This is a genomic window from Pseudomonas edaphica (genome assembly GCF_005863185.1).
In the GTDB taxonomy this organism is placed as follows: domain Bacteria; phylum Pseudomonadota; class Gammaproteobacteria; order Pseudomonadales; family Pseudomonadaceae; genus Aquipseudomonas; species Aquipseudomonas edaphica.
Genome location: NZ_VBVZ01000001.1, coordinates 1 through 43,009 on the forward strand (window position 1 = coordinate 1; position 43,009 = coordinate 43,009).

40 protein-coding genes and 1 pseudogene are annotated in these 43,009 nt (G+C 58.5%); 13 read left to right on the forward strand and 28 right to left on the reverse strand.

Annotated elements, in window-relative coordinates; genetic code table 11:
- The 17 genes from atpD to rpmH all read right to left on the reverse strand — a co-directional run.
- Positions 1–963, reverse strand: a 963-nt coding sequence (gene atpD, locus FEM54_RS00005; RefSeq protein ID WP_138448936.1) for a F0F1 ATP synthase subunit beta, incomplete at its 3' end; no start/stop codon positions are given.
- Between the two features lie 27 nt (positions 964–990).
- The gene (gene atpG, locus FEM54_RS00010) at positions 991–1,851 is read right to left on the reverse strand and encodes a F0F1 ATP synthase subunit gamma (protein ID WP_010207685.1); all 861 of its coding nucleotides are present in this window, start codon (positions 1,849–1,851) and stop codon (positions 991–993) included.
- A 50-nt stretch (positions 1,852–1,901) separates the two neighbouring features.
- Positions 1,902–3,446 (reverse strand): F0F1 ATP synthase subunit alpha, encoded by a 1,545-nt coding sequence (gene atpA / locus FEM54_RS00015; protein WP_017135120.1) that lies wholly within the window; start codon positions 3,444–3,446, stop codon positions 1,902–1,904.
- A gap of 21 nt (positions 3,447–3,467) precedes the next feature.
- Entirely contained in the window at positions 3,468–4,004 is a 537-nt protein-coding gene (locus FEM54_RS00020) for a F0F1 ATP synthase subunit delta (RefSeq protein ID WP_017135121.1), read from the reverse strand.
- Between the two features lie 12 nt (positions 4,005–4,016).
- A complete protein-coding gene (locus FEM54_RS00025) occupies positions 4,017–4,487 on the reverse strand; it encodes a F0F1 ATP synthase subunit B (RefSeq protein WP_017135122.1) in 471 nt (156 codons plus the stop codon).
- 56 nt (positions 4,488–4,543) lie between these two features.
- Positions 4,544–4,801, reverse strand: coding sequence for a F0F1 ATP synthase subunit C (atpE, locus tag FEM54_RS00030; RefSeq protein ID WP_002555987.1), 258 nt, complete (start codon positions 4,799–4,801; stop codon positions 4,544–4,546).
- Between the two features lie 133 nt (positions 4,802–4,934).
- The gene (gene atpB, locus FEM54_RS00035; protein ID WP_017135123.1) at positions 4,935–5,804 is read right to left on the reverse strand and encodes a F0F1 ATP synthase subunit A; all 870 of its coding nucleotides are present in this window, start codon (positions 5,802–5,804) and stop codon (positions 4,935–4,937) included.
- 16 nt (positions 5,805–5,820) lie between these two features.
- A complete protein-coding gene (locus FEM54_RS00040; RefSeq protein WP_010565865.1) occupies positions 5,821–6,228 on the reverse strand; it encodes a F0F1 ATP synthase subunit I in 408 nt (135 codons plus the stop codon).
- Between the two features lie 148 nt (positions 6,229–6,376).
- The gene (locus tag FEM54_RS00045; RefSeq protein WP_017135124.1) at positions 6,377–7,249 is read right to left on the reverse strand and encodes a ParB/RepB/Spo0J family partition protein; all 873 of its coding nucleotides are present in this window, start codon (positions 7,247–7,249) and stop codon (positions 6,377–6,379) included.
- 9 nt (positions 7,250–7,258) lie between these two features.
- Entirely contained in the window at positions 7,259–8,056 is a 798-nt protein-coding gene (locus tag FEM54_RS00050) for a ParA family protein (protein ID WP_016978715.1), read from the reverse strand.
- 18 nt (positions 8,057–8,074) lie between these two features.
- Complete coding sequence (rsmG, locus tag FEM54_RS00055) at positions 8,075–8,719, reverse strand: 16S rRNA (guanine(527)-N(7))-methyltransferase RsmG (protein WP_017135125.1); 645 nt, start codon at positions 8,717–8,719, stop codon at positions 8,075–8,077.
- Complete coding sequence (mnmG, locus tag FEM54_RS00060) at positions 8,716–10,608, reverse strand: tRNA uridine-5-carboxymethylaminomethyl(34) synthesis enzyme MnmG (protein WP_099550201.1); 1,893 nt, start codon at positions 10,606–10,608, stop codon at positions 8,716–8,718. Before mnmG ends, rsmG begins: the two co-directional genes overlap by 4 nt.
- 553 nt (positions 10,609–11,161) lie before the next feature.
- Complete coding sequence (gene mnmE / locus FEM54_RS00065) at positions 11,162–12,532, reverse strand: tRNA uridine-5-carboxymethylaminomethyl(34) synthesis GTPase MnmE (protein ID WP_099550200.1); 1,371 nt, start codon at positions 12,530–12,532, stop codon at positions 11,162–11,164.
- A 79-nt stretch (positions 12,533–12,611) separates the two neighbouring features.
- Positions 12,612–14,294 carry a membrane protein insertase YidC gene (gene yidC / locus FEM54_RS00070; RefSeq protein WP_017135128.1) on the reverse strand — a complete coding sequence of 561 codons (1,683 nt, stop codon included), beginning with the start codon at positions 14,292–14,294 and terminating at the stop codon, positions 12,612–12,614.
- Positions 14,295–14,296: 2 nt separating this feature from the next.
- Positions 14,297–14,542 carry a membrane protein insertion efficiency factor YidD gene (gene yidD / locus FEM54_RS00075; protein WP_073636650.1) on the reverse strand — a complete coding sequence of 82 codons (246 nt, stop codon included), beginning with the start codon at positions 14,540–14,542 and terminating at the stop codon, positions 14,297–14,299.
- Complete coding sequence (gene rnpA, locus FEM54_RS00080) at positions 14,535–14,939, reverse strand: ribonuclease P protein component (protein WP_026013533.1); 405 nt, start codon at positions 14,937–14,939, stop codon at positions 14,535–14,537. Before rnpA ends, yidD begins: the two co-directional genes overlap by 8 nt.
- A gap of 16 nt (positions 14,940–14,955) precedes the next feature.
- On the reverse strand, positions 14,956–15,090 hold the full coding sequence (rpmH, locus tag FEM54_RS00085) for a 50S ribosomal protein L34 (RefSeq protein ID WP_003213577.1): 135 nt from the start codon (positions 15,088–15,090) through the stop codon (positions 14,956–14,958).
- A gap of 586 nt (positions 15,091–15,676) precedes the next feature.
- Between rpmH and dnaA the strand changes: the two genes are divergently transcribed.
- From dnaA to gyrB, 4 genes are read left to right on the forward strand one after another with little or no spacing between them, the layout of a single operon-like run.
- On the forward strand, positions 15,677–17,197 hold the full coding sequence (dnaA, locus tag FEM54_RS00090; RefSeq protein ID WP_017135130.1) for a chromosomal replication initiator protein DnaA: 1,521 nt from the start codon (positions 15,677–15,679) through the stop codon (positions 17,195–17,197).
- Between the two features lie 38 nt (positions 17,198–17,235).
- Complete coding sequence (gene dnaN, locus FEM54_RS00095) at positions 17,236–18,339, forward strand: DNA polymerase III subunit beta (RefSeq protein ID WP_017135131.1); 1,104 nt, start codon at positions 17,236–17,238, stop codon at positions 18,337–18,339.
- A gap of 20 nt (positions 18,340–18,359) precedes the next feature.
- Positions 18,360–19,463 carry a DNA replication/repair protein RecF gene (gene recF / locus FEM54_RS00100; protein ID WP_017135132.1) on the forward strand — a complete coding sequence of 368 codons (1,104 nt, stop codon included), beginning with the start codon at positions 18,360–18,362 and terminating at the stop codon, positions 19,461–19,463.
- A 4-nt stretch (positions 19,464–19,467) separates the two neighbouring features.
- Positions 19,468–21,885: a DNA topoisomerase (ATP-hydrolyzing) subunit B gene (gene gyrB / locus FEM54_RS00105; RefSeq protein ID WP_017135133.1), complete on the forward strand. Its 2,418-nt coding sequence runs from the start codon at positions 19,468–19,470 to the stop codon at positions 21,883–21,885.
- Between the two features lie 104 nt (positions 21,886–21,989).
- Here gyrB and FEM54_RS00110 read toward each other — a convergent pair whose 3' ends face one another.
- A complete protein-coding gene (locus FEM54_RS00110; protein WP_138448938.1) occupies positions 21,990–22,712 on the reverse strand; it encodes a response regulator transcription factor in 723 nt (240 codons plus the stop codon).
- A gap of 293 nt (positions 22,713–23,005) precedes the next feature.
- On the opposite strand from FEM54_RS00110, the gene FEM54_RS00115 reads away from it, so the two are divergent.
- Both FEM54_RS00115 and FEM54_RS00120 read left to right on the forward strand, forming a co-directional pair.
- Positions 23,006–23,935 carry a FecR family protein gene (locus FEM54_RS00115; protein WP_138448940.1) on the forward strand — a complete coding sequence of 310 codons (930 nt, stop codon included), beginning with the start codon at positions 23,006–23,008 and terminating at the stop codon, positions 23,933–23,935.
- A 3-nt stretch (positions 23,936–23,938) separates the two neighbouring features.
- The gene (locus FEM54_RS00120) at positions 23,939–26,218 is read left to right on the forward strand and encodes a CHASE2 domain-containing protein (protein ID WP_138448942.1); all 2,280 of its coding nucleotides are present in this window, start codon (positions 23,939–23,941) and stop codon (positions 26,216–26,218) included.
- 181 nt (positions 26,219–26,399) lie between these two features.
- On the opposite strand, the gene FEM54_RS00125 is transcribed toward FEM54_RS00120, so the two are convergent.
- The 4 genes from FEM54_RS00125 to glyQ form a co-directional block, all read right to left on the reverse strand.
- Entirely contained in the window at positions 26,400–27,170 is a 771-nt protein-coding gene (locus tag FEM54_RS00125; protein ID WP_017135137.1) for a lysophospholipid acyltransferase family protein, read from the reverse strand.
- 82 nt (positions 27,171–27,252) lie between these two features.
- Entirely contained in the window at positions 27,253–27,789 is a 537-nt protein-coding gene (gmhB, locus tag FEM54_RS00130; protein ID WP_169987925.1) for a D-glycero-beta-D-manno-heptose 1,7-bisphosphate 7-phosphatase, read from the reverse strand.
- A 2-nt stretch (positions 27,790–27,791) separates the two neighbouring features.
- Entirely contained in the window at positions 27,792–29,846 is a 2,055-nt protein-coding gene (gene glyS, locus FEM54_RS00135; protein WP_138448944.1) for a glycine--tRNA ligase subunit beta, read from the reverse strand.
- Positions 29,843–30,796 (reverse strand): glycine--tRNA ligase subunit alpha, encoded by a 954-nt coding sequence (gene glyQ / locus FEM54_RS00140; protein ID WP_003187265.1) that lies wholly within the window; start codon positions 30,794–30,796, stop codon positions 29,843–29,845. Before glyQ ends, glyS begins: the two co-directional genes overlap by 4 nt.
- An 81-nt stretch (positions 30,797–30,877) precedes the next feature.
- Between glyQ and FEM54_RS00145 the strand changes: the two genes are divergently transcribed.
- The gene (locus FEM54_RS00145) at positions 30,878–31,435 is read left to right on the forward strand and encodes a DNA-3-methyladenine glycosylase I (RefSeq protein ID WP_017135140.1); all 558 of its coding nucleotides are present in this window, start codon (positions 30,878–30,880) and stop codon (positions 31,433–31,435) included.
- Positions 31,436–31,475: 40 nt separating this feature from the next.
- Positions 31,476–32,363 (forward strand): lysophospholipid acyltransferase, encoded by an 888-nt coding sequence (locus tag FEM54_RS00150; RefSeq protein ID WP_017135141.1) that lies wholly within the window; start codon positions 31,476–31,478, stop codon positions 32,361–32,363.
- 188 nt (positions 32,364–32,551) lie between these two features.
- Here the strand turns inward: FEM54_RS00150 and FEM54_RS00155 are convergent, their stop codons facing one another.
- The 5 genes from FEM54_RS00155 to def form a co-directional block, all read right to left on the reverse strand.
- Positions 32,552–32,863, reverse strand: a complete 312-nt coding sequence (locus FEM54_RS00155) for a tetratricopeptide repeat protein (protein ID WP_065932011.1) — start codon at positions 32,861–32,863, stop codon at positions 32,552–32,554.
- 141 nt (positions 32,864–33,004) lie between these two features.
- A complete protein-coding gene (gene trkA, locus FEM54_RS00165; RefSeq protein ID WP_017135143.1) occupies positions 33,005–34,378 on the reverse strand; it encodes a Trk system potassium transporter TrkA in 1,374 nt (457 codons plus the stop codon).
- 21 nt (positions 34,379–34,399) lie between these two features.
- Positions 34,400–35,710 carry a 16S rRNA (cytosine(967)-C(5))-methyltransferase RsmB gene (rsmB, locus tag FEM54_RS00170; RefSeq protein ID WP_017135144.1) on the reverse strand — a complete coding sequence of 437 codons (1,311 nt, stop codon included), beginning with the start codon at positions 35,708–35,710 and terminating at the stop codon, positions 34,400–34,402.
- Complete coding sequence (gene fmt / locus FEM54_RS00175) at positions 35,707–36,660, reverse strand: methionyl-tRNA formyltransferase (protein WP_017135145.1); 954 nt, start codon at positions 36,658–36,660, stop codon at positions 35,707–35,709. The genes rsmB and fmt overlap by 4 nt, the downstream gene beginning before the upstream one ends.
- Positions 36,661–36,729: 69 nt before the next feature.
- Entirely contained in the window at positions 36,730–37,236 is a 507-nt protein-coding gene (def, locus tag FEM54_RS00180; RefSeq protein WP_017135146.1) for a peptide deformylase, read from the reverse strand.
- 135 nt (positions 37,237–37,371) lie between these two features.
- On the opposite strand from def, the gene FEM54_RS00185 reads away from it, so the two are divergent.
- The 3 genes from FEM54_RS00185 (at position 37,372) to tsaC (ending at position 39,922) form a co-directional block, all read left to right on the forward strand.
- Positions 37,372–38,139, forward strand: a complete 768-nt coding sequence (locus FEM54_RS00185) for a peptidoglycan-binding protein (RefSeq protein ID WP_138448948.1) — start codon at positions 37,372–37,374, stop codon at positions 38,137–38,139.
- 63 nt (positions 38,140–38,202) lie between these two features.
- Complete coding sequence (dprA, locus tag FEM54_RS00190) at positions 38,203–39,306, forward strand: DNA-processing protein DprA (RefSeq protein WP_138448951.1); 1,104 nt, start codon at positions 38,203–38,205, stop codon at positions 39,304–39,306.
- Between the two features lie 58 nt (positions 39,307–39,364).
- Positions 39,365–39,922, forward strand: coding sequence for an L-threonylcarbamoyladenylate synthase type 1 TsaC (gene tsaC / locus FEM54_RS00195; RefSeq protein WP_017135149.1), 558 nt, complete (start codon positions 39,365–39,367; stop codon positions 39,920–39,922).
- Positions 39,923–40,036: 114 nt separating this feature from the next.
- Here the strand turns inward: tsaC and FEM54_RS00200 are convergent, their stop codons facing one another.
- Positions 40,037–41,014: an NADPH:quinone reductase gene (locus tag FEM54_RS00200; protein WP_017135150.1), complete on the reverse strand. Its 978-nt coding sequence runs from the start codon at positions 41,012–41,014 to the stop codon at positions 40,037–40,039.
- A gap of 159 nt (positions 41,015–41,173) precedes the next feature.
- Between FEM54_RS00200 and hemF the strand changes: the two genes are divergently transcribed.
- Positions 41,174–42,106, forward strand: coding sequence for an oxygen-dependent coproporphyrinogen oxidase (gene hemF, locus FEM54_RS00205; RefSeq protein WP_017135151.1), 933 nt, complete (start codon positions 41,174–41,176; stop codon positions 42,104–42,106).
- A pseudogene (gene aroE, locus FEM54_RS00210) lies at positions 42,106–42,807 on the forward strand (shikimate dehydrogenase); the annotation flags it as partial. The gene hemF and the pseudogene aroE, both read left to right, overlap by 1 nt.
- Between the last annotated feature and the right edge of the window lie 202 nt (positions 42,808–43,009).

Genomic DNA, 43,009 nt, shown 5'->3' on the forward strand with positions numbered 1-43,009 from the left:
GGACAGAACGACGGTGGCGTCCAAGTGGGCGAAGGTGGTCGCAGGCGACGGGTCAGTCAAGTCATCCGCAGGTACGTATACCGCTTGGATCGAGGTGATCGAACCTTCTTTGGTCGAAGTGATACGTTCTTGCAGAACGCCCATCTCTTCAGCCAGGGTCGGCTGGTAACCTACTGCGGAAGGCATACGGCCCAGCAGTGCGGATACTTCAGTACCGGCCAAGGTGTAACGGTAGATGTTGTCGACGAACAGCAGAACGTCGTTACCTTCGTCACGGAACTTCTCGGCCATGGTCAGGCCGGTCAGTGCTACGCGCAGACGGTTACCCGGCGGCTCGTTCATCTGACCGTAAACCAGTGCCACTTTGTCCAGAACGTTGGAGTCCTTCATCTCGTGGTAGAAGTCGTTACCCTCACGAGTACGCTCACCCACACCGGCGAACACGGAATAACCGCTGTGCTCGATGGCGATGTTACGGATCAGTTCCATCATGTTTACGGTTTTGCCTACACCGGCACCACCGAACAGACCGACTTTACCGCCTTTGGCGAACGGGCAAACCAGGTCGATAACCTTGATACCGGTTTCGAGCAGATCGTTGCCGCCAGCTTGTTCGGCGAACGAAGGTGCTGGACGGTGAATGCCCCAGCGCTCTTCGGTGTCGATCGGGCCAGCTTCGTCAATCGGGTTGCCCAGTACGTCCATGATCCGGCCCAGGGTCGCTTTACCGACCGGTACGGAGATGGCAGCGCCAGTGTCGACAACGTCCAGACCGCGCTTCAAGCCTTCGGTGGAACCCATCGCAATGGTACGAACCACGCCGTCGCCCAGCTGCTGCTGAACTTCCAGAGTGGTTTCCGCGCCTTGTACTTTCAGCGCGTTGTAGATGCTCGGTACGCTGTCGCGTGGGAATTCCACGTCGATAACGGCGCCGATGATTTGAACGATACGTCCGCTACTCATAGCTGGATCCTCTGAATATTTGAACCGTTAAACCGCGGCAGCGCCGCCGACGATTTCCGAGATCTCTTGGGTGATCGCAGCCTGACGCGCCTTGTTGTAGATCAGCTGCAAATCGCTGATCAGATCACCGGCGTTATCGGTAGCGTTTTTCATCGCGATCATCCGCGCCGCTTGTTCAGCTGCGTTGTTCTCGACCACCGCCTGGTACACCTGCGACTCCACGTAGCGCACCATCAAGCCGTCAAGCAGCTCTTTGGCGTCTGGTTCGTAGAGGTAGTCCCAGTGGTGCTTGAGTTCCTGATCCGGAGTCGCCACCAGTGGAATCAATTGCTCCACGGTTGGCTGCTGGGTCATGGTGTTGATGAACTTGTTGGATACCACGGACAGGCGGTCAATCCGGCCTTCCAGGTACGCATCCAGCATCACCTTCACACTGCCGATCAAATCATTGATCGACGGCTCTTCACCCAGGTGGCTGATAGCTGCAACGACGTTACCGCCGAAGTTGCGGAAAAAGGCCGCACCCTTGCTACCAACTACACACAGATCGATCTCGACGCCCTTTTCGCGGTTTACCGCCATGTCCTTGACCAGGGCCTTGAACAGGTTGGTATTCAGACCACCGCACAAACCACGGTCACTGCTCACTACTACATAACCCACACGCTTAACTTCGCGGTCGATCATGAACGGGTGGCGGTATTCCGGGTTGGCGTTAGCCAAATGCCCAATTACCTGGCGGATACGCTCCGCATAAGGACGGCTAGCAGCCATGCGCATTTGTGCCTTGCGCATTTTGCTGACCGCCACTTTTTCCATGGCGCTGGTAATCTTTTGCGTGCTTTTGATGCTCGCAATCTTACTGCGAATCTCTTTTGCGCCTGCCATGTAACACCTATCAGGTTAGCAAGCGGGAGCCTTGCGGCTCCCGCTGCGGCTTACCAGGTTTGGGTGGCCTTGAACTTCTCGATACCGGCTTTCATGCCAGCGTCGATTTCGTCATTGAAGTCACCCTTCACGTTGATCTTGGCCAACAAGTCGGCGTGATCGCGGTTGAAGTAAGCAATCAGCGCTTGTTCAAAGCTGCCGACCTTGGTGATTTCGACGTCAGTCAGGAACCCACGCTCAGCGGCATACAGCGACAACGCCATGTCAGCGATCGACATTGGGGCGTATTGCTTCTGCTTCATCAGCTCGGTAACGCGCTGACCATGCTCAAGTTGCTTACGGGTCGCTTCGTCCAGGTCAGAAGCGAACTGGGCGAATGCCGCCAGTTCACGGTACTGAGCCAGAGCGGTACGGATACCACCGGAGAGCTTCTTGATGATCTTGGTCTGAGCGGCACCACCCACACGGGATACCGAAACACCGGCGTTCACAGCAGGACGGATCCCGGAGTTGAACATGGCCGATTCCAGGAAGATCTGACCGTCGGTGATGGAAATCACGTTGGTCGGAACGAACGCGGAAACGTCGCCAGCCTGGGTTTCGATGATCGGCAGTGCGGTCAGGGAACCGGTTTTGCCGGTCACTGCGCCGTTGGTGAACTTCTCTACGTATTCTTCCGAAACGCGGGATGCGCGCTCCAGCAGACGGGAGTGGAGATAGAACACGTCGCCTGGGTAAGCTTCACGGCCTGGTGGACGGCGCAGCAGCAGGGAAATCTGGCGGTAAGCCACTGCTTGCTTGGACAGATCGTCATAAACGATCAGCGCGTCTTCACCGCGGTCGCGGAAGAATTCACCCATGGTGCAACCGGAGTACGGTGCCAGGAATTGCAGCGCAGGAGATTCCGAAGCACTGGCAGCCACGATGATCGTGTTGGCCAGGGCGCCGTTTTCTTCCAGCTTGCGAACCACGTTGGCGATGGTCGATTGCTTCTGACCAATGGCTACGTAGACGCAGAAAATGCCGCTGTCTTTCTGGTTGATGATCGCGTCGATCGCCAGAGCGGTTTTACCGATCTGACGGTCACCGATGATCAGCTCACGCTGGCCACGGCCGACTGGGATCATGGCATCGACAGCCTTGTAGCCAGTCTGTACAGGCTGGTCTACCGACTTACGCCAGATCACGCCTGGAGCAACTTTCTCGACCGCGTCGGTCTCGGTGTTGCCCAGTGGACCTTTACCGTCAACAGGGTTACCCAGTGCGTCGACTACGCGACCCAGCAGTTCCTTACCAACCGGAACTTCCAGGATGCGGCCTGTGCACTTGGCGCTCATGCCTTCAGCCAGACTGGTGTACGCGCCCAATACAACGGCACCTACGGAGTCTTGCTCCAGGTTGAGGGCCATACCGTAGACGCCGCCCGGAAACTCGATCATCTCGCCGTACATGACGTCGGCCAGACCGTGAATCCGCACGATGCCGTCAGATACGCTGACGACAGTGCCTTCGTTACGGGCTTGGGAGGTCACATCGAGCTTGTCGATGCGGCCCTTGATAATTTCACTTATTTCGGAAGGATTGAGTTGCTGCATTGCTCTGCTGCCCCTTCAAACTCAAGATTTCAATGCTTCGGCAAGTTTCGCGATTTTGCCGCGAATCGAGCCATCGATAACCAGGTCGCCGGCACGGATAACAACACCACCAATCAGGGATGCGTCCTCCGAAGCTTGCAGGCGCACTTCCCGATTGAGTCGTGCACTGAGAACCTTGGCGAGTTTGTCTTGCTGTTCTTGGTTCAATGCAAAAGCACTGGTCACTTCAACGTCTACCGATTTCTCTTCTTCGGCCTTGTACAGGTCGAACAGAGCGGCGATCTCCGGCAAAAGCGGGAGACGGTCGTTTTCGGCAACGACGTGGATGAAGTTCTGTACCTTCACATCAAACTTGTCGCCGCACACTTCAATAAAAGTGGCGGCCTTGTCTGCGCTCGTCAGTCGCGGGGCCTTGAGCACGCGCTGCATGGTGTCGTCTTGCGACACTGCTGCAGCCAGGCCGAGCATGGCTGACCAAGAGGCCAGCTGCTGGTGGGCCTGGGCGTGCTCGAAGGCTGCCTTAGCGTAAGGTCGGGCCAACGTGGTCAATTCTGCCATGATCGCCCTCGCTTAGATTTCAGCAGCCAGTTTGTTAACCAGCTCCGCGTGCGCGTTTTGATCGATTGTGGCACCCAGGATCTTCTCAGCACCGCCGACGGCCAGAGCACCCAGTTGGGCACGCAGCGCATCTTTGACACTGTTCAATTCCTGCTCGATCTCGGCCTGAGCCTGAACCTTCACACGGTCAGCGTCGATACGGGCTTTTTCAACAGCCTCTTCAACAATCTGATTACCGCGTTTCTTGGCTTGCTCAATGATTTCAGCTGCCTGTGCCTTAGCATCGCGCAGTTGATGGCCCGCTTTCTCTTGGGCCAACTCCAGGTCGCGAGCTGCACGGGTGGCAGCGTCCAGTCCATCCGCGATCTTCTTCTGACGTTCGTGCAAAGCTGCGATGACCGGAGGCCATACGAACTTCATGCAGAAAACGACAAAAATCAAGAACGCTAAGGACTGACCAATAATGGTTGCATTAATGTTCACGCCAATACCTCGCTCGTTCGTTGCACAACACACCAATCACTCGAAAAAACGAGTGATTAACCGGCGAGTTGACCAACGAAGGGGTTCGCGAAGGTGAAGAACAGAGCGATACCAACACCGATCATGGTCACGGCGTCGAGCAGACCGGCAACGATGAACATTTTAACCTGCAGCATTGGGACCATTTCTGGCTGACGCGCTGCGCCTTCCAGGAACTTGCCGCCCAGCAGGCCGAAACCAATGGCAGTACCCAGGGCGCCCAGGCCGATCAACAGTGCAACAGCGATAGCGGTTAGACCAACTACAGTTTCCATCTTTCCTCCCGACTTTTACGTCGTATGGTTTAGGTTTTTTAGATTTTAAAGCGGTAAAACAAATCGTTTCATAGCCCTGGTGGGCCACCTTCCCGTTTCACCGGGAAGGACATCAGACTAGTCGAGACCGGTCTTAATGGTTCTCTTCGTGCGCCATCGACAGGTAGACGATGGTCAGCATCATGAAGATGAAGGCCTGCAGGGTGATGATCAGGATGTGGAACACAGCCCACGCCCACTGCAGAACAATGCCCAGGCCGCTAAGCCAGAGCAGACCACTGCCGAACATCACAGCGATCAGAATGAACACCAGCTCGCCGGCATACATGTTGCCGAACAGTCGCAGAGCCAGGGAGATAGGCTTGGCGATCAGGGTGACGAATTCCAGCAGGAAGTTCACCGGGATCAGCAGGGCTTGAACGAAAATGTTCTTGCTGCCGAACGGGTGCAGGGTCAGTTCGCCGATGAAGCCGCCGATGCCCTTGATCTTGATGCTGTAGAAAATGATCAACGCGAATACCGACAAGGCCATGCCCAGGGTAGCGTTAGGGTCAGTGGTCGATACGGCACGGAATGGAATGTGCGGATCGCCGCTGATCGCCATGGCGAGCTGAGGAATCCAGTCAACCGGGATCAGGTCGACGGCGTTCATCAGGAACACCCAGACGAAGATGGTCAGTGCCAGCGGTGCAATCACCGGGCTACGGCCATGGAAGCTGTCTTTCACGCTGCCATCGACGAATTCGACCAATACTTCAACGAAGTTCTGCAAAGCACCTGGCTGACCGGAAGTCGCCTTTTTTGCCGCCATGCGGAAAATCAGGACGAAGATCAGACCCAATGCGACCGACCAGCCCAGAGTATCCAGGTGGAAAGCCCAGAAACCCATTTCTTTGGCTTCTGCTGCGGTGTGGGCGAAGCCCCAGCCGCCGTTGGGAAGCTGACCGAAGGTCAGGTTCTGCAAGTGGTGCTGGATATAGCCCGAAGCGGTTGTTTCTGCCATGGTTGCCTCAAACGCCCTAAGGTTTCGAAAGTCTTGTTTTCATTAGCAGGGGAGCGAACCAGCTGACCAGTTGGGTCAACACGAAGACGCCGAATACAGCCAGCGGCGCCAATGGCTTCACACCTGCAAAGGTCAGTGCAAACAGCACTGCCGTCAAAATCAGTTTCCCCGCCTCGCCGGCATAAAATGACCGGACGATAGCCTGGGCTGCTCGGGCGCCGGAAAACCGAAAGGCCCTGTGAGCAAAATACATATTGGGCAGCAAGGCTATCAGGCCTCCGCAGAGTCCTGAATATCCGGCTACGACTCCATGCCAGTACCAAAGCGCCAACGCGGCGATCAGTAGAATGACAAATTGAGCCAATAAAACCGGGAAAACGGCCAAGCGATGGAACGGCAACGTGTTTGGCGTGCGGGTTTCCATCACTTTTGCTCCTCAATGGTCGGCTGCCGAGAATCAATAACTTGGCATAATTTGTGCCGACAAAATGCGCGCAGAGTATAGGGGCGGTTCAGCCCCTATTCAACTGTCGGGTAGTGTTTTCCGATCGCGCGCTACATAAGCAAATGTTTCAGCGGATGTGGGCAAGGACGCCCTGAAGCTCGTCAAGCGAGTTATATCCGATAACCAATTGCCCTTTGCCCTTCTTGCCGTGGCGAATTTGTACCGCAGAGCCCAGCCGCTCGGCCAGGCGCTGCTCGAGGCGTGCGATATCCGGATCAGGTTTGGCGGTTTCGACCGGTGCAGGTTTGCCGCTCAGCCACTGGCGAACCAGCGCCTCAGTCTGACGCACCGTGAGCCCTCGTGCGACAACGTGTCGCGCCCCTTCAACCTGTTGATTTTCCGGCAAACCGAGCAAAGCACGGGCATGACCCATTTCCAGGTCGCCGTGGGACAACATGGTCTTGATGACTTCCGGCAACGCGATCAGACGCAGCAAGTTGGACACCGTGACGCGGGATTTACCCACCGCGTCGGCCACTTGTTGCTGGGTCAGCTGGAATTCCTGCTGCAAACGCTGCAACGCGATCGCTTCTTCAACCGGGTTGAGGTCTTCACGCTGGATGTTTTCGATCAACGCCATGGCGATGGCGGTTTCATCCGGTACATCGCGCACCATCGCCGGGATGGTTTCCTTGCCGGCCTGCTGGCTTGCGCGCCAGCGGCGTTCGCCGGCGATGATTTCAAACCGACCGCCGCCGATCGGGCGCACCACAATCGGCTGCATCACGCCCTGGGCCTTGATCGAGTTGGCCAGTTCTTCCAGCGCCTGGGGGTCCATATCGCGGCGTGGCTGGTATTTGCCGCGCTGGATCAAGTCCAGCGGCAAATGTTGCAGCTCGCGCTCGTCGGCCTGTACCGCTTGTTCTTCAAGCGAAGTGACAGTCGGACCACTCAACAGTGCATCCAGTCCACGTCCGAGACCTCGTTTCTTGACGGCCATGGGGATTCCTTAAGTTGGCTGGGCTGCAGCGGTGCGTGAGTTGCGGCGTTGACGGCGAACCATCTCGCCGGCCAGTGCCAGGTAGGCAATGGCGCCACGCGATGATTTGTCGTACGCCAGCGCGGGCATGCCGTAGCTTGGCGCTTCGGCCAGGCGGATGTTGCGTGGGATCACGGTGTCGTACAACTGATCACCAAAGTGTTCCTTGAGCTGTGCCGACACATCGTTCATCAGGCTCAGGCGCGGATCGAACATCGTACGCAGAAGACCCTCGATCTGCAGGTTCGGGTTCAGCAGCTCAGCGATTCGCTTGATGTTATCCACAAGGTCGCTCAAGCCTTCCAGTGCGTAATACTCGCACTGCATGGGGATAATCACCCCATCGGCGGCAACCAATGCGTTGAGCGTGAGCATCGACAGCGACGGTGGGCAGTCGATCAAAATGTAATCGTAATTCTCGCGGATCGGCGCCAAGGCGCTGCGCAGACGGCTTTCTTTCATCTGCATTTCGAGCAGCACCACTTCCGCCGCAGTCAAATCGCGGTTGGCCGGCAGCAGTTGATAACCACCGTGCTCGGAGTAGTGCATGGCCTGGGCCAAGTCACACTCGCCGATCAGCAAGTCGTAGACCGAATTTTCCAGGCCGTGTTTATCCACACCGCTACCCATGGTGGCGTTGCCCTGTGGATCGAGATCGATCAACAGCACCCGACGCTTGGTGGCGACCAGGGATGCTGCGAGGTTGATGCAGGTGGTGGTTTTGCCCACGCCACCTTTCTGGTTCGCTATCGCGAATACCTTAGCCATTCTTGCTTGTGTTCCCAATCATGCCGTGCGGCGCAGTATCAGCAGATGGCGTTGGCCTTGGCAACCGGGTACGGCCAAGGCGTGTTCGCTATCGAGGTGGAAGTCTGTCGGCAATGCTAACAGCTCGTCGCTTGGATGAACGCCCTTCATTGCCAGCCAGCGGGTGTCGCGGTCGCCCAGGTGGCGAGTCCAATTGCTGAAGTTCTCCATGCTGCTGAATGCCCGGGAAACAATTCCATTGAAAGGCAGTTCAGGTGTGAACTCTTCGACCCGACTGTGGATAACTTGCAGGTTTTCCAGCTTGAGCTCGAGTTTTACCTGGGTCAGGAAGCGGGTTTTCTTGCCGTTGCTGTCCAGGCACGTCACTTGCGACTCGGGAAACAGGATCGCCAGCGGAATGCCTGGCATCCCACCGCCACTGCCCACGTCAAGCCAACGGCCGTTTTCGATAAACGGCATCACGCTCAAACTGTCGAGCAAATGACGCGAAACCATTTCGTCAGGGTTACGCACCGCAGTCAGGTTGTAAGCCTTGTTCCATTTGATCAACAGGGCCAGGTAGCCGAGCAGTAATTCGTGCTGGGCTGCGGTCAGGTCCACGCCTAACTGGCGCGCACCTGTGGATAATTCTTCGGCGTGTTGCGAGGTGACCAACGAACTCAAGCGCTTTGCTCCAACTGACGGCCCGCGCCGCGTTTTTTCAAATGAATCATCAACAGCGAAATCGCTGCCGGAGTGACGCCGGGAATACGTGAAGCCTGACCAAGAGTCTCCGGCCGAGTTATCCCCAGCTTGCTTTGGATTTCTTTCGACAACCCCGAAATCCCGGTGTAATCGATATCCACAGGCAGCTTGGTGTCTTCACTGGCGCGCAGGCGAGCGATCTCATCCTGCTGGCGGTCAATGTAACCGGCGTATTTGGTCTTGATCTCGACCTGCTCGGCAACCTGTGGGTCTTCTGCGCCCTGGCCTGTCACTTCGACCAAGCCAGCGTAGTCGATTTCCGGACGGGACAGCAGGTTCAGCAGGTTGTATTCGTGGGTCAGCGGCGTACCGAATTTTTCCGCAATCGCATCGCCCTGCTCCGTGCCTGGGCGAACCCAGGTACTTTTCAGACGTTGCTCTTCGAGCGTGATGCTTTCGCGTTTTTTGCAGAAGGCTGCCCAACGCGCGTCATCGACCAGGCCCAGCTCGCGACCTTTTTCGGTCAGGCGCAGGTCGGCGTTGTCTTCGCGCAGGATCAAACGGTATTCCGCCCGGGACGTGAACATCCGATACGGTTCCTGGGTGCCCAGGGTAATCAGGTCATCGACCAATACGCCGATGTACGCTTCATCGCGACGCGGGCACCAGCTGTCTTTGCCCTGCGCGCGCAGTGCTGCGTTGGTCCCGGCCAGCAAACCTTGGGCGCCGGCTTCTTCGTAACCGGTGGTGCCATTGATTTGGCCAGCGAAAAACAGACCGGCAATGACTTTGGTTTCGAGGCTGTACTTCAGATCACGCGGGTCGAAGTAGTCGTACTCGATGGCGTAGCCCGGACGCACGATGTGGGCGTTTTCCATGCCGCGAATCGACTGCACGATCTGAATTTGCACGTCGAACGGCAAGGACGTGGAAATCCCGTTCGGGTACAGCTCATGGGTGGTCAAGCCTTCGGGCTCGATGAAGACCTGGTGGCTTTCCTTGTCGGCAAAGCGATGGATCTTGTCTTCGATCGAAGGGCAATAACGCGGGCCAATGCCTTCAATCACCCCGGAATACATCGGCGAACGGTCGAGGTTCGCGGCAATGATCTCGTGGGTGCGGGCGTTGGTGTGGGTAATCCAGCAGCTCACCTGTTTCGGGTGCTGCTCTTTGGAACCCATGAACGACATGACCGGGATTGGTGTATCACCGGCTTGTTCGGTCATCACCGAGAAATCCACAGAACGCCCGTCGATACGCGGCGGGGTACCTGTTTTCAAGCGACCGACTCGCAGTGGTAACTCGCGCAGGCGTTTTGCCAGGGCAATCGATGGCGGATCACCGGCGCGACCGCCGGAATAGTTCTGCATACCGATGTGGATAAGTCCGCCCAGGAATGTGCCGGTGGTCAACACCACGGATTCTGCGAAGAAACGCAGGCCCATCTGGGTGACAACGCCCTTCACCACGTCCTGTTCGACGATCAGGTCATCGGCAGCCTGTTGAAATATCCACAGGTTCGGCTGGTTTTCCAGGGTTTCACGTACCGCAGCCTTGTACAGGATGCGGTCGGCCTGTGCCCGAGTAGCGCGTACGGCCGGGCCTTTGCGGCTGTTGAGCACGCGAAATTGAATACCACCTTTGTCGGTAGCCATGGCCATGACACCGCCAAGGGCATCAATTTCTTTAACCAGATGGCTTTTGCCGATCCCACCGATGGCGGGGTTGCAACTCATGGCACCGAGGGTTTCCACGTTGTGCGTCAACAACAGGGTTTTAACGCCCATGCGTGCTGACGCCAGTGCTGCCTCGGTACCGGCATGACCGCCGCCGATGACGATCACTTCAAAACGGGAAGGGAAATCCACCACGCACCTCGTGCCTGCTTATGTAGGTAATCAGGAATTGTTTGTTGAAAGAGTTTTAGAGCTATGGCGGCAAGTATAGGGACTTAGCCCTTCCTAAAGAACCCTTTGCACAAAATTTAACCAGCTGTGGATGAATCACAGACAATATAAATTAAAAAAGAAGAAATTTATAAGATCTTTGTTTTTATGTTTATTTTTACTGAGCCTACTTTCTGTGGATAGATCTCTACAAGCCTCTATTTACGTCGTGTACAGAGATTCAAAAGTCTGTGGTCATGTGCCAATGAGGCCCTTGGATAAGTGCTTTAAGCCTGTGGATTAAAGGGGTAGTTATCCACAGATGGGGTTTTGCTCAAGTTTCAAGCCCTGTTATCAACTGGGCACAGGTGCGGTTATTCACAGGGCTTAATCCACAGAAAATGGCTTGCATGGCCAAATCTCGCCCACGCAAAAGCCACCTGCCTTTTAGGTAATGAGTCAAAAATGGGAATTGAATGCCCTGAGGCGGGCGAAACAGGCAGGCGCGAATGGCCTGCCTGTGGACAACGAAGGGTTACTTACCGATGCAGAAGCTGGAAAAGATCCTTCCGAGCAGATCATCGGAGCTGAAAGCGCCGGTAATCTCACCCAACAGCTGCTGCGCCTGGCGTAAATCCTCAGCCAGCAGCTCGCCAGCCCCCGCCAAGGTCAACTGAGCCCGACCGTGCTCCAACGCCGCGCTGGCATGGCGCAGCGCTTCCAGGTGCCTGCGGCGTGCGCTGAAGCTGCTTTCGGAGGTCTGCTCATAGCCCATGCAGGCTTTGAGGTGGTCGCGCAGCAATTCCAAACCATCGCCCGCTGACTTTGCGCTCAGGCTGATGGTCACGTGGCCATCGTCGCTGGTCTCCATGGCAATGGCTTCACCAGTCAAATCGGCCTTGTTGCGGATCAAGGTGACTTTGGCCGGGTCTGGCCGTTGCTCGAGAAATTCCGGCCACAGGGCAAATGGATCCGCAGCCTCTGGCGCAGTGGCATCCACCACCAGCAATACGCGGTCCGCTTCACTGATCGCCTTGAGCGCCCGTTCCACGCCGATCTTTTCTACCTGGTCTTCGGTATCGCGCAAGCCGGCGGTGTCGACCACGTGCAGCGGCATACCATCGATGTGGATATGTTCGCGCAAGATGTCCCGGGTGGTGCCGGCAATCTCGGTGACGATCGCGGCTTCTCGGCCAGCCAGCGCATTGAGCAGGCTGGACTTGCCGGCATTGGGTCGCCCGGCAATCACTACCGTCATACCGTCACGCAGCAAAGCACCCTGCCCGGCCTCGCGCAGTACGGTGGATAACTCGTCGCGAACTTTATCCAGCATCGCCAGGACGTGGCCATCAGCGAGGAAGTCGATTTCTTCCTCTGGGAAGTCAATCGCAGCCTCGACGTAGATGCGCAGACTGATCAACTGTTCGGTCAAGTTATGCACACGCAGGGAAAAAGCGCCCTGCAGTGAGCGCAACGCATTGCGCGCCGCCTGTGCAGAACTGGCCTCGATCAAATCGGCAATCGCCTCGGCCTGGGCCAGGTCCAGTTTGTCATTAAGGAATGCCCGCTCGCTGAATTCGCCTGGGCGCGCCAGACGGCAGCCCAATTGCAGGCAACGCTGCAGCAACATATCCAGCACTACCGGGCCACCATGGCCCTGCAGTTCCAGCACGTCTTCGCCGGTGAACGAGTTAGGGCCGGGGAAATACAGAGCCAGCCCCTCATCCAATACCGTTTCATCAGCATCCAGGAACGGCCCGTAATGGGCATATCGGGGTTTCAACTCACGGCCGCTGATGGCCTGGGCCGCCACGCTGGCCAGCGGCCCGGAAATTCTAACGATACCAACACCGCCGCGACCTTGAGCGGTAGCGACAGCAGCGATGGTTTCACGAGGAGCGCTCATCAGCAGGTTCCAGAACAAAAGTGACAGAAAGCAAAACGCCCCACTAGGGGGCGTCTTGAGTGGTTATCCACAGAGTAAATTACGCCGCAGCTTTTTTGGTAGCCGCTTCGATTTTACGTGTGATGTACCACTGTTGAGAGATCGACAACACGTTGTTGACCACCCAGTACAGAACCAGACCGGCTGGGAACCACAGGAAGAAGAAGGTGAAGATGATTGGCATCATCTTCATGACCTTGGCCTGCATCGGGTCCGGCGGAGTCGGGTTCAGACGCTGCTGGATAAACATGGTCGCGCCCATGATGATCGGCAGAATAAAGAACGGGTCTTTAATCGACAGGTCAGTTATCCACAGTATGAACGGTGCCTGGCGCATTTCGACGCTTTCCAGGAGAACCCAGTACAGCGACAGGAATACCGGCATCTGCACCAGAATCGGCAAGCAACCACCCAGCGGGTTGATCTTCTCTTTCTTGTACAGCTCCATCATGGCCTGCGACATTTTCTGCCGGTCGTCACCATGTTGCTCTTTCAGAGCGGCCAGTTTCGGCGCAACGGCACGCATGCGCGCCATCGACTTATAGCTGGCTGCCGACAGAGGGAAGAAAATCCCTTTGATCAGCATGGTCAGGAAGATGATCGAGAAGCCCCAGTTACCCACAATGCTGTGGATATGTTGCAGCAGCCAGAAAATAGGCTGGGCAATGAACCACAGAATGCCGTAATCCACAGTCAGTTCCAGACCTGGGGACAACTCTTTGAGCACAGCCTGGCTTTTCGGGCCGGCGTACAGGGTAGTGCTGGTTTCAGCCTTGGCACCTGGAGCGACGGTCAACGCCGGGCCAGTAAAACCAATGATGTAGTTGCCTTGGCTGTCTTTGCGGGTTTGAACCAGGTTGGCTTCACCCTTGTTCGGGATCCATGCGGTCACGAAGTAGTGTTGCAACCAGGCAACCCAGCCACCTTGGACGGTTTCTTTCAGCGCGCCCTTGTCGATATCTTTCATCGACACTTTTTTGTACGGCTCGCTACTTGTCCACAGGGCGGCGCCCAGGTAAGTCGCAGTGCCGGTGGCGGTGCTGGAAGAAGGATCGGCGCTGTTGTCACGCTTGAGCTGGGCAAACAGGTTGCCCGTCCATGGCTTGGCGCTTTCGTTGTCGATCAGGTAAGTGACCTTCAAGTCGTACAAACCACGGGTGAAGCTGAAACGCTTGATGTAGTTGACGCCGTCGAGGCTGAATTTCAGGTCGACATTCAACTGGTTCTGGCCATCAGCCAGTTGATAAGTCTTCTGTTCGGTCGAATAAACCGGACGACCGGTAGCACGAGCATCAGGACCGTCAGTGCCGGTCAGGCCGCTTTGCGCCAGATAAGTACGTTCACCACCGTTATCGAACAGTTGGAACGGAACATCTGGATGGTCTTGGCGACGTGGATACAGCGGCAGTTTCAACTGCGCGATATCACCACCTTGTGGGTCGATAGCCAGGTCGAGCACATCCGTTTTCACGTGGATGAGGTCTTTATTGGTGACCACTGGCGTTTCTAGAGGGGCGCTTGTCTCGCCATTCGCGCTGGGAACATCGGCACTCGCGGACGCATTGTTACCCAGCGGGGTGTCCGGAATAGCCGGCGCAGCCTGATTGGTAGCAACATTCTGAGTCGGCAGGGCAGCCTGGCCGTAGTCCTGGTTCCACTTAAGAACCATGACGTAGGACACGATTGCCAGGGCGACGATCAGGATCGTGCGTTTAATATCCATGATTACTCGGCCATCGAAGAAGAACGGGAGGTAGGGATAGGTGGAACCGGGTCGAAACCACCGGGATTCCACGGATGACAGCGGCCTAAACGACGAAAGGCCAGCCAGCCACCGCGCAGAAGACCATGATTTTCTATGGCCTCTAACGCGTAGCAGGAACAACTGGGGTAGAAACGACAGTGGTCGGCCATCAGAGGACTAATGGCATAACGGTAAAACTGGATCGGAACGAGTGCCAGTTTACGCATTGGTGCTGTCTACCCCTACAGTTTCGGTGCTGACTGCTGGTGCTGGCTTGTTGGTACGCGCCAAACGTTTCCAGAGCTTGCCGAAATGCTGAATCAATTCGGGGTTTTCTACATCCCCCAAGCCTTTGCGCGCGACGATAACAATATCCCAACCAACCAGAGTGTCCTGGTGGAGGCGAAACGATTCGCGCATCAGACGCTTGAGGCGATTGCGCTCAACGGAGAGCTTTACGCTCTTCTTGCCGATCACCAACCCGAGACGGGGGTGATCCAGATCGTTGTTACGCGCAAGGAGCAGGAGATTTTTCCCCGGAACCTTGCCGGTGGGGGAGTCAAAGACTGCCTTGAAATGCCGGGGGGTTAGCAGACGCTTTTCCCGACTGAAGTCCTGACTCACCACCAGTACCGGATTATCAAACTGCCAGACGCGCACGACCTTTGGCGCGGCGACGCGACAGGACAGCACGGCCGTTCTTGGTAGCCATGCGAGCACGGAAGCCGTGAGTACGGGCGCGTTTGATGGTGCTTGGTTGGAAAGTACGTTTCATGGCGTTGTTACCTGGTTCGTCCACAACGGGCCGGAATGGCCCCCGTTTTAAGAGACCGGCGATTCTAGAGAAAGCAAGCCTCTAGGTCAATTTCCAACCAGCTTTTCCTTCAATTAGATCTTCTACAGGTAATCGGTCCTTTTCTGTCGGCCGGGCTTTCACGAGCAATGCCATAGATATAAAAATAAAGAAGGAAGTTATTTAAAGCTTTTCTGTAAAGCTTATAAAAGCTAGGCAGGCGATCATCTGTGGATAACTGCCTTGAGGCCATATTCCACCTGCTGTACAGAGAATGACAAGTACGGGGGAAAACGGTGCTCTGCCTGTGCTGCGCTGTCGGATAAGCTGTGGGTGGAATGGGTTGTTATCCACAGGCCAGTTACCCACAGACTTTCGACCCCACTTGTGCAACGAGCTTAGGTGCGCTTATCCACAGAGCTTATGCACAGACCATTGGTCGGCTTTTTTGCACTTAACACGTTGATTTTGGCTGCTCTGTGAGCAACCTACATGTGGATAAGTGGGCGTCTGGCCGCTACAATGGCGGCTGTTTTTGCCTCACCGGCTTTCAACTTAGGGGATATCCGTGTCAGTGGAACTTTGGCAGCAGTGCGTGGAGCTTTTGCGCGAAGAGCTGCCTGCCCAGCAATTCAACACCTGGATCCGTCCGCTACAGGTCGAAGCCGAAGGCGACGAGTTGCGTGTCTACGCGCCGAATCGTTTTGTTCTCGACTGGGTCAACGAAAAATACCTGAGCCGCGTTCTCGAATTGCTCGATGAACACGGCAACGGCATCGCGCCCGTGCTTTCCTTATTAATAGGCAGCAAACGCAGCTCTGCACCTCGCGCTGCGCCGAATGCGCCGCTGGCTGCTGCTGCGTCGCAAGCCCAAGCAGCACCGGCACCTGTTAATAACTCGCCGGCGCCCGTGGCCCAGGCGCCGTCGAAATCCTCGTCGCAGAAAAACGCGCCTATAAATGAAGAACCGTCGCGTGACAGCTTTGACCCGATGGCCGGCGCCAGCTCCCAGCAAGCACCGGTTCGCGCTGAGCAGCGCACCGTGCAGGTGGAAGGTGCGCTCAAGCACACCAGTTACCTGAACCGCACCTTTACCTTTGAGAACTTCGTCGAAGGTAAATCCAACCAGTTGGCCCGCGCAGCCGCCTGGCAGGTTGCCGATAACCCCAAGCATGGTTACAACCCGCTCTTCCTTTATGGTGGCGTTGGCTTGGGTAAGACCCACTTGATGCATGCTGTGGGTAACCATCTATTAAAGAAGAACCCGAATGCCAAGGTTGTGTACCTGCACTCGGAGCGCTTCGTGGCTGACATGGTCAAGGCCTTGCAGCTCAACGCAATCAACGAATTCAAGCGTTTCTACCGTTCTGTGGACGCTTTGCTGATTGATGACATTCAATTTTTCGCTCGCAAGGAACGTTCCCAGGAAGAGTTTTTCCACACCTTCAACGCGCTGCTCGAAGGCGGCCAACAGGTCATCCTGACCAGTGACCGTTACCCGAAGGAAATCGAAGGCCTGGAAGAACGCTTGAAGTCACGCTTTGGCTGGGGCCTGACCGTTGCGGTAGAACCGCCGGAGCTGGAAACCCGTGTGGCGATCCTGATGAAAAAGGCCGACCAGGCAAAAGTCGACCTGCCCCACGATGCAGCCTTCTTTATCGCCCAACGCATTCGTTCCAACGTGCGTGAGCTGGAAGGCGCGCTCAAGCGGGTCATTGCACACTCGCACTTTATGGGTCGCGACATCACCATCGAGTTGATTCGCGAATCCCTGAAAGACCTGTTGGCTCTGCAAGACAAGCTGGTGAGTGTGGATAACATTCAGCGCACCGTGGCTGAGTACTACAAGATCAAGATTTCCGACCTGCTGTCCAAGCGCCGTTCGCGCTCGGTGGCACGTCCACGTCAGGTGGCGATGGCGCTCTCCAAAGAGCTGACCAACCACAGCCTGCCGGAAATCGGTGATGTGTTTGGCGGTCGCGACCACACCACGGTCTTGCACGCGTGCCGCAAGATCAATGAACTTAAGGAATCCGACGCGGATATTCGCGAGGACTACAAGAACCTGCTGCGTACACTGACTACCTGATGACACCAGCGCAGCTTATTAAGGCAAGGGACTAGACCATGCATTTCACCATTCAACGCGAAGCCCTGTTGAAACCCCTGCAACTGGTCGCAGGCGTCGTCGAGCGCCGACAGACCTTGCCGGTGCTTTCCAACGTATTGCTGGTGGTCGAAGGCCAGCAATTGTCCTTGACCGGTACCGACCTGGAAGTCGAACTGGTGGGTCGTGTGCAGCTGGAAGAACCGGCTGAGCCCGGCGAAATCACTGTGCCGGCACGTAAGCTGATGGACATCTGCAAGAGCCTGCCCAACGATGCGCTGATCGACATCAAGGTTGATGAGCAGAAGTTGGTGGTCAAGGCCGGTCGCAGCCGTTTTACGCTGTCGACCTTGCCAGCCAATGACTTCCCTACCGTCGAAGAAGGCCCAGGTTCGCTGACCTGCAGCCTGGACCAAAGCAAGCTGCGCCGTTTGATCGAACGCACCAGCTTCGCCATGGCCCAGCAGGACGTGCGTTACTACCTCAACGGCATGTTGCTGGAGGTCGCTGAAGGCGTTATCCGTGCAGTGGCTACCGACGGTCACCGCCTGGCCATGTGCTCGATGCGTGCTGACATCGGCCAGCCGGACCGTCACCAGGTCATCGTGCCGCGTAAAGGTATTCTGGAACTGGCGCGTCTGCTCACCGAGCCGGATGGCAATGTCAGCATCGTCCTGGGTCAGCACCACATCCGCGCCACCACCGGCGAATTCACCTTCACGTCCAAGCTGGTTGACGGCAAATTCCCGGATTACGAGCGTGTGCTGCCAAAAGGTGGCGACAAGCTGGTAATCGGCGATCGTCAGGCGCTGCGTGAAGCGTTCAGCCGTACCGCGATTCTGTCTAACGAAAAGTACCGTGGTATTCGTCTGCAACTGGCCAACGGTCAGTTGAAGATCCAGGCCAATAACCCGGAGCAGGAAGAAGCGGAAGAAGAAGTCGGCGTTGACTACAATGGCGGCTCGCTGGAGATCGGCTTTAACGTGAGCTACCTGCTGGACGTACTGGGCGTGATGACCACCGAGCAGGTTCGCCTGATTCTGTCGGACTCCAACAGCAGTGCCCTGGTGCAAGAATCCGACAACGACGACTCGGCTTACGTTGTTATGCCGATGCGCCTGTAATCATGCTCAGCAGAAGCTAGATGTCCCTCAGTCGCGTCTCGGTCACCGCGGTGCGCAATCTGCACCCGGTGACCTTCTCCCCCTCCCCCCGCATCAATATCCTTTACGGCGCCAACGGCAGCGGCAAAACCAGCGTGCTGGAAGCCGTCCATTTGCTTGGGCTTGCCCGTTCCTTCCGTAGTGCTCGCTTGTTGCCGGTGATTCAATACGAACAACTGGCTTGCACCGTGTTTGGCCAGGTTGAACTGGCAGAAGGTGGGCACAGCGCCCTGGGGATATCTCGAGATCGCGGCGGTGATTTCCAGATTCGCATTGACGGGCAAAATGCTCGCAGTGCTGCACAGTTGGCAGAAATCCTGCCGCTGCAACTGATCAACCCAGACAGCTTTCGCCTTTTGGAAGGTGCACCGAAAATCCGCAGGCAGTTCCTCGATTGGGGAGTGTTCCACGTGGAACCGCGCTTCATGGCCACTTGGCAGCGCCTGCAGAAGGCCCTGCGGCAGCGGAACTCATGGCTGCGGCATGGTACACTTGACGCCGCTTCGCAAGCGGCCTGGGACCGGGAACTGTGCCTGGCCAGTGACGAAATAGATGAATACCGCCGCGTCTATATCAAAGCCTTGAAACCAGTCTTTGAGCAGACCTTGAGTGAGTTGTTGGATCTCGAGGGCCTGACGCTGAGCTACTACCGTGGTTGGGATAAAGAACGTGAGCTGAGCGCAGTGCTCGCCACGTCCTTGCAGCGGGATCAGCAAATTGGCCATACCCAGGCAGGCCCACAACGTGCTGACTTGCGCCTTAGATTAGGCGCACACAATGCCGCGGATATTTTGTCCCGCGGTCAGCAAAAGTTGGTGGTGTGTGCACTGCGTATTGCCCAAGGGCATTTGGTTAGCCAAGCCCGGCGCGGTCAGTGTATTTATCTGGTGGATGACTTGCCGTCCGAACTCGACGAGCAGCACCGCCGCGCGTTATGCCGCTTGTTGGAAGACTTACGCTGCCAGGTGTTTATCACCTGTGTAGACCACGAATTATTGAGGGAAGGCTGGCAGACGGAAACGCCAGTCGCTTTGTTCCACGTGGAACAGGGCCGTATCACCCAGACCCACGACCATCGGGAGTGAAGGCATGAGCGAAGAAAACACGTACGACTCGACCAGCATTAAAGTGCTGAAAGGTTTGGATGCCGTACGCAAACGTCCCGGTATGTACATCGGCGACACCGATGATGGTAGCGGTCTGCACCACATGGTGTTCGAGGTGGTCGACAACTCCATCGACGAAGCTTTGGCCGGTCACTGCGACGACATCAGCATTATCATCCACCCGGATGAGTCCATCACCGTGCGCGACAACGGTCGCGGTATTCCGGTCGATGTGCACAAAGAAGAAGGCGTATCGGCGGCAGAGGTCATCATGACCGTGCTTCACGCCGGCGGTAAGTTCGACGACAACTCCTATAAAGTCTCCGGCGGTTTGCACGGTGTAGGTGTGTCGGTGGTGAACGCTCTGTCCGAAGAGCTTATCCTGACTGTTCGCCGTAGCGGCAAGATCTGGGAACAGACCTACGTCCACGGTGTTCCACAAGAGCCGATGAAAATCGTTGGCGACAGTGAATCCACCGGTACGCAGATCCACTTCAAGCCTTCGGCAGAAACCTTCAAGAATATCCACTTCAGTTGGGACATCCTGGCCAAGCGTATTCGTGAACTGTCGTTCCTTAACTCCGGTGTGGGTATCGTCCTCAAGGACGAGCGCAGCGGCAAGGAAGAGTTGTTCAAGTACGAAGGCGGCTTGCGTGCGTTCGTTGAGTACCTGAACACCAACAAGACTGCGGTCAACCAGGTGTTCCACTTCAACATCCAGCGTGAAGACGGTATCGGCGTTGAAATCGCCCTGCAGTGGAACGACAGCTTCAACGAGAACCTGTTGTGCTTCACCAACAACATTCCACAGCGCGACGGCGGTACTCACTTGGTGGGTTTCCGTTCCGCACTGACGCGTAACCTGAACACCTACATCGAAGCGGAAGGCTTGGCCAAGAAGCACAAAGTGGCCACTACCGGTGACGATGCGCGTGAAGGCCTGACGGCGATTATCTCGGTGAAAGTGCCGGATCCAAAGTTCAGCTCCCAGACCAAAGACAAGCTGGTGTCTTCCGAAGTGAAGACCGCAGTGGAACAGGAGATGGGCAAGTACTTCTCCGACTTCCTGCTGGAAAACCCGAACGAAGCCAAGCTGGTCGTCGGCAAGATGATCGACGCGGCGCGTGCCCGTGAAGCGGCGCGTAAAGCCCGTGAGATGACCCGCCGTAAAGGCGCGTTGGATATCGCCGGCCTGCCGGGCAAACTGGCTGACTGCCAGGAGAAGGACCCTGCCCTCTCCGAACTGTACCTGGTGGAAGGTGACTCTGCTGGCGGTTCCGCCAAGCAGGGTCGTAACCGTCGCACCCAGGCTATCCTGCCGTTGAAGGGTAAGATCCTCAACGTCGAGAAGGCCCGCTTCGACAAGATGATTTCCTCTCAGGAAGTCGGCACCTTGATCACGGCGTTGGGCTGCGGTATTGGCCGCGATGAGTACAACATCGACAAACTGCGTTACCACAACATCATCATCATGACCGATGCTGACGTCGACGGTTCGCACATCCGTACCCTGCTGCTGACCTTCTTCTTCCGTCAGTTGCCGGAGCTGATCGAGCGTGGCTACATCTACATCGCTCAGCCGCCGTTGTACAAAGTGAAAAAGGGCAAGCAAGAGCAGTACATCAAAGACGACGACGCCATGGAAGAGTACATGACGCAGTCGGCCCTGGAAGATGCCAGCCTGCACTTGAACGACGAAGCCCCGGGCATTTCCGGTGAGGCGCTGGAGCGTTTGGTTAACGACTTCCGCATGGTAATGAAGACCCTCAAGCGTCTGTCGCGCCTGTACCCTCAGGAGCTGACCGAGCACTTCATCTACCTGCCTTCCGTGAGCCTGGAGCAGTTGGGCGATCACGCCCACATGCAGAATTGGCTGGCTCAGTACGAAGTACGTCTGCGCACCGTCGAGAAGTCTGGCCTGGTTTACAAAGCCAGCTTGCGTGAAGACCGTGAACGTAACGTGTGGCTGCCTGAGGTTGAACTGATCTCCCACGGCCTGTCGAACTACGTCACCTTCAACCGCGACTTCTTCGGCAGCAACGACTATAAGACCGTGGTTACCCTCGGCGCGCAATTGAGCACCCTGTTGGACGACGGTGCTTATATCCAGCGTGGTGAGCGTAAGAAAGCGGTCAAGGAGTTCAAGGAAGCCCTGGACTGGTTGATGGCCGAAAGCACCAAGCGCCACACCATCCAGCGATACAAAGGTCTGGGCGAGATGAACCCGGATCAACTGTGGGAAACCACCATGGATCCTGCTCAGCGTCGCATGCTGCGCGTGACCATCGAAGACGCCATTGGCGCAGACCAGATCTTCAACACCCTGATGGGTGATGCGGTCGAGCCTCGCCGTGACTTCATCGAGAGCAACGCCTTGGCGGTGTCCAACCTGGACTTCTGATCAGGCTACCCGCTAAAACAAAAAGGCCAACGCTCAGCGTTGGCCTTTTTTATTGGGTGAAACTTAGGCGTTTTACAATTGCTCCACGTGGAACATCAGCGTTTTTAGCTTTGGGCGGCAGCCGCCACACTCTCCAACCGATAGCCATACCCGTAGATGGTCAGCAGCTGCCAGCCCCGGTCGGCGGTCAACCCCAGCTTGTTACGCAGCCGATAAATATGTGTATCCAGTGGCCGTGAGGAGACCATTTCTTCATGGCTCCAAAACCTCTCATACAGGTATTCCCGAGACAGTGGCCGAGCCAGGTTGGCGAACAAGCAACTGGCCAGGCGGTATTCACGCTCAGTGAGATTGATCGGCTTACCCGCGCGCGTCACCGTCAGTTCGGCATCATCAAAGGTCAGGTCGTTGAAACTCTGCACCTCATTAGTCGCTGGCTTTTGCAGCCCATGGCGGCGTAGCACGGCGTTGACCCGAGCCTTGAGTTCGTTTGGCCGAAACGGCTTGCTGACGTAATCATCCGCCCCGCTGTTGAGTGCGGTGACGATATCGCTCTCGGCATCGCGGCTGGTCAACATGATTACGGCGGGTGGTGAGTCCATGTGCTCGCGGGTCCAGCGCAACAATGCGATGCCTGTGATGTCCGGCAGTTGCCAGTCGAGGATCAACAGGTCAAAGGTTTCGCGGCGCAGTTGGCGCAGCAGGTCTTCACCGCGTTCGAAGAAATGCAGGGACCAGGGTTGCTCTGCGGTGCTGGGGATCTGTCGCAGCGTCTGTTCAACCCGACGCAATTCAGCGGGTTCGTCGTCCAGTATTGCGACACGCATGGGTGGGTCCTTTCTACAAAAAATACGACAGCCGACGGTCTGTTCAATCGCGTAGGTAATGCACAGATGCCTGTGGTTGAATCTGAATAATTATGGCCAGACTCAATGCTCACAGGATCTATCGGTACGCTGATATCAAAGGGCCGTAAACCCGTTTAAAGTCTTGCGTACCTACCAAGCGAAAGATACCGGCTCCTACCCTTGAGGAAAAGGATCAGCCGACACATGCGCTGCCGTAGACCTGTATGTGCTGAGGTCAGATGCCGTCTGAAACTACTCGGGTGATCAGCTCCATGACCTGTTCTGCCTATCGATTATGCTGTGCCCTACCCGCGTTACTGGCTCTGGTCATCAGTACAGCCCAGGCTGCAACGCCCTATCGCCCTGCTTATATTGACGAGCCGTTCCTGTGCCGTGCGCACCCGTTGCCAGCAGTTGTGCAGCATTTGACGGGGGAAGCCTGGAAGCTCGATGCCAAAGGCGGGGCGCAGCCTCTACTGGAAGGGATGAGCATTGATGAGCAAGAAGGCGTGAAGACTTCGACATCGGCTTTCGTCAGCCTGCGCCTGGGTGATGGTTCCAGTGTGGTGCTGCCCTCCAGTTCACAGGTGCGGCTGCACTGGGTGGAAAAACAGGCGATTCCCCAGGTCATTCTGGAACAGGGCCAGGTCGAGACCTATGTGATCAAACGGGCCAGTGACTACGACCGTTTTCAGATCGTGACGCCCGTCGGCGTTCTGGGCGTGCGTGGCACGCACTTTCGCGTGCGCAATGACGGCGAGCAATCCGTGCTGGAGGTGCTGAATGGCCAGGTAGCGGTTAACCGTGCAGCAGGCAACGCCGCAGCCGAAGTGAAGGTGGACGCACGCCAAGGTCTGCTGATCAGACAACAAGGTGAACTCAAGCCCGTGGCGCTTTTGCCCGCGCCTGTATTAATCGGCCAGGACGGCCAAAAAGGTCAGTCGCCAGTCTGGAGCCTGTACCTGCGGCCATTACCTGGTGCACAGCGCTACCGCGCCCAAGTCGCGACCGACTCAGCCTTTATGAACATCAAGCAGGAAAATTTTTCCAGTGAGCCGAAAATGCGCTTCACTGGGCTCAAAGCATCGTTTTACCACGTGCGTTTGTCCGCCTACGACGCGCAGGGCCTGGAGGGAGAAACCGGGGTCTATGACATCTTCTATTACCCACCCGCCACTCAGGTACAGGCCAGCGATGGTTAACCCATGATGCTTTGGCACAAGGCCGAGAAACGCCAGCCCACTCATGCCCAGCGCTTGTTCCACGGCCTGGTGCGCGAGTGGTTGTGGATAGGTTTGCTGTTATTGCCAATGACGGCCTACCTCTCGTTGAGCCCGGGCCTGGCGCTGAACAACCCGCTGTATGACAGCCTCAGGCGCCTGGCGCCGTTGCCGGTAGACCCGCGCATCGTGCTGGTGACCATTGACGATCCTAGCCTGAAAGAGTTGGGCCGCTGGCCCTGGCCGCGCAGTTTGCACGCCGACCTGATCGACCGCCTGAGCGCCGCGCAGCCAGCGGCCATCCTCTTCGATGTGATCTTCAGTGAGCCCGGTGTGCCTGCCAACGACCGACGCCTGGCAGCCGCCGTGTGCAACGCCGGCAACGTGGTACTGCCGTTGCTGCGTGAGGAAGCGGCGAACTACAGCACGCCGGACGCGCAAATGTTGCCGCTGCTCAAGTGTGCTAAAGGTCTCGGGCATATCAATGTTGAAGCCGACAGTGACGGCGTGGTGCGCAGTCTGTTTATGCGTGAAGGCCCACCCGGTGACACCACGCCGCAGTTGGCGTGGGTGGCCTATACATTGAGCGGCCAGGCCTCTGAGATGCCAGGAGAACCCCAGCAACCGATTAACCCGTCCTGGCACCGGGAGCACGCCATTCGGATCCCGTTCATCGCTGCCGACACCCGCTTTCCTACGGTCTCCTACGCCAGCGTTATACGCGGTGAGGTCGAACCTGAACGGCTGCGGGGTCGGCTTATTCTGGTAGGCGCCACTGCGTCCGGCATGGGCGATCGTTTCGTCACCCCACTCTCCTCGACTGTCGGCACCACGGCGGGTGTTGAGATCCAGGCCAACGTGCTCAACGGCCTGCTGCAAGGGCGCAGCATCGTTGATCTACCCGGCGCGGTGTCGGCCTTGATGGCGACTGCCTGGGTGGCATTGTTACTGGGCCTGTTGTTGTATCGCTCACGCTACGCGCTCTGGATGACCCTGGGCTGCATGGCCACCGCATTGCTCGGCGCGTGGGTGTTGCTGCGCCAGGGCCACTGGTGGTCACCGGCCGCGTGCCTGATTGGTTTGCTGCTCAGCTACCTGATATGGAATTGGCGGCGCCTCAGCGTGATCCTGGCCTACTTCGGCTGGGAGCTTGCGCGGCTGGATAACGAACCCAAAGTACTGCCCGAGCGTCGTCGAGCGCCCGCGAGCAAGGGCGATGTGCTGCAAGCGCGGATCTTTGCCCTGGAACAAGCGGTAAGCCGTACACGCGATACCCGGCGGTTTATGGCCGACGGTCTGGAGTGCCTGCCGGTGGCCACGCTGATTACCGACCCCAAAGGCAGCATCCTGCTGGCCAACCGGATTGCACGTGAGGTGTTCAGTAATGAGTTGGTCAACCAAAACCTCCTCGAACAACTCGGCGACCTGGGTTATCCGCCGCTGCACAATGGCGTGCGCCCTGCTCTCTCAGCGCTGGAACTCGTTGAGTTTCGCGACATCCATCAGCGCAGCCTGCGCATTGAGCTTGCCCCTTTGCTGCCGGCTGAAGGCGACGTCGCCCTCGGCTGGCTGATGAGCCTCACAGACTTGAGCAAAGAGCGCGAAGCGCAGCAGCACCGCGAAACCATGCTGCGCTTCCTGTCCCATGACCTGCGTGCGCCACACTCGGCGATCCTGGCGCTGCTGGATGTGCATGGCGGTGAGTCGCCGGTGTTTGCTCAGATCGAGCAACAGGTCAGGCGCGCGCTGAGCCTGACTGAATCCTTCGTACAACTGGCCAAAGCTGAGGCCGATGGCTACCAGTTTCAGCCCACGCTGTTTGCCATGCTGGTTATGGATGCCTTCGATCAAGTGGCGGTCATTGGCCAACTTAAAGGCATCCACCTGGTTCATGATCTGGACGAAGCCGATGAAGGCATGGTGTACGCCGATCAATCGCTGCTGACCCGAGCGTTGTTCAACGTGCTGGAGAATGCGATCAAGTATTCCCCTTCCGGTACTACCGTCACCTTGAGCCACGGCAGCGCGCAAGGATGGCTGGAATGCCGCATCAGCGATCAAGGACCCGGTATTGCGCCAGAGGATTTGCCCGAGCTATTCAGCCAATACCGACGCTTCGATTCGGCCCAAGGCAGTGAAGGTTTGGGGTTGGGGTTGACCATGGTCAAAGCTGTAGTGGAGCGCCATGGCGGTCGCATTCAATGTGAAAGCGAGGTGGGTAAGGGTTCGACTTTCAGCCTGCAACTGCCGTTACTCGAGGATTGAAAAACGTACTTTTTCACGGTGCATAAAAAACCGGTCACAAGGACCGGTTTTTTTATGCGGGAAAAACTTATGCACGTTTTTCGCGATTTTATGAGCTTTGGAAATATGTAAGTAAATCAGCTTGTTATGAGGCAAAAACACCATTTCGCCAACAAACCGTACACAGGTTATCCACAGATCACTAAATCGCAGGTGTCTCGACTACAACCGGCTCTGGAGGCAGCGAACCCATGGCCCGTTGCTGCGCTTCATTCCACGCCTGTGCGCGGTCATTGAGTGCGGCAATGGCGCGTGGCCCTTCACCTTCGGCGTACATGGGCTCGCCAATGACCACAGTGATAGTGCCTTCACGCTTGGCCCACCCGGTCTTCGGCCAGAACTTGCCGGCGTTGTGCGCAATCGGCAGCACGGGCAGATGGGCGTTGACCGCTAATGCAGTACCGCCGCGCGAGAACTTGCCCACGGTGCCAAACGGCACACGCGTACCTTCCGGGAAGATCAGCACCCAAACACCATCCTTGAGCAGCTCGTCACCCTTCTTGGCCACGTGTTTGAGCGCCGCCTTGGGGTTGTCACGGTCGATGGCGATCGGCCGCAGCATGGCCATCGCCCAGCCGAAGAACGGCACGTACAGCAGCTCACGCTTAAGCACTTGGCTCAGAGGCGAGAAGTACGCGGACAGGAAGAACGTTTCCCACGTGCTCTGGTGATTCGACAGAATCACGCAGGGCTGGTCCGGGACGTTTTCAGCGCCCTTGATCTCGAAACGGATGCCCAGGAATACCTTGGTCAGCCACAACGCACAGCGACACCAATAGACATTGATAAAGCGATAACGCGCCTTGAACGGCAGGAACGGCGCGATAAAAAAGCTCAGGGTGCACCACAGAAACGAACTGGTGCCCAGCAGCAGGTAAAAGAAGAAGGTTCTGATGGCCTGCAAAATCGACATGGCAGCATTTACCGTTGCGGGACATGGCCCGCCTGCTAAAAGCACACTCCCGAGCAATCCTTGTTCAGGAAGTCGAGGGCGGCTAGTTGTTAATAAGTTCTGCGGCAACCGCCGCCAGATCGTCAAAAATCAGAGTGCCTACCGGCAGGTTTTTCGCCTGGGTCTTTTCGCCTTTCCCGGTCTTAACCAAAACTGGCTGAGAGTCGACGGCTTTGGCCGCCTCCAGGTCACCGAGGCTGTCCCCGACGAACCATAGCCCAGCTAACGGCACCTTGTAATGTTCTGCAATGGTTTTCAACATGCCAGGCTTGGGTTTGCGGCACTCGCAGCCCTCATCCGGCCCGTGGGGGCAGTACACCACCAGCCCCACCTCACCGCCCTGCTCGGTCACTAACGCGCGCAAACGCGCGTGCATGGCGTCCAGGGTGGCGATGTCGTAATAACCGCGGGCGATGCCGGACTGGTTGGTGGCGATGGCCACCGTCCAGCCGGCTTTGCTCAACTGCGCGATGGCCTCGATCGAGCCGGGCAGTGGAATCCATTCCGCCACCGACTTGATGTAAGCGTCGGAGTCGTAATTGATCACTCCGTCCCGATCGAGAATCAGCAGTTTCAACATGGTCAGCCCAGTACAGAAATGTCAGCGATGTTGATGAACAAGCCGCGCAGGCGTGCCAGCATGGCGTAGCGGTTTTTCCGCACACCAGCATCTTCGGCATTGATCATCACCGCTTCAAAGAACGCATCCACCGGCTCACGCAAGGTGGCCAGGCGCGCCAGTGCTTCGGCGTAATTGCGTTCGGCGAGCAGCGGCTTCACCGCGTTTTCCGCTTTGGCGATGGCCGAGTTCAACGAAAACTCCTTGGCATCGGCAAACAGGCCAGGGTCGACTTCGGCACTGCCGAGGTTGTCGGCCTTGCTCAGCAGGTTCGACACACGCTTGTTCACGGCGGCCAGGGCATCGGCTTCCGGCAGCTTGCGGAAGGCTTGCACGGCCTGTACGCGCTGATCGAAGTCCAATGCCGAGCCCGGTTGCAGGGCACGTACCGACAGGTAGACGGAAACGTCCACGCCTTCGTCTTCATAACGCGCACGCAGGCGGTCGAACACAAACTCCAGCACTTGCTCGGCCAACCCGGCTTGCTTGACCTTGGCGCCAAACTGGCCGACTGCAAACACCACGGCCTGGGTCAGGTCGAGGTCGAGCTTTTTGTCGATCAGGATACGCAGCACGCCCAGGGCCGCACGGCGCAGGGCATACGGGTCTTTGCTGCCGGTAGGCAACATGCCGATACCGAAGATGCCGACGAGGGTGTCCAGCTTGTCGGCGATGGCCACGGCCGCACCGGTCAGGGTGCTCGGCAGCTCAGCGCCAGCGCCGCGCGGCATGTACTGCTCGTTCAGAGCCAGGGCCACATCGTCCGGTTCGCTGTCGTTGAGGGCGTAGTAGTAACCGGCGACGCCTTGCATCTCCGGGAACTCGCCGACCATTTCGGTGGCCAGGTCGCACTTGGACAGCAAGCCAGCGCGGGCTGCCCAGGCAGCGTCACCGCCAATGCGTGGGGCAATGTAGGCGGCCAGCTTGGAAACGCGCACGGCCTTGTCGTAGACGCTGCCGAGTTTTTCCTGGAACACCACGTTTTGCAGGCGCAGGTTGAAGTCTTCGAGCTTCTGCTTCTTGTCTTGCTTGAAGAAGAACTCGGCGTCAGTCAGGCGCGGGCGCACGACTTTCTCGTTACCGGCGATGATCTGCTGCGGGTCTTTGCTTTCGATGTTGGCCACGGTGATAAAACGCGGCAGCAGCTTACCGTCCACATCCAGCAGGCAGAAATACTTCTGGTTGTCCTGCATGGTGGTGATCAGCGCTTCTTGCGGCACGTCGAGGAAACGCTCCTCGAACGAGCACACCAGCGGCACCGGCCATTCAACCAGCGCGGTCACTTCGTCGAGCAGGCTTGGCGGCACGATGGCGGTGCCTTCCTGCAGGCGGGCCAGCTCTTCGGTGCGCTTGCTGATCAGCTCGCGACGCTCGTTGGCATCGGCCAACACGTAAGCGGCACGCAGGTCGGCGGCGTAGTTGGCCGGCGAGGTGATGCGCACGGCTTCTGGATGGTGGAAGCGGTGACCACGGGAATCACGGCCAGCCTTCTGGGCGAGGATCGTGCAGTCGATGACTTGGTCGCCGAGCAACATCACCAGCCACTGAGTTGGGCGCACGAACTCTTCCTTGCGAGCACCCCAGCGCATGCGCTTGGGAATAGGCAAGTCGTTCAGGGAGTCTTCAACGATGGTCGGCAACAGGCTTGCCGTTGGCTTGCCGGTGATGACCTGGCTGAAACGCAGTTTCGGGCCGCTCTGGTCGATCTCGCTCAGCTCGACGCCACACTTCTTGGCAAAACCAAGGGCGGCTTGAGTCGGATTGCCTTCAGCATCAAAAGCCGCCTGGCGCGGTGGGCCGTCGAGGTTGATGCTGCGGTCCGGCTGCTGGGTTTCCAGCGCGGTCAGCAACACCGCCAGGCGACGTGGCGCGGCGTAGACTTTTTTCGCGGCGAACTTCAGGCCAGCGCTGTGCAGGCCTTTTTCGATACCGGCCAGGAACGCATCGGCCAGGGTGTTCAGTGCCTTGGGTGGCAGCTCTTCGGTGCCCAGTTCAACCAGGAAATCTTGAGCACTCATTGTGCAGCCTCCAGCTTAGCCAACACTTCATCACGCAGGTCCGGGGTTGCCATCGGGAAGCCCAGCTTGGCGCGAGCCAGCAGGTAGGCTTGGGCGACGGAACGCGCCAGGGTGCGTACACGCAGGATGTATTGCTGGCGCGCGGTCACCGAGATGGCACGGCGGGCGTCCAGCAGGTTGAAGGTATGGGAAGCCTTCAACACCATTTCATAGCTCGGCAACGGCAGCGGCTGGTCGAGTTCGATCAGGCGCTTGGCTTCGCTTTCATAGAAGTCGAACAGTTCGAACAGCTTGTCGACGTTGGCGTGTTCGAAGTTGTAAGTGGATTGCTCCACTTCGTTCTGGTGGAACACGTCGCCGTAGGTGACTTTGCCGAACGGGCCGTCAGCCCACACCAGGTCGTAGACCGAATCCACGCCTTGCAGGTACATGGCCAGGCGCTCGAGACCGTAGGTGATCTCGCCGGTCACCGGGTAGCACTCGATGCCGCCGGCTTGCTGGAAGTACGTGAACTGCGTCACTTCCATGCCATTGAGCCAGACTTCCCAGCCCAGGCCCCAGGCGCCCAAAGTTGGCGATTCCCAGTTGTCTTCGACGAAACGGATGTCGTGCACCAGTGGGTCCAGGCCGACATGTTTCAGCGAGCCCAGGTACAGCTCCTGGAAGTTATCCGGGTTCGGCTTCAATACCACCTGGAACTGGTAGTAGTGCTGCAGACGGTTCGGGTTTTCGCCGTAGCGGCCGTCAGTCGGGCGACGACTGGGCTGCACATAAGCGGCGTTCCAGGTTTCCGGGCCGATGGCCCGCAGGAATGTAGCGGTGTGGAAAGTGCCGGCGCCTACTTCCATATCGTAGGGCTGAAGTACCACACAACCTTGCTCGGCCCAGTATTGCTGGAGGGCGAGGATCAAGTCTTGGAAGGTACGCACGGCTGGCGTAGGCTGGCTCACGAAATTCACCTGTTACTTGGGCTGCGATTTAAAGAGCGGGAGTATACCCGATTCGGCCCTGCCACCACTCCCTGGAGCCTTATGCCACGCTGCTTTTGGTGTTCTGAAGATCCGCTGTACATGGCTTATCACGATCAGGAGTGGGGAACGCCGCTGCGCGATGCGCAGGGTTTGTTCGAGTTGCTTTTGCTCGAAGGGTTCCAGGCGGGCCTGTCCTGGATCACCGTTTTACGCAAACGCGAGCATTATCGAAAGGTCTTGTTCGGCTTTGATGCGCAGCGTTTGGCCAGGCTGACCGATGCTGAAATCGAAGCACTGATGCTCGATCCAGGCATCGTGCGTAACCGCCTAAAGCTCAACGCCACCCGCCGCAACGCCGCCGCCTGGCTGGCGCTGGAAGATCCGGTGGGGTTGCTCTGGTCCTTTGTTGGCGGCGTGCCCAAGGTCAATCACTTTACCGATCGCAGCCAAGTCCCGGCGATTACCCCCGAGGCTGAAGCCATGAGTAAAGCGTTGAAAAAAGCCGGTTTCACCTTCGTCGGCCCGACCATCTGCTACGCGTTCATGCAGGCCTCGGGAATGGTCATGGACCACACTCAGGACTGCGACCGTTACGCGGACTTGGCCAACGCCGGTTAGAATGCCCGCTTTGCGCACCACACACGATCAGGAGTGACCTGTGGAAAAGTTTAAAGGCGCCTTGCTGGTAGGCGCTCTTCGGTTGTTTGCCCTGCTGCCCTGGCGCGCTGTACAGGCCGTCGGCACGGCGATTGGCTGGATCATGTGGAAAACCCCCAACCGCTCCCGCGACACGGTGCGGATCAACCTCTCCAAATGCTTCCCGGACATGGACCCGGCCGCCCGCGAGCGTCTGGTGGGCCAAAGCCTGATGGACATCGGCAAGTCGCTGACCGAAAGCGCCTGCGCCTGGATCTGGCCGGCACAGCGTTCCATCGACCTGGTGCGCGAAGTCGAAGGCCTGGAAGTGCTGCATGAGGCATTGGCCTCGGGCAAAGGCGTGGTTGGTATCACCAGCCACCTGGGCAACTGGGAAGTGTTGAACCACTTCTATTGCAACCAGTGCAAACCGATCATTTTCTACCGCCCGCCCAAGCTCAAGGCGGTGGATGAGTTGCTGCAAAAACAGCGGGTGCAGTTGGGTAACCGCGTGGCGGCGTCCACCAAGGAAGGCATCCTCAGTGTGATCAAGGAAGTGCGCAAAGGTGGTCAGGTGGGTATTCCGGCTGACCCGGAGCCGGCGGAATCTGCGGGCATCTTCGTGCCGTTTTTCGCCACCCAGGCGCTGACCAGCAAGTTTGTGCCGAACATGCTCGCAGGCCACAAGGCTGTTGGCGTGTTCCTGCATGCCCTGAGGCTGCCGGACGGTTCGGGTTACAAAGTGATTCTGGAAGCAGCGCCGGAAGATATGTACAGCACCGACACGGCTACCTCCTGCGCGGCGATGAGCAAGGTGGTGGAGCGTTATGTCGGCGCCTACCCGAGCCAGTACATGTGGAGCATGAAGCGCTTCAAGAAACGCCCGCCGGGTGAAGAGCGCTGGTACTGACCACGTGATCGTTCCCACGCTCCGCGTGGGAACGCCGCCTGTGACGCTCCGCGTCACGGTTTTAAGGGCAGGCGCAGAGCGCCCAGGGCTGCATTCCCACGCAGAGCGTGGGAACGATCATAAACTCGGTTTTTCAGCCATACCGAGGTGATGCTATCGCAGGCAAGCCAGCTCCCACAGGGATCAATTCAGGCCAGGCGATCGAGTTTCTTCAGGAACACCGTCATCTCTTTTTCAGCCTGTTTGTCGCCATGTGCCAGGGCTGCTTCTATGCCCTTTTCCCACGCTAACCGTGCTGCAGCGTTATCACCCTGCCCTTGCTGAGCCTTGCCCAACAGCTTCCACGCCGCCGAATACTTCGGGTCGAACTCGACGCATTTCTGCAAATGCTCGGCCGCCTTGGCGTTGTCCTTCAAGTCCAGATAACCCTTACCCAAGCCAAAGCGCAGCAATGAATTATCCACACCCTTGGCGAGCATTTTTTCCAGGGATTCGAGCATTTATTATCACCTTGAGCGAAAAAAGGCTGTTGTGGCGAGGGAGCTTGCTCCCGTTGGATTGCGCAGCAGTCCCCCAACATTTTGCGAGCGCTTCGCACTCGAGCGGGAGCAAGCTCCCTCGCCACAATGAAATATTCCTGCCTAGAAAAAACTCAGCCCCACGTGAAACAGCTTCTCCACATCGCGAATGTGCTTTTTATCCACAAGGAACAGAATCACATGGTCACCCGTGGCGATCATCGTGTCGTCATGGGCGATGATCACTTCTTCATCACGAATAATCGCACCAATGGTGGTGCCCGGCGGCAGGCCGATATCGCGGATCGCCTTGCCGATCACCTTGCTCGACTTTGAATCACCATGGGCAATCGCCTCAATGGCTTCCGCCGCGCCCCGGCGCAGGGAGTGCACGCTGACGATATCGCCACGGCGCACGTGGGCCAGCAAGGTGCCGATGGTGGCCAACTGCGGGCTGATGGCGATGTCGATGTCGCCGCCCTGGATCAGGTCGACGTAGGCCGGGTTGTTGATGATGGTCATCACCTTCTTCGCCCCCAGCCGCTTGGCCAGCAACGAGGACATGATGTTGGCCTCGTCGTCGTTGGTCAGGGCCAGGAAGATATCGGCGTCGGCGATGTTTTCTTCCATCAGCAGGTCACGGTCCGAGGCGCTGCCTTGCAGGACCACGGTGCTGTCGAGGGTGTCGGACAAATGCCGGCAGCGTGTCGGGTTCATCTCGATGATCTTCACTTGGTAGCGGCTTTCGATGGCCTCGGCCAGGCGCTCGCCGATCTGCCCGCCGCCGGCAATGACGATGCGTTTGTAGCTCTCATCGAGCCGACGCATTTCGCTCATCACCGCGCGAATATTCGCTTTGGCAGCGATGAAAAACACTTCGTCGTCCGCTTCGATCACCGTATCGCCCTGGGGCAGGATCGGCCGGTCGCGACGGAAAATCGCCGCCACGCGGGTTTCCACATTCGGCATGTGTTCGCGCAGTTGGCGCAGTTGCTGGCCCACCAGTGGCCCGCCGTAATAAGCCTTTACCGCCACCAGTTGCGCCTTGCCTTCGGCAAAGTCGATGACCTGCAAGGCACCGGGAATTTCGATCAGGCGCTTGATGTAGTGGGTCACCACTTGTTCAGGGCTGATCAGCACATCCACCGGAATCGCATCGTTGTCGAACAGACCGGCGCGGGTCAGGTAGGCGGCTTCGCGCACGCGAGCGATCTTGGTGGGCGTGTGAAACAGGGTATGGGCGACTTGGCAGGCGACCATGTTGGTCTCGTCACTGTTGGTCACCGCCACCAGCATATCGGCATCGTCGGCACCGGCCTGGCGCAGCACCGTCGGGAATGACGCACGGCCTTGTACGGTGCGGATGTCCAGGCGGTCGCCCAGGTTGCGCAGGCGCTCGCTGTCGGTGTCGACCACGGTGATGTCGTTGGCTTCGCTGGCCAAATGTTCGGCCAGTGTGCCGCCGACCTGCCCTGCACCAAGGATGATGATTTTCATCCGGTCACTCCCTTAAACCCATTAGCCGCGCGCGGCAGCAATCTTGATCAGTTTGGCGTAATAGAAGCCATCGTGTCCGCCTTCCTGCGCGAGCAGTTGGCGGCCGTGGGGCTGCTTGATACCGGCCGCCGTGGCGAGGTCCAGCTCCCGTGCGCCACTGGTGCGGGCGAGGAAGGCTTGGATCACCTCGGTATTTTCTGTCGGCAGCGTGGAGCACGTGGCGTAGAGCAGGATGCCGCCGACTTCCAGCGTTGGCCACATTGCATCGAGCAGTTCGCCTTGCAGCACGGCCAGGGCGGCGATGTCGTCGGGTTGGCGGGTGAGCTTGATATCCGGGTGACGGCGGATCACGCCAGTGGCGGAACATGGCGCGTCGAGCAGGATGCGCTGGAACGGCTTGCCGTCCCACCACGTGGCGGTGTCGCGGCCGTCGGCGGCGATCAGCTCGGCGCTCAGGCCCAGGCGTGCAAGGTTTTCACGCACGCGCACAAGGCGCTTGGCTTCCAGGTCGACGGCGACTACACCGGCCAGGTCTTTTTCGACTTCCAGAATGTGACACGTCTTACCGCCCGGCGCGCAGCAGGCGTCCAGTACGCGTTGGCCTGGGGCCAGGTCGAGCAGGTCGGCGGCCAATTGTGCGGCTTCGTCCTGCACGCTGATCCAGCCTTCGGCAAAGCCCGGCAGGCTGCGCACGTCGGTGGCCGCTTCCAGCACGATGCCGTCGACGCTGTACACGCACGGCGCGGCGTTGATGCCGGCACCGGTGAGCAATTGCAGGTAGGCGTCACGGCTGTGGTGGCGACGGTTGACCCGCAAAATCATCGGCGGGTGCGCATTATTGGCGGCGCAAATGGCTTCCCATTGCTCGGGCCAGAAGGCTTTCAGGGATTTTTGCAGCCAGCGCGGGTGCGCTGTGCGCACCACCGGGTCATGTTCCAGTTCGGCCAGCAGCGCTTCGCTTTCACGCTGGGCGCGACGCAGTACGGCATTGAGCAAGGCCTTGGCCCACGGCTTCTTCAGCTTGTCGGCGCAGCCGACGGTTTCACCGATGGCGGCATGCGCGGGCACGCGGGTGTAGAGCAGTTGATAAAGGCCGACCAGCAGCAGCGCCTCTACATCGGCGTCGGCGGCCTTGAACGGCTTTTGCAGCAGCTTGGCCGCCAGGGCCGACAAGCGCGGCTGCCAGCGGGCGGTGCCAAAGGCCAGGTCCTGGGTGAAACCGCGATCACGGTCTTCAACCTTGTCCATTTGTGTAGGCAACGAACTGTTCAGCGAAGCCTTGCCGTTGAGTACGGCAGCGAGCGCCTTGGCGGCGGCCAGACGCGGGTTCATTGAGCGACCGCCCCGAGAACCGTGCCCAAGGCAAATTTCTCACGACGGCTGTTGAACAAGTCGCTGAAATTAAGCGCCTTGCCGCCGGGCAATTGCAGGCGGGTCAGGCACAGCGCCTGCTCACCGCAGGCGACCAACAGGCCGTCCTTGCTGGCGCCGATGATTTCACCCGGAGCACCTTTGCCATCCACCAAGGTGGCGGCCAGCACTTTCAACGCTTCGCCATTGAGGGTGCTGTGGCAGATCGGCCACGGGTTGAAGGCACGCACCAGGCGTTCCAGCTCAACGGCCGGGAGGTTCCAGTCGATACGCGCTTCGTCTTTATTCAGTTTGTGTGCGTAGGTGGCGAGGCTGTCGTCCTGTACTTCGCCTTCCAGCGTGCCGGCCGCCAGGCCAGCAATGGCCTGGATCACGGCGGGCGGGCCAAGTTCGGCCAAGCGGTCGTGCAGGCTGCCGCCGGTGTCTTCAGCCGTGATTGGGGTGGCAACCTTGAGCAGCATCGGGCCGGTATCCAGACCCGCCTCCATGCGCATCACGGTCACACCGCTTTCAAGGTCACCGGCTTCGACGGCGCGCTGGATCGGCGCCGCACCGCGCCAACGCGGCAGCAACGAAGCGTGGCTGTTGATGCAGCCCAGGCGCGGGATATCCAGCACGGCTTGGGGCAGGATCAAACCGTAAGCCACTACCACCAGCAAGTCGGGCTTCAACGCCGCCAGTTCCGCCTGGGCATCGGCATTGCGCAGGGTTGGCGGTTGCAGCACAGGGATGTTGTGCTCAAGCGCCAACTGCTTGACCGGGCTTGGCATCAGTTTTTGCCCGCGACCGGCCGGGCGATCCGGCTGGGTGTACACCGCCACGATGTCATAAGGGCTGGCAAGCAGCGCCTTGAGGTGTTCGGCAGCGAATTCGGGAGTGCCGGCAAAAACAATGCGCAGTGGCTCGGTCATGGGAGTTCTCGGTTAAAAACAGTCACAAAAGAAAAAGGCTTGCCGCAGCAAGCCTTTGGAAGAAGGGCATCAAGCTTGCTGGCGATGCTTTTTTTCCAGCTTCTTCTTGATCCGGTCGCGTTTAAGCGTGGACAGGTAATCAACAAACAGCTTGCCGTTGAGGTGGTCGCATTCATGCTGAATGCACACTGCCAGCAAGCCTTCGGCGATCAGTTCGTAGGGCTTGCCGTCACGGTCCAGGGCCTTGATCTTCACGCGCAGCGGGCGTTCGACGTTCTCGTAGAACTCCGGCACTGACAGGCAGCCTTCCTGGTATTCGCCCATCTCTTCGGTCAGCGGTTCGAACTCGGGGTTGATAAACACCCGCGGCTCGCTGCGATCTTCCGACAGGTCCATGACCACGACGCGCTGATGCACGTTGACCTGGGTCGCGGCGAGGCCGATGCCCGGGGCTTCATACATTGTTTCAAACATGTCATCGACCAACTGACGAACCTTGTCGTCCACTACGGCCACCGGTTTGGCGATCGTGCGCAGGCGCGAGTCGGGAAATTCGAGGATGTTCAAAATAGCCATAAGCGTAATTGCTGCACATGTGAGGTAGAGGCAAATCGGCGTTGGGATGGACCCAGACCGCCGGTGTGAAAGGTTCGAAAGCCGCTAAGGCTCTGGCATTTCACGCGAACGCACATAATAAAGGAGATTGACCCCATGAGGAAATCGCTACTCGTCTTGCTGTTGTGGGCGCCGCTCGCCATGGCCCTGGTTTCCCAGCCCGGCCCGCGCCTGGAACAGGCGACGCAACAGGCCATCCGCCACTTCTTGCTGCACAACCGCATTTTCGATACACCCCAGGACCTGGACAACGCCCCTTACATTGTTGCCGCCGACGCGGGGCGAGTCCTGGGCGCCAACGGTGAGCGCGTGCATGCCCGCGGTGACCTGGACCCGGCCCAGCCGGACTATGGGATCTTTCGTCGCGGCAAAACCTACACCGACCCGCAAACCCAGGAGCTGCTGGGCATCAATGCCGACGACATCGGCAGCGCACGCTTTGTATTGGCGGGCGACCTCAGCACCCTGGCCGTGCAAAGGGTGACCCAGGAAGTGCGCCCAGGCGACCGCTTGCTGCGTGCCGAACCGCCCGTCGAATGGGCTAACCGGGAGCCTGCGCCTTTCATCGAAGGGCATATTATCGATATTCCCAAGGGTGTCACCCAGATCGGCGTAATGGATGCCGTGACCTTGAACAAGGGCCGCCGTGACGGTCTGGCCGAAGGCCACCTGCTCACGGTGATCAAGGCCGGCGTGAGCGTACGCGACAGCCTCTCTGGCGCCCCGGCCCAACTCCCCGATGAAGATGCTGGCACGCTGCTGGTGTTTCGCACCTACGAAAAACTCAGTTATGGCCTGGTGCTCAGAGCCTCGCGTTCACTCGCGGTCATGGATCGATTCGAGACTGCCCGACAAACGCAATAAATAGCCTGCTAAATAAGTTACCAACAGAGTTATCCACAGCTTGTTCAGATCAAGGACGATCAAATGTATCCGACAAACAGCCCTGAAATTTCCCCTGCAGAACTGGAAGCCCGACTACGCTTGCACAGGCTGCCGGAACTGGGCCCCAAGCGTTTTCGTGTATTGATTGACGCATTTGGTTCTGCCTCCAAGGCCATCAGCGCCCCGGCGAGTGCCTGGCGTTCTCTCGGGTTGCCACCCATTAGCGCCGATGCCAGGCGCAGCCCTGAAATTCGAGATGGCGCCAGTGATGCGCTCGCATGGTTGGAGCGCCCGGCCCAGCATTTACTGATGTGGGACCAGCCTGAGTACCCTGCGTTACTGACGCAGATCGACGATGCACCGCCGTTATTATTCGTTGCCGGCGAGCCAAGCATTCTCGAAAAGCCGCAGTTGGCCATGGTCGGCAGTCGCCGTGCATCACGCCCTGGGATGGACACTGCCGCCGCCTTTTCGCGCAGCCTGGCAAGCGCCGGTTTTGTCATCACCAGTGGCTTGGCCTTGGGCATCGACGGTGCTGCGCACCAAGCGGCATTAGATGTCGGGGGGCAGACAATCGGCGTGCTCGGCACCGGCCTCGAAAATTTTTATCCACAACGCCACCGCCAGCTCGCCGCCGCGATGATTGCCCAGGGCAGCGCGGTGGTTTCCGAGTTTCCGCTGGACGCCGCGCCCCAGGCCGCCAACTTTCCACGGCGCAACCGGATTATCAGCGGCCTGTCGCTGGGGGGGCTGGTGGTGGAAGCCAGCATGGCCAGTGGTTCGCTGATCACCGCCAAGCTTGCCGCCGAGCAAGGGCGTGAGGTGTATGCGATTCCGGGTTCCATTCATCATCCGGGCGCCAAGGGCTGCCATCAGTTGATTCGCGACGGTGCGACGCTGGTGGAGTCCATCGAGCACATCCTGGACGGCTTGCGCGGTTGGCAGGCGTTGTCCCGCCCGGCGCCGATGCCGGTCACCCATCCGCTGGTGGCGCTGTTGCACGCGGCGCCCCTCACCAGCGAGGCCTTGGCGATTGCCAGCGGGCGGCCGTTGTCCCACACACTGGCGGCGCTTACCGAGCTTGAGCTTGAGGGCCAGGTGATCTGCGAAAGCGGGCGCTGGCTTGCGCGCGGCCCGCTTATGTAATTAGTTTTTGCAAAGAACATCGGTAAACTGCCCACAGCTTTAGTCCGGAGAGTGAGCAATGGTCAACAGGTGGCGTGTGCTGGAAGCCGCACGAGAAATTCGCGCAGGCGCGGTGATTGCCTATCCGACCGAAGCGGTCTGGGGCCTGGGCTGCGACCCGTGGAATGAAGACGCGGTGGACCGGCTGCTGGCGATCAAGAATCGCTCGGTCGACAAGGGGCTGATCCTGGTGGCGGACAATATCCGTCAGTTCGATTTTCTGTTTGAAGACTTCCCGGACACCTGGATCGACCGCATGGCCAGCACCTGGCCGGGGCCGAATACCTGGCTGGTGCCGCATCAGGGCATGTTGCCGGAATGGGTGACCGGTGTGCATGACACCGTGGCGCTGCGGGTCAGTGATCATCCGTTGGTTAGGGATTTATGCGCGCAGGTGGGGCCGTTGATCTCTACCTCAGCCAACCCGCAAGGCCGCCCGGCGGCGCGTACGCGCATTCGCGTGGAGCAGTATTTCCGTGGCCAAGTGGATTTGGTGCTGGGTGGTGCCCTGGGTGGGCGCAAGAACCCCAGCCTGATTCGCGATTTGGCGACGGGTGAGGTAGTGCGGCCGTCTTGAGACCGAGGCGCGGCCATCGCGGGCAAGCCCGGCTCCCACAGGGGAGTGCATTCCAAATGTGGGAGCGGGCTTGCCCGCGATGGGGCCCTTACAAACGCGGAAGATCTTAGAGACTTATGGCAGCAAAATGGTCGACCCGGTCGTCCTGCGCCCCGACAACTCCGTCTGCGCCTTCGCCGCATCCGCCAGCGCAAACCGCTGGTTGATATCAATACGCACCTTGCCGCTCTTGATCATCGAGAACAGATCATCGGCCATCGCCTGCAAGTCTTTCGGGTTGCTGGCGTAAGTCGCCAGTGTCGGCCGAGTGACATACAACGAGCCCTTCGCCGCCAGAATCCCCAGGTTCACGCCATCCACCGCGCCCGACGCATTGCCGAAACTCACCACTAAACCCCGTGGCGCCACGCTGTCCAGCGAGGTCAGCCAGGTATCTTTGCCAACGCCGTCGTACACCACCGGGACTTTTTTGCCGTCGGTCAATTCCAGCACGCGCTGTGCGACGTTTTCCTTGCTGTAGTCGATGGTTTCCCAGGCGCCGAGGGATTTGGCCAGTGCGGCTTTTTCCGGCGAACTCACGGTGCCGATCAGCTTCACGCCCAGTGCCTTGGCCCATTGGCAGGCCAGGGAGCCCACGCCACCGGCAGCGGCGTGGAACAGAATGGTTTCGCCACCCTTCAACTCGTAGGTCTGACGCAGCAGGTACTGCACGGTCAGGCCCTTGAGCATCGCGCCAGCCGCCTGTTCGAAGCTGATAGCGTCGGGCAAGTGCACCAGGTTGGCGGCAGGCAACACATGCAGTTGGCTGTACGCACCCAGTGGGCCACTGCCGTAGGCCACGCGGTCACCGACCTTGAACTGCGTGACCTCGCTGCCAACCGCATCCACCACGCCAGCGCCTTCTGCGCCAAGGCCCGACGGCAAGGCTGGCGGCGCATACAGGCCGCTGCGGAAATAGGTGTCGATGAAGTTCAGGCCGATGGCCTCGTTCCGCACACGAACCTGCTGTGGCCCAGGTTCTGCCGGGGTGTAGTCCACATACTCAAGCACTTCGGGGCCACCATGGGCGCTGAACTGGATACGTTTGGCCATCTGCACTTCTCCTGAGGTCGAATCGCGTAGCCCCCTATCCCACTCCTAAGCTTGATCTTCGTCAACTGCGGCGCGGTCGGGTGCAGTGGTATCCTGTGCGCCCATTTGCCGCCGACGCCCAATGGCCTCGCGTAGCTTTGCCCGATTCAAGGTGATGCCATGACTACCCGCACCGAGGCTGTAAAGGCCTACCTGCTTGACCTGCAAGACCGCATTTGCAGCGCCCTGGAAACCTTCGAGACGGATACTCGCTTTATCGAAGACGCCTGGACCCGGCCTGCCGGCGGCGGCGGTCGCACCCGTGTGATCGAAAACGGTTCGGTGATCGAAAAAGGCGGCGTCAACTTTTCCCACGTCTTCGGCAGTGGCCTGCCACCGTCCGCCAGCGCGCATCGCCCGGAACTGGCTGGGCGTGGCTTTGAAGCCCTCGGCGTGTCGCTGGTGATCCACCCGCACAACCCGCATGTGCCGACGTCCCACGCCAACGTGCGCTTTTTCATCGCCGAAAAAGACGGCGAAGAGCCGGTGTGGTGGTTCGGTGGCGGCTTCGACCTCACGCCCTACTACGGCAATGAAGAAGACTGCATCCACTGGCATCGCGTGGCCGAGCAGGCCTGTGCGCCGTTTGGCGCGGATGTGTATTCGCGCTACAAGGCCTGGTGCGACACCTACTTCCATATCAAGCACCGCAACGAACCGCGCGGCATCGGCGGCCTGTTCTTCGATGACTTGAACGAGTGGGGCTTTGACACCTGCTTCGCCTTCATCCGTGCCATCGGCGATGCCTACATCGACGCCTACCTGCCGATCGTGCAGCGTCGCAAGGCCATGGCTTACACCGAGCAGCAGCGCCAATTCCAGGAATTCCGTCGTGGCCGCTACGTCGAATTCAACCTGGTCTACGACCGGGGCACCCTGTTCGGCCTGCAATCGGGCGGGCGTACCGAGTCGATCCTGATGTCGCTGCCGCCGCAAGTACGCTGGAGCTACGACTGGAAAGCCGAAGCCGACAGCGAAGAAGCGCGCCTCACTGATTACTACCTGCAAGACCGCGACTGGTTGGGCCTTGCTGCGCCCAAGGCGGCTGTCTGATGGACCGTTATGTGGTGTTCGGCAACCCCATTGGCCACAGCAAGTCGCCGTTGATTCACCGCATGTTCGCCGAGCAGACCGGTGAGCAACTGGACTACAGCACCCTGCTCGCGCCGCTGGAGGATTTCACCGGCTGTGCCCGTGAGTTCTTTGCACAAGGCCGTGGCGCCAACGTCACCGTGCCGTTCAAGGAAGACGCCTACCGCCTGGCCAACAGCTTGACCGAACGCGCCCAGCGCGCAGGCGCTGTGAACACCCTGAGCAAGCTTGCCGACGGCACCTTGCTGGGCGACAACACCGACGGCGCCGGCCTGGTGCGCGACCTCACGGTGAACGCCGGGCTTAGCCTGCAAGGCAAACGCATCCTGCTGCTGGGCGCCGGTGGCGCCGTACGCGGGGCGTTGGAGCCATTACTGGCTGAGCAACCTGCGTCGCTGATCATCGCCAACCGCACCGTTGAAAAAGCCGAACTGCTTGCCGAGCTGTTCGACGATTTGGGGCCGGTGTCGGCCAGCGGTTTCGATTGGCTGCGTGAGCCGGTGGACGTGATCATCAATGCCACGTCTGCCAGCCTGTCAGGCGATGTACCGCCGATTGCCGGCAGCCTGATCGAACCGGGCAAGACCTTTTGCTACGACATGATGTACGCCAAGGAGCCAACAGCGTTCTGTCGCTGGGCTGCTGAGCAAGGCGCGGCGGTTGGCGGGTATGGGGCGTAGCCTGACGTTGCGCCGGGCGCGGCCGCAAGTCGTCGAGGAACTGAAAAAGCTGGAAGGGGCCGATAAATGCCCCATCCATTTTGAAGAATAAACACGGTTAAAACTGTGGGAGCTGGCTTGCCTGCGATGGCGGTGAATCAGCCAGCACATCTGTATCTGATACACCGCCATCGCAGGCAAGCCA

Bases quoted from the DNA above. Each gene is read 5' to 3' on its own strand.
- atpA (WP_017135120.1), bottom strand. From the start codon at position 3,446: ATGCAGCAACTCAATCCTTCCGAAATAAGTGAAATTATCAAGGGCCGC.
- gyrB (WP_017135133.1), top strand. From the start codon at position 19,468: ATGAGCGAAGAAAACACGTACGACTCGACCAGCATTAAAGTGCTGAAA.
- glyS (WP_138448944.1), bottom strand. From the start codon at position 29,846: ATGAGTGCTCAAGATTTCCTGGTTGAACTGGGCACCGAAGAGCTGCCA.
- FEM54_RS00125 (WP_017135137.1), bottom strand. From the start codon at position 27,170: ATGTCGATTTTGCAGGCCATCAGAACCTTCTTCTTTTACCTGCTGCTG.
- mnmE (WP_099550200.1), bottom strand. From the start codon at position 12,532: ATGAGCGCTCCTCGTGAAACCATCGCTGCTGTCGCTACCGCTCAAGGT.
- FEM54_RS00045 (WP_017135124.1), bottom strand. From the start codon at position 7,249: ATGGCCGTCAAGAAACGAGGTCTCGGACGTGGACTGGATGCACTGTTG.
- FEM54_RS00155 (WP_065932011.1), bottom strand. From the start codon at position 32,863: ATGCTCGAATCCCTGGAAAAAATGCTCGCCAAGGGTGTGGATAATTCA.
- dprA (WP_138448951.1), top strand. From the start codon at position 38,203: ATGTATCCGACAAACAGCCCTGAAATTTCCCCTGCAGAACTGGAAGCC.
- rpmH (WP_003213577.1), bottom strand. From the start codon at position 15,090: ATGAAACGTACTTTCCAACCAAGCACCATCAAACGCGCCCGTACTCAC.
- FEM54_RS00200 (WP_017135150.1), bottom strand. From the start codon at position 41,014: ATGGCCAAACGTATCCAGTTCAGCGCCCATGGTGGCCCCGAAGTGCTT.
- FEM54_RS00020 (WP_017135121.1), bottom strand. From the start codon at position 4,004: ATGGCAGAATTGACCACGTTGGCCCGACCTTACGCTAAGGCAGCCTTC.
- trkA (WP_017135143.1), bottom strand. From the start codon at position 34,378: ATGAAAATCATCATCCTTGGTGCAGGGCAGGTCGGCGGCACACTGGCC.
- yidC (WP_017135128.1), bottom strand. From the start codon at position 14,294: ATGGATATTAAACGCACGATCCTGATCGTCGCCCTGGCAATCGTGTCC.
- yidD (WP_073636650.1), bottom strand. From the start codon at position 14,542: ATGCGTAAACTGGCACTCGTTCCGATCCAGTTTTACCGTTATGCCATT.
- FEM54_RS00115 (WP_138448940.1), top strand. From the start codon at position 23,006: ATGACCTGTTCTGCCTATCGATTATGCTGTGCCCTACCCGCGTTACTG.
- gmhB (WP_169987925.1), bottom strand. From the start codon at position 27,789: ATGTTGAAACTGCTGATTCTCGATCGGGACGGAGTGATCAATTACGAC.
- atpG (WP_010207685.1), bottom strand. From the start codon at position 1,851: ATGGCAGGCGCAAAAGAGATTCGCAGTAAGATTGCGAGCATCAAAAGC.
- FEM54_RS00145 (WP_017135140.1), top strand. From the start codon at position 30,878: ATGCCACGCTGCTTTTGGTGTTCTGAAGATCCGCTGTACATGGCTTAT.
- atpB (WP_017135123.1), bottom strand. From the start codon at position 5,804: ATGGCAGAAACAACCGCTTCGGGCTATATCCAGCACCACTTGCAGAAC.
- FEM54_RS00185 (WP_138448948.1), top strand. From the start codon at position 37,372: ATGAGGAAATCGCTACTCGTCTTGCTGTTGTGGGCGCCGCTCGCCATG.
- recF (WP_017135132.1), top strand. From the start codon at position 18,360: ATGTCCCTCAGTCGCGTCTCGGTCACCGCGGTGCGCAATCTGCACCCG.
- FEM54_RS00120 (WP_138448942.1), top strand. From the start codon at position 23,939: ATGATGCTTTGGCACAAGGCCGAGAAACGCCAGCCCACTCATGCCCAG.
- tsaC (WP_017135149.1), top strand. From the start codon at position 39,365: ATGGTCAACAGGTGGCGTGTGCTGGAAGCCGCACGAGAAATTCGCGCA.
- fmt (WP_017135145.1), bottom strand. From the start codon at position 36,660: ATGACCGAGCCACTGCGCATTGTTTTTGCCGGCACTCCCGAATTCGCT.
- FEM54_RS00050 (WP_016978715.1), bottom strand. From the start codon at position 8,056: ATGGCTAAGGTATTCGCGATAGCGAACCAGAAAGGTGGCGTGGGCAAA.
- FEM54_RS00040 (WP_010565865.1), bottom strand. From the start codon at position 6,228: ATGGAAACCCGCACGCCAAACACGTTGCCGTTCCATCGCTTGGCCGTT.
- dnaN (WP_017135131.1), top strand. From the start codon at position 17,236: ATGCATTTCACCATTCAACGCGAAGCCCTGTTGAAACCCCTGCAACTG.
- hemF (WP_017135151.1), top strand. From the start codon at position 41,174: ATGACTACCCGCACCGAGGCTGTAAAGGCCTACCTGCTTGACCTGCAA.
- def (WP_017135146.1), bottom strand. From the start codon at position 37,236: ATGGCTATTTTGAACATCCTCGAATTTCCCGACTCGCGCCTGCGCACG.
- atpE (WP_002555987.1), bottom strand. From the start codon at position 4,801: ATGGAAACTGTAGTTGGTCTAACCGCTATCGCTGTTGCACTGTTGATC.
- FEM54_RS00110 (WP_138448938.1), bottom strand. From the start codon at position 22,712: ATGCGTGTCGCAATACTGGACGACGAACCCGCTGAATTGCGTCGGGTT.
- rsmB (WP_017135144.1), bottom strand. From the start codon at position 35,710: ATGAACCCGCGTCTGGCCGCCGCCAAGGCGCTCGCTGCCGTACTCAAC.